Source organism: Pseudomonas sp. CBZ-4 (assembly GCF_000346755.1).
GTDB lineage: Bacteria > Pseudomonadota > Gammaproteobacteria > Pseudomonadales > Pseudomonadaceae > Aquipseudomonas.
Genome location: NZ_ANNV01000139.1, coordinates 1 through 56,937 on the forward strand (window position 1 = coordinate 1; position 56,937 = coordinate 56,937).

The 56,937-nt window shown below is 63.4% G+C and carries 51 protein-coding genes (1 of these 51 only partly in view); 26 read left to right on the plus strand and 25 right to left on the minus strand.

Annotated elements, in window-relative coordinates:
- Positions 1–144: 144 nt before the first annotated feature.
- Complete coding sequence (locus tag B348_RS0118615; protein WP_017737583.1) at positions 145–1,686, plus strand: alkaline phosphatase; 1,542 nt, start codon at positions 145–147, stop codon at positions 1,684–1,686.
- Between the two features lie 139 nt (positions 1,687–1,825).
- Here B348_RS0118615 and pdxY read toward each other — a convergent pair whose 3' ends face one another.
- Complete coding sequence (pdxY, locus tag B348_RS0118620; RefSeq protein ID WP_026136886.1) at positions 1,826–2,698, minus strand: pyridoxal kinase PdxY; 873 nt, start codon at positions 2,696–2,698, stop codon at positions 1,826–1,828.
- 117 nt (positions 2,699–2,815) lie between these two features.
- On the opposite strand from pdxY, the gene B348_RS0118625 reads away from it, so the two are divergent.
- Complete coding sequence (locus B348_RS0118625) at positions 2,816–3,211, plus strand: DUF3301 domain-containing protein (protein ID WP_017737585.1); 396 nt, start codon at positions 2,816–2,818, stop codon at positions 3,209–3,211.
- On the opposite strand, the gene B348_RS0118630 is transcribed toward B348_RS0118625, so the two are convergent.
- Genes B348_RS0118630 through dksA form a run of 4 tightly spaced genes read right to left on the minus strand, consistent with a single transcriptional unit; the run spans position 3,205 to position 6,494 of the window.
- The gene (locus tag B348_RS0118630; RefSeq protein ID WP_017737586.1) at positions 3,205–4,167 is read right to left on the minus strand and encodes a GTP-binding protein; all 963 of its coding nucleotides are present in this window, start codon (positions 4,165–4,167) and stop codon (positions 3,205–3,207) included. The two genes, B348_RS0118625 and B348_RS0118630, sit on opposite strands and share 7 nt — an antisense overlap.
- A 44-nt stretch (positions 4,168–4,211) precedes the next feature.
- Positions 4,212–4,856 (minus strand): DUF1826 domain-containing protein, encoded by a 645-nt coding sequence (locus B348_RS0118635; protein WP_017737587.1) that lies wholly within the window; start codon positions 4,854–4,856, stop codon positions 4,212–4,214.
- Positions 4,856–6,064 carry a zinc metallochaperone GTPase ZigA gene (zigA, locus tag B348_RS0118640; RefSeq protein WP_026136887.1) on the minus strand — a complete coding sequence of 403 codons (1,209 nt, stop codon included), beginning with the start codon at positions 6,062–6,064 and terminating at the stop codon, positions 4,856–4,858. Before zigA ends, B348_RS0118635 begins: the two co-directional genes overlap by 1 nt.
- A 25-nt stretch (positions 6,065–6,089) precedes the next feature.
- Positions 6,090–6,494 carry an RNA polymerase-binding protein DksA gene (gene dksA / locus B348_RS0118645; RefSeq protein WP_017737589.1) on the minus strand — a complete coding sequence of 135 codons (405 nt, stop codon included), beginning with the start codon at positions 6,492–6,494 and terminating at the stop codon, positions 6,090–6,092.
- Between the two features lie 126 nt (positions 6,495–6,620).
- Here dksA and B348_RS0118650 point away from each other — a divergent pair, with 126 nt between their 5' ends.
- Complete coding sequence (locus B348_RS0118650; RefSeq protein ID WP_017737590.1) at positions 6,621–6,989, plus strand: hypothetical protein; 369 nt, start codon at positions 6,621–6,623, stop codon at positions 6,987–6,989.
- Here the strand turns inward: B348_RS0118650 and B348_RS0118655 are convergent.
- Positions 6,986–8,188, minus strand: coding sequence for an N-acetylmuramoyl-L-alanine amidase (locus tag B348_RS0118655; RefSeq protein ID WP_017737591.1), 1,203 nt, complete (start codon positions 8,186–8,188; stop codon positions 6,986–6,988). The genes B348_RS0118650 and B348_RS0118655 overlap by 4 nt on opposite strands.
- A gap of 128 nt (positions 8,189–8,316) precedes the next feature.
- On the opposite strand from B348_RS0118655, the gene folE2 reads away from it, so the two are divergent.
- The 7 genes from folE2 to B348_RS0118690 are packed head-to-tail and all read left to right on the plus strand — an operon-like array spanning position 8,317 to position 13,936.
- Positions 8,317–9,207 (plus strand): GTP cyclohydrolase FolE2, encoded by an 891-nt coding sequence (gene folE2, locus B348_RS0118660; protein ID WP_017737592.1) that lies wholly within the window; start codon positions 8,317–8,319, stop codon positions 9,205–9,207.
- The gene (locus B348_RS0118665) at positions 9,204–9,872 is read left to right on the plus strand and encodes a metal ABC transporter ATP-binding protein (RefSeq protein ID WP_017737593.1); all 669 of its coding nucleotides are present in this window, start codon (positions 9,204–9,206) and stop codon (positions 9,870–9,872) included. The genes folE2 and B348_RS0118665 overlap by 4 nt, the downstream gene beginning before the upstream one ends.
- On the plus strand, positions 9,872–10,738 hold the full coding sequence (locus tag B348_RS0118670; RefSeq protein ID WP_017737594.1) for a metal ABC transporter permease: 867 nt from the start codon (positions 9,872–9,874) through the stop codon (positions 10,736–10,738). The genes B348_RS0118665 and B348_RS0118670 overlap by 1 nt, the downstream gene beginning before the upstream one ends.
- An 11-nt stretch (positions 10,739–10,749) precedes the next feature.
- Positions 10,750–11,628, plus strand: a complete 879-nt coding sequence (locus B348_RS0118675; RefSeq protein ID WP_017737595.1) for a metal ABC transporter substrate-binding protein — start codon at positions 10,750–10,752, stop codon at positions 11,626–11,628.
- Complete coding sequence (hisI, locus tag B348_RS0118680) at positions 11,625–12,038, plus strand: phosphoribosyl-AMP cyclohydrolase (protein ID WP_026136888.1); 414 nt, start codon at positions 11,625–11,627, stop codon at positions 12,036–12,038. Before B348_RS0118675 ends, hisI begins: the two co-directional genes overlap by 4 nt.
- Positions 12,035–12,595: a DapH/DapD/GlmU-related protein gene (locus tag B348_RS0118685; RefSeq protein ID WP_017737597.1), complete on the plus strand. Its 561-nt coding sequence runs from the start codon at positions 12,035–12,037 to the stop codon at positions 12,593–12,595. The genes hisI and B348_RS0118685 overlap by 4 nt, the downstream gene beginning before the upstream one ends.
- Positions 12,596–12,598: 3 nt before the next feature.
- A complete protein-coding gene (locus B348_RS0118690; protein ID WP_017737598.1) occupies positions 12,599–13,936 on the plus strand; it encodes a dihydroorotase in 1,338 nt (445 codons plus the stop codon).
- Here the strand turns inward: B348_RS0118690 and B348_RS0118695 are convergent.
- Positions 13,933–14,454, minus strand: a complete 522-nt coding sequence (locus tag B348_RS0118695) for a DUF3617 domain-containing protein (protein ID WP_017737599.1) — start codon at positions 14,452–14,454, stop codon at positions 13,933–13,935. The genes B348_RS0118690 and B348_RS0118695 overlap by 4 nt on opposite strands.
- A gap of 130 nt (positions 14,455–14,584) precedes the next feature.
- Here B348_RS0118695 and cls point away from each other — a divergent pair, with 130 nt between their 5' ends.
- The gene (cls, locus tag B348_RS0118700) at positions 14,585–16,024 is read left to right on the plus strand and encodes a cardiolipin synthase (protein WP_017737600.1); all 1,440 of its coding nucleotides are present in this window, start codon (positions 14,585–14,587) and stop codon (positions 16,022–16,024) included.
- 134 nt (positions 16,025–16,158) lie between these two features.
- Here cls and cfaB read toward each other — a convergent pair whose 3' ends face one another.
- The 8 genes from cfaB to hflK (B348_RS0118740) all read right to left on the minus strand — a co-directional run bounded on the left by cfaB (position 16,159) and on the right by hflK (B348_RS0118740) (position 25,291).
- Positions 16,159–17,343: a C17 cyclopropane fatty acid synthase CfaB gene (cfaB, locus tag B348_RS0118705; protein WP_026136889.1), complete on the minus strand. Its 1,185-nt coding sequence runs from the start codon at positions 17,341–17,343 to the stop codon at positions 16,159–16,161.
- A 64-nt stretch (positions 17,344–17,407) separates the two neighbouring features.
- The gene (locus tag B348_RS0118710) at positions 17,408–18,217 is read right to left on the minus strand and encodes a DNA-binding domain-containing protein (RefSeq protein ID WP_017737602.1); all 810 of its coding nucleotides are present in this window, start codon (positions 18,215–18,217) and stop codon (positions 17,408–17,410) included.
- Entirely contained in the window at positions 18,208–19,053 is an 846-nt protein-coding gene (locus tag B348_RS0118715; RefSeq protein ID WP_017737603.1) for a DUF692 domain-containing protein, read from the minus strand. The genes B348_RS0118710 and B348_RS0118715 overlap by 10 nt, the downstream gene beginning before the upstream one ends.
- 60 nt (positions 19,054–19,113) lie before the next feature.
- Positions 19,114–19,365: a membrane protein gene (locus B348_RS0118720; protein WP_017737604.1), complete on the minus strand. Its 252-nt coding sequence runs from the start codon at positions 19,363–19,365 to the stop codon at positions 19,114–19,116.
- Positions 19,366–19,470: 105 nt separating this feature from the next.
- On the minus strand, positions 19,471–21,357 hold the full coding sequence (locus B348_RS0118725) for a cation-translocating P-type ATPase (RefSeq protein WP_026136890.1): 1,887 nt from the start codon (positions 21,355–21,357) through the stop codon (positions 19,471–19,473).
- The gene (gene hflK, locus B348_RS0118730) at positions 21,354–22,388 is read right to left on the minus strand and encodes a protease modulator HflK (RefSeq protein ID WP_017737606.1); all 1,035 of its coding nucleotides are present in this window, start codon (positions 22,386–22,388) and stop codon (positions 21,354–21,356) included. The genes B348_RS0118725 and hflK (B348_RS0118730) overlap by 4 nt, the downstream gene beginning before the upstream one ends.
- The gene (gene hflC, locus B348_RS0118735) at positions 22,385–23,374 is read right to left on the minus strand and encodes a protease modulator HflC (protein ID WP_026136891.1); all 990 of its coding nucleotides are present in this window, start codon (positions 23,372–23,374) and stop codon (positions 22,385–22,387) included. The genes hflK (B348_RS0118730) and hflC overlap by 4 nt, the downstream gene beginning before the upstream one ends.
- Positions 23,375–23,386: 12 nt before the next feature.
- Positions 23,387–25,291 (minus strand): protease modulator HflK, encoded by a 1,905-nt coding sequence (gene hflK / locus B348_RS0118740; protein ID WP_017737608.1) that lies wholly within the window; start codon positions 25,289–25,291, stop codon positions 23,387–23,389.
- Positions 25,292–25,624: 333 nt separating this feature from the next.
- Between hflK (B348_RS0118740) and B348_RS0118745 the strand changes: the two genes are divergently transcribed.
- The 15 genes from B348_RS0118745 (at position 25,625) to pbpC (ending at position 49,035) form a co-directional block, all read left to right on the plus strand.
- Positions 25,625–26,242 (plus strand): CDP-alcohol phosphatidyltransferase family protein, encoded by a 618-nt coding sequence (locus B348_RS0118745; protein ID WP_017737609.1) that lies wholly within the window; start codon positions 25,625–25,627, stop codon positions 26,240–26,242.
- 10 nt (positions 26,243–26,252) lie between these two features.
- Positions 26,253–28,001 (plus strand): bifunctional alpha/beta hydrolase/class I SAM-dependent methyltransferase, encoded by a 1,749-nt coding sequence (locus tag B348_RS0118750; RefSeq protein WP_017737610.1) that lies wholly within the window; start codon positions 26,253–26,255, stop codon positions 27,999–28,001.
- Positions 28,002–28,003: 2 nt separating this feature from the next.
- Positions 28,004–29,302, plus strand: a complete 1,299-nt coding sequence (locus B348_RS0118755) for a phosphatase PAP2/dual specificity phosphatase family protein (RefSeq protein ID WP_017737611.1) — start codon at positions 28,004–28,006, stop codon at positions 29,300–29,302.
- The gene (locus B348_RS0118760; RefSeq protein ID WP_017737612.1) at positions 29,292–29,735 is read left to right on the plus strand and encodes a hypothetical protein; all 444 of its coding nucleotides are present in this window, start codon (positions 29,292–29,294) and stop codon (positions 29,733–29,735) included. The genes B348_RS0118755 and B348_RS0118760 overlap by 11 nt, the downstream gene beginning before the upstream one ends.
- A 9-nt stretch (positions 29,736–29,744) precedes the next feature.
- On the plus strand, positions 29,745–30,365 hold the full coding sequence (locus B348_RS0118765) for a 1-acyl-sn-glycerol-3-phosphate acyltransferase (RefSeq protein ID WP_017737613.1): 621 nt from the start codon (positions 29,745–29,747) through the stop codon (positions 30,363–30,365).
- A 1-nt stretch (position 30,366) separates the two neighbouring features.
- Positions 30,367–31,299 (plus strand): phosphatidate cytidylyltransferase, encoded by a 933-nt coding sequence (locus tag B348_RS0118770; RefSeq protein WP_017737614.1) that lies wholly within the window; start codon positions 30,367–30,369, stop codon positions 31,297–31,299.
- A gap of 164 nt (positions 31,300–31,463) precedes the next feature.
- Positions 31,464–31,928 (plus strand): mobile mystery protein A, encoded by a 465-nt coding sequence (locus B348_RS0118775; RefSeq protein WP_017737615.1) that lies wholly within the window; start codon positions 31,464–31,466, stop codon positions 31,926–31,928.
- The gene (locus tag B348_RS0118780) at positions 31,907–32,506 is read left to right on the plus strand and encodes a mobile mystery protein B (RefSeq protein WP_017737616.1); all 600 of its coding nucleotides are present in this window, start codon (positions 31,907–31,909) and stop codon (positions 32,504–32,506) included. The genes B348_RS0118775 and B348_RS0118780 overlap by 22 nt, the downstream gene beginning before the upstream one ends.
- Positions 32,507–32,674: 168 nt before the next feature.
- Entirely contained in the window at positions 32,675–33,229 is a 555-nt protein-coding gene (locus tag B348_RS0118785) for a phage tail protein (RefSeq protein WP_017737617.1), read from the plus strand.
- A 36-nt stretch (positions 33,230–33,265) separates the two neighbouring features.
- Positions 33,266–33,838, plus strand: a complete 573-nt coding sequence (locus tag B348_RS0118790; RefSeq protein WP_017737618.1) for a phage tail protein — start codon at positions 33,266–33,268, stop codon at positions 33,836–33,838.
- 26 nt (positions 33,839–33,864) lie between these two features.
- Positions 33,865–34,404: a phage tail protein gene (locus B348_RS0118795; protein WP_017737619.1), complete on the plus strand. Its 540-nt coding sequence runs from the start codon at positions 33,865–33,867 to the stop codon at positions 34,402–34,404.
- Positions 34,401–34,910, plus strand: coding sequence for a GNAT family N-acetyltransferase (locus tag B348_RS0118800; RefSeq protein ID WP_017737620.1), 510 nt, complete (start codon positions 34,401–34,403; stop codon positions 34,908–34,910). Before B348_RS0118795 ends, B348_RS0118800 begins: the two co-directional genes overlap by 4 nt.
- Positions 34,911–35,076: 166 nt before the next feature.
- Positions 35,077–40,827: a putative Ig domain-containing protein gene (locus B348_RS1000000130515; RefSeq protein ID WP_081609260.1), complete on the plus strand. Its 5,751-nt coding sequence runs from the start codon at positions 35,077–35,079 to the stop codon at positions 40,825–40,827.
- Positions 40,828–40,955: 128 nt separating this feature from the next.
- Positions 40,956–46,754, plus strand: coding sequence for an alpha-2-macroglobulin (locus tag B348_RS0118810; RefSeq protein WP_026136894.1), 5,799 nt, complete (start codon positions 40,956–40,958; stop codon positions 46,752–46,754).
- Entirely contained in the window at positions 46,735–49,035 is a 2,301-nt protein-coding gene (pbpC, locus tag B348_RS0118815) for a penicillin-binding protein 1C (protein ID WP_026136895.1), read from the plus strand. The genes B348_RS0118810 and pbpC overlap by 20 nt, the downstream gene beginning before the upstream one ends.
- Positions 49,036–49,043: 8 nt before the next feature.
- Here the strand turns inward: pbpC and B348_RS0118820 are convergent, their stop codons facing one another.
- The 10 genes in view from B348_RS0118820 to B348_RS0118865 are tightly spaced (at most 60 nt apart) and all read right to left on the minus strand, a layout consistent with a single transcriptional unit that may run on beyond the window.
- A complete protein-coding gene (locus tag B348_RS0118820) occupies positions 49,044–49,409 on the minus strand; it encodes a hypothetical protein (RefSeq protein WP_017737624.1) in 366 nt (121 codons plus the stop codon).
- Between the two features lie 53 nt (positions 49,410–49,462).
- Positions 49,463–50,578, minus strand: a complete 1,116-nt coding sequence (locus B348_RS0118825) for a glycosyltransferase (RefSeq protein WP_026136896.1) — start codon at positions 50,576–50,578, stop codon at positions 49,463–49,465.
- 22 nt (positions 50,579–50,600) lie between these two features.
- Complete coding sequence (locus B348_RS0118830) at positions 50,601–51,023, minus strand: hypothetical protein (RefSeq protein WP_017737626.1); 423 nt, start codon at positions 51,021–51,023, stop codon at positions 50,601–50,603.
- 60 nt (positions 51,024–51,083) lie between these two features.
- Complete coding sequence (locus B348_RS0118835; protein WP_017737627.1) at positions 51,084–52,088, minus strand: WavE lipopolysaccharide synthesis family protein; 1,005 nt, start codon at positions 52,086–52,088, stop codon at positions 51,084–51,086.
- Positions 52,085–53,563 (minus strand): GMC oxidoreductase, encoded by a 1,479-nt coding sequence (locus B348_RS0118840; RefSeq protein ID WP_017737628.1) that lies wholly within the window; start codon positions 53,561–53,563, stop codon positions 52,085–52,087. Before B348_RS0118840 ends, B348_RS0118835 begins: the two co-directional genes overlap by 4 nt.
- Positions 53,563–53,868 carry a hypothetical protein gene (locus B348_RS0118845; RefSeq protein ID WP_017737629.1) on the minus strand — a complete coding sequence of 102 codons (306 nt, stop codon included), beginning with the start codon at positions 53,866–53,868 and terminating at the stop codon, positions 53,563–53,565. The genes B348_RS0118840 and B348_RS0118845 overlap by 1 nt, the downstream gene beginning before the upstream one ends.
- Positions 53,869–53,872: 4 nt before the next feature.
- Entirely contained in the window at positions 53,873–54,490 is a 618-nt protein-coding gene (locus B348_RS0118850; RefSeq protein WP_017737630.1) for a hypothetical protein, read from the minus strand.
- Entirely contained in the window at positions 54,487–56,262 is a 1,776-nt protein-coding gene (locus B348_RS0118855) for a hypothetical protein (RefSeq protein ID WP_017737631.1), read from the minus strand. Before B348_RS0118855 ends, B348_RS0118850 begins: the two co-directional genes overlap by 4 nt.
- The gene (locus B348_RS0118860; protein WP_017737632.1) at positions 56,259–56,585 is read right to left on the minus strand and encodes a cupin domain-containing protein; all 327 of its coding nucleotides are present in this window, start codon (positions 56,583–56,585) and stop codon (positions 56,259–56,261) included. The genes B348_RS0118855 and B348_RS0118860 overlap by 4 nt, the downstream gene beginning before the upstream one ends.
- On the minus strand, positions 56,582–56,937 hold the final stretch of the coding sequence (locus B348_RS0118865) for a glycosyltransferase family 2 protein (protein ID WP_017737633.1). It continues 376 nt past the right edge of the window; the window shows 356 of its 732 coding nt (coding positions 377–732); its start codon lies beyond the right edge, outside the window; its stop codon occupies positions 56,582–56,584. The genes B348_RS0118860 and B348_RS0118865 overlap by 4 nt, the downstream gene beginning before the upstream one ends.

The window sequence follows — 56,937 nt, forward strand, 5'->3', positions numbered from 1 at the left end:
CGGTGGGTCAGCTTGCACATCTGCTACTGATACACCGCCATCGCAGGCAAGCCAGCTCCCACATTTAGATCTTCATTGGTCGCAAGATTAGTGTCATCTGCCCGTGTTTAAGTTGTCCTTTTGATCCTCAAGAGGGCACCTCGCATGAGCCACTTCGATCTCGGCCGTCGCCGTGTGATGCAAGCCGTTGGCGCCGGGCTGTTGCTGCCGGGCCTGGCGCCGGCGGTGATCGCTTCGGTCGAGGACCGCCCGCAACTCACCGATGGCGTGCAGTCCGGCGACTTGCTCGGCGACCGCGCGATGATCTGGAGCCGCAGCGACCGCCCCGCACGCATGGTGGTGGAGTGGGACACCCGCAGCACGTTCAGCAACCCGCGCAAGTTCATCTCGCCCCTGGCCGACAACCGCACGGATTTCACCGCCCGCGTCGAGCTCACCGGCCTGCCCGCCGACCAGGCGATTTTCTACCGTGTGCATTTCGAAGACGCCCAGACCGGCGTTGCCAGCGAACCCTGGTTCGGCCACCTGCGCAGCGTGCCGCAACAGCGCCGCGACATCCGTTTTGTGTGGAGCGGCGACACCGTCGGCCAGGGCTTCGGCATCAACCCGGACATCGGCGGCATGCGCATCTACGAAGCCATGCGCCTGCGCCTGCCGGACTTCTTTATCCACAGCGGCGACACCATCTACGCCGACGGCCCGGTGCCCGCGCAGCTGGTCACCGAAGGCGGGCGCGTGTGGCGTAATATCACCACCGAAGCCAAGAGCAAAGTCGCGGAAACCCTCGACGAATATCGCGGCAATTACCGCTACAACCTGCTGGATGAAAACGTGCGCCGCTTCAATGCCGAGGTGCCGCAGATCTGGCAGTGGGACGATCACGAAGTGGTCAACAACTGGTCGCCGAGCAAGCAGCTCGATGAGCGTTACCAGACCAAGGACATCCACACCCTGGTCGGCCGCGCGCGCCAGGCCTGGCTGGAATATTCACCGATGCGCCGCCAGGCCGCCGACGGTGGCGGACGGATCTATCGCAAGCTCAGCTACGGGCCGTTGCTCGATGTGTTTGTGCTGGATATGCGCAGTTATCGCGGGCCCAACGATGACAACCTGGGCGGCGAAAAAGCCTTCCTTGGCCGTGAGCAACTGGACTGGCTCAAACGTGAGCTCAAGGGCTCGCAGGCGCAGTGGAAAGTGATTGCCGCCGACATGCCCATCGGCCTTGGCGTGCCGGATGGCGAGGTGAGCCCCGGCGTGCCGCGTTGGGAGGCGATTGCCAACAATGACCCGGGCGCGCCCCAAGGCCGAGAGCTGGAGATTGCCGAGCTGCTGGGGTTTCTGCGTGCGCAGAAGGTGCGCAACCATGTCTGGCTGACTGCTGATGTGCACTACTGCGCGGCGCATCACTATCACCCGGATCGGGCGGCGTTCCAGGATTTCGAGCCGTTTTGGGAGTTTGTCGCGGGGCCGTTGAATGCGGGGAGTTTCGGGCCGAATCCGTTGGATAAGACGTTTGGGCCTGAGGTGGTGTTCGAGAAGGCGCCGCCGGCACAGAACACTTCGCCGTTTGCCGGGTTCCAGTTTTTTGGTGAGGTGCAGATTGATGGGCAGACGGCGGAGTTGACGGTGATCTTGCGGGATCTGGATGGGGTCTCGGTGTTCCAGCAAAAACTCCAACCTGTCTGACTTGGAATGCAATTAAAACTGTGGGAGCTGGCTTGCCTGCGATAGCGGTGTGTCAGCTTGCACATTGGGTACTGATATAACGCCATCGCAGGCAAGCCAGCTCCCACATAAGACCGTTTCCACATTGGGTTTTGTGTATTTATAGGCCGATCGGCGTCGCTTCGAAGCGCACACGCGGATGCGCAATCCGATCCTGAGCCCGCACCAGCTCCAGCTCGTAACTCGCACACGCCTGGGTTTCCAACAGCACTTCATGCACTGCCGCTGCGGTGAACTCGAAGGCCGCCACCAGGCTGTCGCCCAGTAACACCCGCGCCAGGAACAACCCCGACGTCAGGTCCCCAACCCCCACCGGCTGACGCGGAAACGCCAGCAACGGCCGGCGCAGGTGCCAGCTGCCGTCGTGGGTCACCAGCAGCATCTCAAACCCTTCCGGCAACTTGCCCGGATAATCCAAATGTTTAACCAGCACTGCCTTCGGCCCGCGCGCCAACAAGGCCTTGGCCATGGCCAGGCAATCGAACAGCGACTGCGGCTTGCGCCCGGCAAAGCTGTCCAGCTCCAGCTGGTTGGGGCACAGGAAGTCAGCCATGGCCGCCGCTTCGTCCAGCAGGAAATCGCTGACTTCCTGCGGCACGATGCAGCCCTTTTCCGGGTGACCCATGACCGGGTCGCAGAGGTACAGGGCCTTGGGGTTGATCGCCTTGATGCGCGCCACCCCGGTCAGGATCGCCCTGCCCTGATCGGCACTGCCCAGGTAGCCGGACAGCACCGCATCGCAGTTGCCCAACTCGCCAATCGCCGCAATGCCTTCCACCAGCGCCGGAATCTGCTGCGGCGCCAACACTTCGCCGGCCCACTGGCCATACTGGGTGTGGTTGGAGAACTGCACCGTGTTCAGCGGCCAGACGTTCACCCCGACGCGCTGCATGGGGAACACGGCGGCGCTGTTTCCGGCGTGGCCAAAGACCACATGAGACTGGATCGCAAGCAGATGAGGTGTGCGTTTCATGCAGGGAATGTCCGTAAAGCCATTGAGATTCTGGCCGCGCAGTATGCGACTAAACGCAGCCTGTACGACAGACCGGCGACACAGTTAAGCTGCTCTCACTTTGTTGGAGTTTTTCGCATGCTGACCCTGGGAAATATCTTCGTGTTGATGCTGCTGGCGACCGGCGCCGCCTGGGTGTGGCACAACCACGGCCTGCGCGAGCGCGCGCTGGAGCGGGTCAAGCAGCATTGCGCCAAGCTCGACATCGAACTGCTCGATGGCGCCGTGGCGCTCAAGCGCATCGGGTTTGTGAAGGATGCCAAGGGCCGCCGGCGCCTGGCACGCATCTACAATTTCGAGTTCACCGTGACCGGCGAAAGCCGTCATCCGGGGACCATCACCCAATTCGGCGCCCACAGCGCGCAGATCGAACTGGCGCCCTACCCGTTCGAGATCAAGACGCCGCTGCCCAGCGCCGACGTGATCGAGCTGAGCCAATGGCGCCAGGACCACGCCAGCAAGAACCGTCACTGACGACAGGCGGCCAGCGCGGCCTGTAGCGCCGCCACGTCCTGTGGCGCGCTGAAGATCAATTCGATACGTGAATCGCGACGCCATTCGCTGGGTTGCCAGGTGAGCGGGCTGTTATCCACCGCGTTGGCGCTGAGCCAGCCTTCGCCGCTGTGGATAACCAGTTTGGCGCGGCGCCATTCAAGGCCTGTGAGCCACTGATGCAGGCGCTCGGCGTTAAATCGCTGGCTCGGGTGCCAGCGCCAACCGATGCTCCAGCCGCCTTCCTGGGCCTGACTCAGGCAGATAGGCAGCGCGGGGTCGCTCCAGATCGCCGGCATTTGCGCCAACCCTTTGGGCCCGTCGAAGTTATCCACAGCCCCGTACCCTTGGGCATTCAAGCCTGGCAACTGTTTGAGGGGCATGTGCGCCTGGCGCGTCCAGTAGAGCGGGCAATCGGGTAACTGCCGTTCGATGGCCTGGCGTTGTGCGGCATCCAGCCCTTCATCCTTGTTCAACACCAACAACCCCGCACTGGCCAGCGCTTCTTGTTGCGCCTGCGGCAAGGGTTTACCGGCCGCCAGGGCCTGGGCATCCAGTACCAGTACGCACGGCTGAACTGCCAGCACGGCCTGCCACGGCGCCGCCTTGAGTTGCTTGAGCAACTGCGCGGGATGGCCCAGCCCCGACGGTTCGATAAACAGCCGATCCGGCTTGGCCTTACGCAGCAAACGGCCCAGGCCGACCTGGAACGGTGCGCCATTCACACAGCACAAGCAGCCGCCGGCGACTTCGCCCAAGGCAATGCCGTCGTCGTCCAGGGTCAGTAGCGCGGCGTCCAGGCCAATCTGCCCAAACTCATTGATCAGCACGGCCCAACGTTCGTTGGCCGGGCGTTGGGCGAGCAGGTGCTTGATCAGGCTGGTCTTGCCGGCGCCCAGGGGACCGGCAATCACGTGAGTGGGAATGTTCTGCAACATGGAAGGCATCATTCAGGCCGTGTAGAGGGTTTGATCCTACGCGGTTATGCGAGCCAATCCAGCGTCAGGATCAAGCGGCGCTCGTCCGCTTTTAATGCCGGTGAACGATGGATCAGGCCATGGCCTTCGTTACCGTGCCACTTGGAGCCCTTGAGCAGCGCGACTTCGCCGCAGTGGATCTGCTCGATGCGCTCGCTCGGTTCGGCATCGGCCTGACTCAGCTGGCGACGATCCATCACCCCTTCGCGCAACCACTGGCTGCCAATGCCGGCGTAGGTGGTGATCAACCGCACCGGCACGTGATCGACGTGAAAACGCGGGCACATGGCCTTGTCCAACAGGCGCAAGCGCACGCCAATGCGCTTGGCGCCCAGCAGGCAGGCGAATGCGCTGACCAGCCACGAGACATCGGCGATAAAGCCCTCATAGCCTTCAAGATCACGGCAACTGGACGCCAGGTCCTGCAAATTCGGCACAGCATCTTCGCTGTCGAGTTCGACCACCATGGAATCGGCCAACGGCTCGTTGAGCGATACGAGCAAGGCGCCGAACTCGGCGATGTGCAGGGGCAATTGGCGCTGCCACAGCGCCAGGTTCACGCCGTCTTCGAGGATATCGGACAGGGCCAACGGGGTTTCCCCGCGGGTCTGGCGAATCACGGGACGCAGGGGGATTACCGGGGCGAGCATCAGGCAGCTGCCTCCTCATACCAAGGGCCAAAAGGATCGGCCAGCAAGCGCCAACCTTCGACGCCCAGGGCCATTTCTTCATCGTTGAGCAGGCAGGCGTCCAGTTCGGCGCGCATGGCGGCGAAGTCGATGTTCTGCCCGATAAACACCAGTTCCTGGCGGCAGTCGCCGGTGCTCAGTTGCCAGTTGCCCATGATCGCCGCGACGTTTTCTTCGTCCTGCGGCCACTGGCTTTTGGGCACGAAGCGCCACCAGCGTCCGGCAAAACCATGGCGCATCAGGCCACCGGCCTGGGACCAGCTGCCGGCGTCCTGGTGCTTGCTGGCCAGCCAGAAAAAGCCCTTGGAGCGCAGCAGTTTGCCGTTGACCCAAGGGCGGTCGATGAAGTCGAAAAAACGCTGCGGATGGAACGGCCGGCGCGCGCGGTAAGCGGTGGAGGCGATGCCGTACTCTTCGGTTTCCGGCACATGTTCGCCGCGCAATTCCTGCAACCAGCCCGGAGCCTGGGCCGCACGTTCGAAGTCGAAGCGCCCGGTATTGAGGATCTTGTGCAGCGGCACTTCGCCCATGACCATCGGGATGATTTCGGCCTGGGCGTTGAGGCGTTCGAGGATCGCCATCAGCTCTTCGCGTTCGCGGCTGCTGATCAGGTCGATCTTGCTGATCAGGATCACGTCGGCGAATTCGATCTGTTCGATCAGCAGGTCGGTGATCGAACGCTCATCTTCTTCGCCGAGGGTTTCGCCGCGTGAGGCGAGGCTTTCGGCGGCCTGGTAGTCGAGCAGGAAGTTCATGCCATCGACCACGGTGACCATGGTGTCCAGGCGGGCGATATCAGCCAGGCTTTGCTCGTTTTCATCGCGAAAGGTGAAGGTTTCCGCCACCGGCAATGGCTCGGAAATGCCGGTGGACTCGATCAGCAGGTAATCGAAACGACCTTCCTTGGCGAGTTTTCCCACTTCCAGCAGCAAGTCTTCACGCAAGGTGCAGCAGATGCAGCCGTTGCTCATCTCCACCAGCTTTTCTTCGGCGCGGTTGAGGGTGACGTCGCGCTGGACTTCGCTGCCGTCGATGTTGATTTCGCTCATATCGTTGACGATCACCGCCACCCGCAGGTTTTCGCGGTTGCGCAGGACGTAGTTGAGCAGCGTGCTTTTACCGGCGCCGAGAAAGCCGGACAACACAGTAACGGGGAGACGATTGGGCATCAGGTATTCCTCATCAGGTGGCCGGTCAAATCGTCCGTTTATGGCGTTCGCGCAGCTCTTCACGTTCTTTGGCTTCGATACACAGGGTGGCGGTAGGACGCAGCAACAAGCGCTGTAGGCCGATGGGCTCGCCGGTTTCACGGCACCAGCCGTATTCGCCACGGGCGAGCAGTTCGAAGGCGTCGTCGATCTTGTCCAGCAGCTTCTTTTCGCGCTCCAGCAGGCGCAGCTGCCATTGCCGTTGTTCTTCGGCGCTGCCCACGTCGGCGGGGTCGCTGTTGGGCTCCTGCTCGCGCAACAACTGGAACTCGGCGTCGATGCGCGCTTGCAGCTCATTGCGCTGGGCCAACAGCAGTTCGCGGAAGAAGCCTTGCTGGGCTTCGTTCATGTAGTCGGCGGGCGGTTGGGCCAGCAGGTCTTGTCTAGTCATGGGGAGCGGGTCACGGGTCAGGCTGTGCTTTTATGTTATAGTATAACAATACAAATAAGCCAATCCCCCTTGCTCGCCACGACGAAGGGCGCAATGCTTGAGCACTTTCCAGCCTTGAGAAACCTTATGAAATACCTGGCGTGCGCCCTGTTATTGGCCGTGGCAGGCCCGGCCTGCGCCCAAGTGCCGAGCCTGCTGGCGAAGTGCACGCGCAGCGCCAACCTGCTGGCCTGCGTGGACCCGCAAGGCAATGCCTACAGCGTGGCGACGGTCGGCAGCACCACGTATTTGCGCGGTTTCGAGGTGCTCGGCAAACGCCGCTGGGCACAAACCAACAGCCGTTATGGGCAACTGACGTTCTTTACCGGGCTGGCCTCGGACGGTGAGGCGTGGGTGGGCTACACACGGCGTGTGGGCTGGACCACGATCAACCGGTTTTCCAGTTCCGGTGGTTCCAGCGCCAAGTTCACCTGCAGCCGGATCACCGGCTGTTAGACCTGGCCGTTCTGCTGCTCCTGAACCCAGGCCATGTAGCTATTCATCGGTGGGTTCTTCTGGAAATACTTCTTCAACCCGTCGAACAAACCATCCGCGACCGCCTGTTGATGACGCGCCGTGACCAGACGCTCAGCGTCGCGGGTATTGGAGATAAACCCGGTCTCCACCAGGATCGACGGCACGTCCGGTGACTTGAGCACCGCGAATCCAGCCTGCTCCACGCGCTTCTGATGCAGGGTGGTGATGCCTTCCAGGCTGCCCAGGATCGAGCTGCCCAGTTGCAGGCTGGAGGCGATGGTGGCGTTCATCGACATATCCAGAATCACCCCGGCCAACATCGGGTCCTTGTCCTTGAGATTGAGCAGCGTGGTGGCGCCCAGCAAATCCGCACCGTTCTCACGCTGCGCCATGAAACGCGCCGTGGCCGACGTCGCGCCCCCTTCCGACAACGCATACACCGACGCTCCCGACGCGGTCAGCCGTGGCGCGGCATCCGCATGCACCGAGATGAACATATCGGCCTTGTGCTGACGGGCGATATCCACGCGTTTGCGCAGCGGTACGAAGAAGTCATCGTTGCGCACCAACTTCACGTCAAAGCCCTTCTCACGCTTCAAACGCTTGGCCAGCAACTGGGCGATGGACAACACCACGTCTTTTTCGCGCTGGCCTTTGGAGCCGATGGCACCCGGGTCTTTACCGCCGTGGCCGGGGTCGACCACCACGATGATGTCGCGCTTGGGGTGCGCCTTGTCCGTGATGGGCGCGGGCTCAGCGGCGATTTGCCGAGGCGCGTGGGTGCCGCTGGTCAAGTCCAGCACCAGGCGATGACCTTGGCCATCCTGCGGCGGCAATAGAAAGCTGTTGAGCTGCATCGGCGCCGCCAGGTCCAGCACGATGCGCGTGTCCGCCTTGCCGAAATGCCCCGAGCGGATCGACGTGATGCCGCTGTTCTTCAAGGCCAACTGCGAAAAATCACCACTGAGCCCGGCGCCGCTCAGGTCGATGATCAAGCGTTCCGGCGAAGTCAGGGAAAAGGTCTTGTACTGCACCGGCCCGCTGAGGTCGAACACCAAGCGCAGCTTGTCCGCCGAGCGCCACAGGCGCGCATTGCTGATCTGCGTGGCGTGGGCGGCAAACGGCAAGGTGAACAACGGGCTGACCAGGAGCAGGTTGAGGAGCTGACGTCTGTGCATGACAAATACCGCAGATAAAGGAGCGTCCGTACTCGACAGGGCTGAAAAAAGGCTGGAGCAGAATATTCATCGTCGATGCTATTGTTATACTATAACATGTCTAATTATTACCAACGATGGACCTGCTTATGAATGCGCTGACTCTGCCGGATATCGCCGCGCAGGCTTCACGCCAAGCCTTGCCACTTGACTGGGTGGGCATGTGCGGCATCGCCCTGCCGATCCTGATCGACGGCCAACGCCTCAGCGCCCGCGCCGATGCCGGCGTCAGCCTGGACGACGGCGAGGCCCGTGGCATTCATATGTCACGCCTGTACCTGGCGCTGGAGATGCTTGAGCAGCAGCCGCTTACACCTGCACTTCTGCGTAATGTACTGCAGCGTTTCCTCGACACACATGAAGGTTTATCTAAGAACGCCTACCTGCGCATCCACACCGATTTGCTGCTCAAACGCCCGGCGTTGATCAGCCCTTTGGCTGGCTGGAAGGCCTACCCGGTGAGCCTCGAAGCGCGCCTGGAAAACCAGATGTTCCACGTGGAACTAAAAATTGACGTTACCTACTCATCAACCTGCCCTTGCTCCGCCGCCCTCGCCAGGCAGTTGATTCAGCAGCAATTTCTCGACGACTTCAGCAATACGCCGCTCAAGCACGAAGACGTCCTCAACTGGCTCGGCAGCGCCAACGGCATCATCGCCACGCCCCACAGCCAGCGCAGCACTGCGCAGTTAAATATCCAATTGCAAGGCTCAGATCTGGCGCTGACTGAGTTGATCGACCACGCCGAAGCCGCCCTCGGCACCGCCGTTCAAACCGCCGTAAAACGTGCGGACGAACAAGCCTTCGCCCTGGCCAACGGGCAGAACCTGATGTTCTGCGAAGACGCCGCCCGCCGCCTGAACCTCGCCTTGAAACGCTCGGATGCCGTCAAAGCCTTCCACCTGAAAGTGATCCACGCCGAAAGCCTGCACGCGCACGATGCCGTGGCTGAAAGTCGCTGGACGAGACACCCTGCATGATCACCTGCACCGCATTACGCTGGGGCGCGCCAGGCCAACCGCTGACGCCCGCCCTCGATCTCACCCTGCAACAAGGCAGCCTCACCGGCATCATCGGCGCCAACGGCACCGGCAAAAGCAGCCTGCTCAAAGTCATCGCCGGCCTGCAAAAGCCGCTGGCGGGCAAAGTGCGCGTGGACGTCTCACGGCGTGGCGGCCTGTCGTTCCTGCCCCAGCAACAGCACCTCGACCGCCAGTTCCCCATCAGCCTGCAAGAACTGGTCGCCGCTGGCTTCTGGGGCACGAAACTCTCGCCGCAACAACGCAGCCAGCGCCTGGAAGCGGTCCTGGAAGACTGGTGCCTCAGCGGTTTGCAACATCGCCCGTTGATGGCCTTGTCTGGCGGCGAACTGCAACGCGCCCTGCTCGCCCGCATGAGCCTGGCCGAAGCACCGGTGTTGCTGCTCGACGAACCTCACGCCGCCCTCGACGAAGACGGCCAGGCGCTGTGCTGGAAACACATCCACGCCTGGCATGACGCCGGCCGCACACTGATCGTGGTCTGTCACGACCTCGCCTCGGTGCGCCAGCACACCCAACAAGTCGTGCAGATCAAAAGCACTGGCTGCGTGTTCGGCAACAGCAAAGAGCTGATCCGCCCACAAGCCCAAATGCAGGTGGCCTGATGCACTTCGCCGCCCACCTGTGGATGCCGTTCGTTGATTTTGTCTTCATGCGCCGCGCACTGATCGGCGGGCTCGTTCTGGCATGCAGCACCGCGCCCCTCGGCGTGTTCCTGATCCTGCGCCGCATGAGCCTGATCGGTGACGCCGTGGCCCACGGCATCCTGCCCGGCGCCGCCCTCGGCTTCTGGTTTGCCGGCCTCAGCCTGCCCGCGCTGACCATCGGCGGCCTCGGCGCCGGCCTGAGCATGGCCGGCCTGTCCGCGTGGATCACCCGCCGCACCGGCCTGCGCGAAGACGCCAGCCTCGCCGCTATCTACCCGATCTCCCTCGCCGCTGGCGTGCTGATCCTCGGCCTCGCCGGCAAGCGCCTGGACCTGCTGCACCTGCTGTTTGGCTCAGCCCTGGCGGTGGACGAAACCACCCTCACCGGCATGCTCTGGGTCACTGGGTTCAGCCTGATCGCCATGGCGCTGATCTACAAACCGCTGCTGCTGGACACCCTCGACCCGCTGTTCCTGCAAACGGTCAGCCGCCTCGGCCCGCTGGCGCATGGGTTGTTCCTGACGCTGGTGGTGCTGAACCTGGTGATCGGCTTCCAGGCCATCGGCGCCCTGATGGTGGTAGGCCTGATGATGTTGCCGGCCATCGCTTCACGTTTCTGGAGCCGGCGCCTGCCGGTGTTGATCGCGGTATCGGCGGTGCTGGGATGCCTGTCGGTATGGCTGGGCTTGTTGCTGTCGTTCTACTACTCGTTGCCCAGCGGCCCGGCCATCGTGCTGGTGGCGGGCGCCGGGTATTTGCTGTCCGTGGTCTTCGGTCCGGTGCACGGCTTGCTGCGCCGCCCGCCTTTGCTGTCATCCCAATGAGGTGTTTCCCAATGCGTGCTCTACTCGTGCTGTTCAGCCTTCTGCTGCCGCTGTCGATGGCCCAGGCGGCCGACAAACTCCAGGTGGTCACCAGCTTCAGTATTCTCGATGACATCACCCACCAGATCGGTGGCGAGCACATCCAGATCAGCAACATGGTCGGCCCGGACGCCGATGCCCACACCTACGAGCCCACCCCGGACGACGCCAAGGCCCTGCTCAAGGCCCGGGTCATTATCAAGAATGGCCTGGGCTTCGAGCCGTGGCTGGACCGCCTGGTGACCAGCACCGAAACCAAAGCCACCGTAGTGACCGCCAGCAAAGGCGTGATTTCCCACACCATGGACGAGGACGGCGAAACCATCCCCGACCCGCACGCCTGGCACAACCTGGCCAACGCCGAAATCTATGTGAACAACATCACCAAGGCCCTGATCGCCGCCGACCCGGCCAACAAAGCCGATTACCAGCGCAACAGCCAAACCTACCTGAAGGACATCTACCGCCTGCTGGCCGAAGCCAAGGCCAAGTTCGGCGCACTGCCGCCGGGCAACCGCCGCATCGTCACCTCCCATGACGCCTTCGGTTACCTGGGCCAGGCCTACGGGATCGAGTTCCTCGCGCCTCAGGGTTTATCCACCGAACGTGAACCGTCTGCCGCCGAAGTCGCCGCGCTGATCACGCAGATCCGCAAAGACAAGGTCAAGGCCGTGTTCATGGAAAACATCAAGGATTCGCGCCTGCTCAAGCAGATCGCTGATGAAAGCGGCGCGCAGATCGGCGGCACGCTGTACTCCGACGCCCTCGCCGCCGAAGGCCCGGCGAGCACCTTTACCGGGCTGTTCGAATACAACCTCAACACCCTGTGCGCGGCCCTGGCCAAGCCATGAGCCTGAGCATGCTCGACCTGGAAGGGGCTGCCCTGGGCAGCCGCTTCCCCCTCGAAGCCGTGCTCGATGCCCTGCCGTGGAACAGTGCTGGCCTGATCGCCGCCATCGCCCAACAGCATGGCAGCGGCGAGGTGCTGATGCTGGCCTGGATGAACCGCCAGGCCCTTAACGAAACCCTCGCCACCGGCCACGTCTGCTACTGGTCGCGCTCGCGCCAGCGGCTGTGGCGCAAGGGCGAAAGCTCCGGCCACTGGCAGCAACTGGTGGAAGCGCGCCTGGATTGCGACGGCGACGCCGTGCTGCTGATCGTCGATCAACAAGGCCCCGCCTGCCACACCGGTCGGCCCACCTGCTTCTACAACGCCATCGATGGCGACCACGTCCACATCATTACGGAAGCCTCAGCATGATCCGCAAGAACCCTTCCGGCGATCTGCCAGTGATTGCCGAATCGGCCTACGTCGATAAAACCGCAATCATCTGCGGCAAGGTGATCATCGGCGAGAACGTCTTCGTCGGCCCCTACGCCGTGATCCGCGCCGACGAAGTCGACGCCAGCGGCGCCATGGACCCGATCACCATCGGCGCCAACTCCAATATCCAGGACGGCGTGGTCATCCACTCCAAATCCGGCGCCGCGGTGACCATCGGCGAGTTCACCTCCATCGCCCACCGCTCCATCGTCCATGGCCCCTGCACCGTCGGCGACCGTGTGTTTATCGGCTTCAACAGCGTGCTGTTCAACTGCGCCGTGGGTGACGGCTGCGTGGTGCGCCACAACTCGGTGGTGGACGGCCGCGACTTGCCGGATGCGTTCTACGTGCCCTCCACCACCCGCATCGGGCCCAACACCGACCTGTCGCAATTCCCACCAGTGAGCGTCAGCGCCTCGGAGTTTTCCGAAGACGTGGCGCGCACCAACGTCGATCTGGTGCGCGGCTACAAAGCCCTGCAAAACGAGTTCTGAACCATGAGCCGCCTGCTGATCCGCAATGCCCGCCTGGTGAATGAAGGCCAGGAATTCGACGCCGACGTACTGGTCGCCAATGGCCGCATCGAGAAGATCGCCAGCAGCATCGAAGGTTGCAACGCGCCCGTGGCCATCGACGCCCAGGGCCAGTGGCTGCTGCCGGGCATGATCGATGACCAGGTGCATTTTCGAGAACCCGGCGCGCCAGACAAAGGCAGCTTCTACAGCGAATCCCGTGCGGCGGTGGCCGGCGGCATCACCAGTTTCATGGACATGCCCAACACCAATCCGGCCACCCTCGACCTGGACGCCCTCGCCGATAAAAAGCGCCGAGCCGCGTTGCACTCGGTGGCCAACTACGGCTTTCACTTTGGCGTGAGCAACGACAACCTCGACACCGTCGCTGCCCTTGATCCGCGCGAAGTGGCCGGGGTCAAAGTGTTCATGGGCGCGTCCACCGGCAATATGCTGGTGGACGACCCGCGCATCCTCGAGCGCCTGTTTGCCGAAGTGCCGACGATCCTGCTGGCCCATTGCGAGCACACGCCGAGCATCCAGGCCAACGAACTGCGCCTGCGCGAGCGCTTCGGCGAACATATCCCCGCCGTCGCCCACCCGCTGATCCGCGATGCCGAGGCGTGTTATCGCTCGTCCTCCTTTGCGGTGGAATTGGCAAAGCGCCACGGCACCCGCCTGCACGTACTGCACCTGACCAGCGCCCGCGAACTGGCATTGTTCGAGGACAAACCGCTGTCAGAAAAACGCATTACCGCCGAGGTCTGCCTGCACCACCTGCTGTTCGACGACCGCGACTATCACCGCCTCGGCCACCAGATCAAATGCAACCCGGCGATCAAGACCCGCGCCGACCGCGACGCCCTGCGCCTGGCCTTGTTGAGTGATCGTCTGGATGTGATCGGCAGTGATCATGCGCCGCATACCTGGGCGCAAAAACAGTTGGAGTATCGCCAAGCGCCGGCGGGTTTGCCGCTGGTGCAGCACGCGCTGCCGGCGTTATTGGAGTTGGTGGCCGACGGGCATTTGCCCCTGGCCACCCTGGTGGCGAAGACCAGCCACCGCGTGGCGGACCTGTTTGCCATTCCTGATCGCGGCTATGTGCGTGAAGGCTATTGGGCCGACCTGGTGCTGATCCAGCCCGAACCGCAAGGCAAACCCGTGAGCAGCCAACCGATCCTCGGCCGCTGCGGCTGGACGCCCTTCGCCGAGCGCAGTTTCCGCCACAGCGTCAGCACCACGTTGGTGTCCGGCCACCTGGCGTGGCACCACGGCCAGGTGGTCAACAGCTGCCAGGGTTTGCCCCTTCACTTTCTGCGTTAGGCGCGGGGTTTGACCGTGCCGCAATCGGTGCCCAGCCATTGGGCGTGGGTGTCCAGGCTGCCCTTCTGCTGAATGCCGGTGGCATTGAAGGTGCCGTTGACGGTAGTGGTGAATTCCTTCTGGCTCTGGAAAGTCGCCACGCCCGTGCCTTGGGCTTTCGGGCAGCTGAAACGGAATTTCCACTGGTTGCCGGTCTTGTCGGTCACTTCCTGTTTGCAGCCCGATTGCGGGTCGGTCAGGGGGATAGAGTCAGAAGCGACCTGCGCCGGGGTGAGGCACACCTGCACGCCTTTACCAGCCATGGTGATGCCCTGTTTTTCCAGCATGGCGCGCTGTTCGGGGGTCATCTGTTGCTTGAGCTGGCCGAGGATCAGCGACAAATCCGGCAGGTCCTGGTTATCCACTTTCATGTTGCTGGTGGTCAATTCCCACAAGCCCGGCGCCAGCATCTGCGCCTGTGCTGCGACGGGCAGCGCCAAACCAGTGACCATGGCCAAACAGAGCAGACGTGCATTCATCGGGTAACTCCTGGGTAATTGTGGGCGTTAGACGCCGCAAAGCCGCCAGTGTTGCACGGCAAATAAAATAGCGACATTCGGCACCAGACATGGTCTGTTAGGCATTGGATTGTCTGGAGTCTCGTCGTCCATGGATTTCTTTGGCCCGCACCTGCTCGCCTACTTCATCGCCACGCTGCACTTTCTCGGCACGCTCGCCGCGATCCACGCGGTGCTGACCGTCAGGACCGCCCAAGGCTCGATCGCCTGGGCCCTGTCGCTGATGTTCATGCCCTACCTCACGCTCATCCCCTACCTGATCTTTGGCCGCAGCACCTTTGACGCCTACATCCAGGCGCGGCGCCAGGCCAACCAGGAAATGCACACCGCCATCACCGAGCTGAACTGGCGCCCGTGGGTCGAAGAAGCCCTCGCCGCGCGCAACTCCAGCGCCTACGCCTCGCTGCGCGCCATGCCCAAGCTGGGGCGCATGCCGTGCCTGGCCAACAACGAAGTGCGCTTGTTGATCAATGGCGATGCCACCTTCAGCGCGATTTTCGCGGCGATTCGCAACGCCAAGACTGCGGTGCTGTTCCAGTTTTTCATCATCCATGACGACGAGCTTGGCAGGCAGTTGCACACCCTACTGCAGGAAAAAGCCGCCCAAGGTGTCAGCATCTACGTGCTGTACGACCGCATCGGCAGCCATGCCCTACCCCACCGCTACGTGCAATCCCTGCGTGACGCCGGGGTGCAGGTCAAGGCATTCGCGACGCGCAGTGGCTGGCTCAACCGTTTCCAGGTCAACTTCCGCAACCACCGCAAGATCGTCGTGGTGGACGGCGTTACCGGGTTTGTCGGCGGGCACAACGTCGGCGATGAATACCTCGGCAAAAAACCGCCGCTGGCGCCGTGGCGCGACACCCATGTGCAGGTCACCGGCCCGGTGGTGGCGTGCCTGCAAGAGTCGTTTGCCGAGGACTGGTTCTGGGCGGCGCGGGAGCTGCCGCCGCTGATCCTGCCGGACGCCTACCCCGACGACGGCGTGCTCTGCCAGCTGCTCGCCAGCGGCCCGGCCGACCCGTATGAAACCTGCTCGCTGTTCTTCGTCGAAGCCATCCACGCGGCGACTGAACGCGTATGGATCACCAGCCCGTATTTCATCCCCGACGAAGCCGTGTTCGCCGCCCTGCGCCTGGCGGTATTGCGCGGCGTTGACGTGCGCCTGCTGCTGCCGTCGCGCCCCGACCACCGTATCGTCTACGCAGCCTCCAGCCTGTATGCGATCGAAGCCGTGCGCGCCGGCGTGCGTGTGTTCCGCTACACGCCCGGCTTTTTGCATCAGAAGGTGGTGTTGGTGGACAGCGAAATCAGCGCCATCGGCAGTGCAAATATGGACAACCGTTCGTTCCGGCTGAATTTTGAAGTGATGTTGCTGACGGTAGATGAAGCCTTCGCCCACGAGGTGGAACAGATGCTGCTGGATGACTTTGCCCTGGCCCATGAAGTCAGCCAGGAAGAAAGCCGCGAGACACGGCGCCTGCAACAGCTGGGCATGCGGGTGGCGCGCTTGATCTCACCGATCCTCTAATAAACACCACGGTTAAAAACTGTGGGAGCTGGCTTGCCTGCGATAGCGGTGCATCAGCCAGCTCATCTGGTTCTGATACACCGCTATCGCAGGCAAGCCAGCTCCCACATTTTTAGATCTTTGGTGCTGCTGATTCAGCGGTAGATATCCTCCCGGGTCCACGGCAGCTCATGGCTACCATCCCCATGGGGCTTCACCGCCAGGATCTGATGCAAATTGATCCACCCCCGCGCAAACGCATACGCACACCCCGCCAGGTACAACCGCCAGATCCGCAACGCCTGCTCCGGCACCATCTTCGCCGCCGCTTCCAGGTTGTCCTCCAGGCGCTCGCTCCAATGGTCCAGCGTGCGTGCGTAATGCAGGCGCAGGCTTTCGACATCGACCACTTCCAGCCCGACTTCGCTGAGCTCGGCAGTCATCATCGCCAAATGCGGCAACTCGCCGTTGGGAAACACGTAGCGCTCGATAAAGTCACCGGCACCCCGGCCAACGGGGCGGCCGTCGGTGTGCTTGGCGGTGATACCGTGGTTCATCACCAGGCCGCCTTCACGCACCGCGCCAAACAGGGTCTGGCAATACTGCGCCAGGTTGGCGTGGCCGACGTGTTCGAACATGCCCACACTCACCACTTTGTCGAAACGGCCGTCTTGCGGCAGGTCGCGGGAGTCGAGCAATTGCAGGTCCACCTGGTCGTCCAAACCTTCGGCTTTCACCCGCTCGCGAGCCAGGGCCAACTGTTCTTTGCTCAGGGTGATGCCAAACACCTTGACCCCAAACTCCCGCGCGGCAAACCGGGCGAGCCCACCCCAGCCACAGCCGACGTCGAGCAAATACTCGCCCGGCTGCAAGCGCAACTTGCGGCACAGGTGGCGGAATTTGTCTTGTTGGGCCTGGTCGATGGATTCGCTGCCGGTTTCGAAGTAACCGCAGGAGTACGCCATGTCCTGGTCCAGCCACAGCTGGTAGAACTCGTTGGACAGGTCGTAGTGGTAGGAAATGGCCGCCGCGTCTGTGGCCTTATCGTGGATCGAGCGCACCGGACGCGTTTCTTCGTCGTCCTCCACCAGGGCATGACTCAACTCGTCGCATACCCGGATCACTTCGCTGATGGAGCCTTCCAGCTCCAGTTTGCCCTCGATAAAGGCCTCGCCCAGTGAATTGAGCGTCGGATGGGTCAGCTGAGGCACGACCGTGGGGTCCTTCACCACGATGGTCACACTGGGCTCGGGGCCCAAGTTGAATTCATGGCCATCCCAGAGTCGAAGACGCAGCGGCAGCTGAAGATTCTGTAAGGCCGGTGGAAGTTGCGCGAGCATGAGTAGTCCCCCCTTGTTTCAGACGTCTGAAAAGAGGGTAGACCATCCCGAGACAAGTAGGAGGCTATCGATCTGATAGCTCATCGCTATGGCCGCGGCGCTCAAGCAACCCCTCTTCGATCCACTGTTTCAACCATGTAACGGCCTGCAGCGGTGCGCCCTCTGCATACGTGATTGCCAAGTGCGCGCACAGTTCTGAAAAGCTCCAGCCAGTGGCCACCATGCCTGCCAGGGCGCAGGCTTCCTTGGGTTCCAGGCTGCGGTAACGGCACACGTTCCGGTGGCGCCACACCAGGCAGATCCGTGCCGACGCCAACGCCTCGCTGCCAGGAAAATCCGCGTCGTCCTTACCCGCTCGCCAGATCGCCAGCGTATTGAAGTGACACAGCATCTGCTGCACCGAGGGCGCCAGGGTGACCTGCAAACCCGGCCAGTCCTCAGGCGCCAACAACGCCATGTCCTCCAGGCCCAGCGGCTCGCCCTGGGGCGAATCGAACGCCAGGGTGAACGCCCACTCCAACCGCGCCAATTCCGCCAGCGGCGCACTTTGTTCCTCCAGCAAATGCTCGACGATAAAGTCTGCGAAGCGTTCGCCCAGCCAACGCAGGCTGTAATGGACCGACGGATACCGGCGCACGTAAGCCTCCGTCAGCAAGGCAAACTCAGCATCCCCAAGCCAATACCAGATAGCACCGAAGTCATTGCGCAACACGTCCTGCAACCGCGCCCGGTAGGCGTTGTGATAGATCGCCAGGCCGGTATCCACATCCAGCGTCGGCCCGCCCAGCAACGTCGCGGCAAAGCCACTGTTGGCCAGCGGTGTTTCGTCTAACAGATGCTGCTCAAAAGCCAACTGCCAGTCGGTCAGGCGCATAACGGCCTCCTGGCCAGGGCGCTGGCCCCCAGTTCACGGGCCTTGGCCAGTTCGGTGAGCAGTTCTTCGAACGGCGGGAAATGGTCGTCGCGCTCCAACAACGTCGACACCGGCCCGAAATGTTGCAGGGTCTGTTGATACAGCGCCCACACCGGGTCGCACACCGGGTGGTCATGGGTATCGACTACATAGTCGCCGTAGTCCATATGCCCGGCCAGGTGCAGCTGGCGGATGCTGTGCGGCGGCAGGTTGCGGATAAATGTCCAGGCATCGAAGCCATGGTTACGCGAGCTGACATACACATTGTTCACGTCCAGCAACAGCTGGCAGCCCGACAAGTGCGCCAGGGCGTTGAGGAATTCCCACTCGGTGAACTCATCGGCCTTGGCGCGCACATAACTGGAGACATTTTCCAGCACCAGCGGGCGCTGCAGCACGTCCTGCACTTGGCGCACACGGGCGGCCACGTGGTAGAGACTTTCTTCGGTGTAAGGCAGGGGCAACAGGTCATGCAACTGGTGCGCGCTGCCACGGCTCCAGCACAGGTGATCGGACACCCACGCCGGCCGGATGCGCTCGGCAAGTTGCTTGATCTGTTTCAGGTAGTCGAGATCGAGGGCATGGGGCCCGCCGATGGACAGGGACACGCCGTGCATCACCAGGGGATAACGCTCGGCGATGGCGTCCAGGTAGTACAAGGCTTTGCCGCCCTGCACCAGGTAATTTTCGGAGATCACTTCGAACCAATCCACGGCCGGCGACTGTTCAAGGATCTGCTGGTAGTACTCGCTGCGTAGACCCAGGCCGTAACCGAGGCTTGCAAGGGCAGTGGACATAAGACACTCCTGGGCAAAGTGTCCGCAGCGGCGGTAGGCAACCGCTGCGGGTGCACTCGATTACTCGCCGACTTTGCCACCCGCCGCATCGCACGCGGCCTTGGTCATGGCCTTGAAGCCGTGGCCCTTGCAGACAGCCTGGCCCTTGCAGGCGTTTTCAGCGGTCTTGCAGTCGTTCATGCCTTTGCAGGAGGTCACGCCGTAGCAGTGAACAGGCGCGTCGGCGGCTTGTACCTGGGTGGCGACACCGGCAAACATGGTGGCGGCAGCGATAGCCAGGGCAGCACCGGAAACGGCGTTTTTGATGTTCATGGTTGTATTCCTCATATCAGTAGGGTGTCGGTCTGAACGGATTGTTCAGTCTCGACACACCACTAGAGAGAGGTCCCCGCCTGGCGTTACAGCACCCGCGAAAATTTATTCTTCGAGCTTCGACAAAGGCTCCTGAAAGCGCAGCAAACGCCCGGCATTGCCCAGTACCAGCAAGGTGCTGAGGTTATGCAACACCGCCGCAATCATCGCCCCGGCGGCGCCCAGCCAGCCAAAGGCAGCAAATACGACGATGGCCAGCGTCCAGCCCAGGCCAATGATCACATTGACCTGCAACGTCTGCCGGCACTGGCGACTCAAGCGCACACAGGTGCCCAGGCGCCGCAGGTCGCTGCCGATCAGCACCACGTCCGCCGAGGCCAACGCAATGTCCGCGCCGCCCGCGCCCATGGCCACGCCGACCACGCCAGCCTTGAGCGCCAGGGAATCGTTGATGCCGTCGCCCACCACCATCGGGCGGAAACCGCTGCCGATCTCCCCCAGCACACGGTTGAGCTTGTCTTCCGGCAACGCCTGCGCCTCGACGTCACTGATGCCCACGTCCAGCGCCAGGCTGTCGGCGACGCTTTGGCGGTCGCCGGTGAGCAGCAATTGACGGCCCAGGCCGAGGTCGCGCAGCTCTTGTAGCGCCTGGCGGGCCTCGGGTTTGACGCTGTCGGCCAGCAGCAGCCAGGCGAGGAATTGCCCGTCCAGCGCCAGCCCGGCAATCGGGCCGTCGTGGTTCGGCACAGGCGTGGTGACGATCCCCAGTTGCTCAAACAACTCCGGCCGCCCCAGCGCCGCTTCGCCCTGTGCGGTCTGCGCCACCACACCAAGGCCCTGGCGCTCACGGATATCCGTCAGCACCAGCAGCTGTTCCTGCGTGGCCAACCCGGCCAATGCCCGGCTGACCGGGTGGCTGCTGGCGGAGCCGAGGCTGGCCGCCAGGTTGAGCAACACCTGCCGATCCGGCGCCGAGGTTTCGATGGACTGCAGGCGCAGGGTGCCAAACGTCAGGGTGCCGGTCTTGTCCACGACCAGCGAGGTCAAGTCCGCCAGCTCCTCCAGAAACGCCGAGCTGCGGATCAGAATCCCATGGCGCGCCGCCACGGCAATCCCGGCAATCGCCGTGGCCGGCGCCGACAGCACCAACGCACACGGGCACGCCGCCACCAGCACCGCGAGCATCGCCTGCGCATCGTTGGTGACAAACCAGGTGACCGCCGCCAGCAGCAACACCAACACCATGTAACTGCCGGCGTAACGCTCCAGCAGCCGCGTGATCGGCGGCTTGGAGCGCTCGGCGTTCTGCATCAGCGCGATGACTTTGCCCAGGGTCGATTCATTGCCGGTGCGCGTCACTTCCAGGCGCAGCAGGCCGTCGAGGTTGATCGCCCCGCCGAACACCTGCACACCCACACTCGCCTCCAACGGCACCGACTCGCCGGTGATCGGCGCGGTGTCCAGGCTCGCCTGACCCGACAGCACCACGCCATCGGCGGGCACGCGGTCGCCGGCACGCACTTCGACGATATCGCCGGTGTGCAGCGTGCCGTTGTCCACCTCGACAATGCTGCCGTCGGCCTGCACCAGGCGCGCGTGGCTGCGGGTCAGTTTGCCCAGTGCGTGGATCGCCTCCTGGGAGCCGATCACGCTGCGTTCTTCAAGCACATGGCCGAAGATCATGATGATTGGCAGCAGCGCAGCGGTCAGCAGATCACCGGTGGCCCAGGCGCCGAGCATGGCCAGGGCGATCAGTTGATCGGTGATGCCATGCAGGCTGGGAAAACGCAGGCTGTACCACGCCGAACGCATCACCGGCACGGCCACCAATAGCGACGCCACACCCAGCAACAACTGACTCACGCCGGTCTGGTCCGGCGCCAGCCAGCGCCACACCAGGCCCAACACCAGCAAGCCGAGGGCCAGCATGGCCAGGGTCAATTGCCGCGCAGCACTGCGCTGCTCGGCGGAGGTCAGCATGGGTGCGCTCATTGTTCGGCTCCCTGGATAATCAAGCGGGAGTCGTCTTTCGGATCGACCGTGGTCACGGAACCGGCCTGGCCGAGAATCTTCGGCAGGCGTTCGCGGTACAGGCGCAACAGCAAGCCCGGGTCTTTCACCTGGGCCAGGCTGGCGACCGTGGCGGTTTGCGCCTGGGCATTGGCCAAGCGTTCGCTGGCCTGAGCGTGGGCGACTTGCACCACGCGGTCGGCCTGCTGGGTGGCGGCCTGGGTGAGTTTTTCGGCGTCGGTGCGCGCGTTGGCCACGGCTTTGTCAGCCTGCTGGCTGGCGGTCAGCACCGCGTTGAAGGCATTCACCGCCGGGCTCGGCAGGCTGGATTGCACATCCACGCGGGTGACTTCGATGCCCAGGCCCAAGCCCGTCGAGGCCAATTCGGCGAGGCGTTTGTTGATGCCTTGCACCAGGTCACCACGCAAGCGTTCACGGCGCTCGGCGGCGCCGTTGTCGGTGCCGATCAGCTCGGGGCGCGCCACCAGGATCGTGTCCAGGTCGCGGGCCGCCGTGAGGGCCACGGCGCTGCGCGTCACCAGGCGATCCAACGCCGGCAACACATGCGCGCCTTGCAACACAAACGCGTAAGGCTCGGTGACCTTGTAGAACACCCGCACATCCAGCTGCACCACGCCGGCATCGCCGGTCAGCAGGTAACCGGAGCCGGCCAGGGCATCGCTCAACGGCGTGGCAAAACTGGCCACGCGGTCGGCCTGGGTCGCCGCCTCGGAGCGCAGCAGGTTCTCCACCCGCCGTTCGATCACGCGGTCGGCGGCCGGCAGCAACACCACTTGCTCGAACGGTTGCGGCCAGGCCAACAGAAGGCCGGCGTTCTGGATACGGTCGAGGGCGCCGAAGTGCAGGACCACGGCGCGGTTCTGCGGGTCGATCTGGCGCACATTGGAAAACGCCCAGGCCAACGCGGCCAACACGGTCACCGCGTACAGCGCCATGAAGGTCAGGCGCCCGGCCTGGATCCACGGGCTGTCCGGGCTGTCACGCTCGATCATGGTTGGACGTCCTTGGGCCCATCCACCAACGCGCGGAACGGCGCAGCATCGGTGCGCAGGATGATCTTGGTGCCCGGCGTCACCACCGTGCCCAAGGTATCCAGCGAACGCAGCAGGTTATACAGCTGCGGGTTGCCGGCGTAGGCGCGGCCGTAGATCTGCGCGGCTTCGACCCGCGATTGCGCTTCGATATCGGCGGCTTTCACCGTGGCATCGGCCTGCACGATGCGCGCGTCGCGCTCGGCGGCGGAGCGGATCTGCGCGGCTTCACGCTTGCCCACGGCGGTGCGTTCGGTGGCGATGGTCTCGCGCTCGGCGCGCATGCGATCAACCGTGGCGGTGAGCGTCACCGACGGCAAGGTCAGCCGTTCGATGCCAACCTGGGCCACGCGCACGCCATAGGTGGTGAGCAATTGTTGATCGATCTGCTGGCGCAGCTGCGCCTCGAAATCGGCGATGTGCACCTGGCTGGCATCGGTGTTGATCAGGCTCGACAGGTCAAAGCTGGCCGCCGTGGTTTCCAGCGCCGAGCCGACAAAGGTACGGATCTGCCGCGCCGCTTCGTCCGGCTGGTTCTGCACCGCGCGCATAAAGCGCTGCACATTGTCGGCATCGCCCTGCACCTGCCACGCCACGTAGGCCTGCACGATGATGCGCAGGCCATCGCGGGTGCCCACGTCCTGCAAGCCACTGGAGGTGGTGCGCAGGCGCAAGTCCACCGGGATCGCCGCTTCGAACGGCGCCGGCAGGCGCCAGCCCAGGCCCGGTTCCAGCAGCACCCGCGCCGGGTTGCCGAAGCGGGTAATCACCGTGGCTTCGCCGGAACGCACTTGCACCAGGCTCGCGGCCGCGACCGCAAACAGCACCAGCAACAACGCCCAGGCCATGCGCCGCCAAGGGAATGGGCCGGCCGCTTGTTCGTCACCGTGATGATGATGGTGGTGATGGCCATGATGATGACCGTGATCGTGAGAATGAGCGCTCAACAGACCGACTCCTTATTGAACGGCTTTGCGCGGCAGCGACGGATCGGCCGGCAAGGTAAAAGAACGCAGATCAATCGTCGGCGCGCTGTCGGCGCCCAGGCGATGATCCAGAATCAGCAATTTGGCGTGGGCCAGGCCCTGGCTGATTTGGCCGAGGTACTGCTCCAGCACGAAGGCTTTGCCAGCGGTGGCGTAGGCCTTTTGTTCGGCGGCGAAACGCAGGTCGGCCGCTTGGGCGCCGGCATTCACTTCGCGTGCCGTGGCCGTGGCCTGGTCGCGGGCGGTGCTGGCTTGCAGCAACGCCAGGTTGGTCTGCTCGCTGGCCGCGCCACGCTCGCGGGAGATCAGCGCCTGAGCACCAATTTGCGCAGCTTGCACGCCGTGGTAGGCATTGGCAGCGCCGGCCGGTGGGTGGATCGCTTCAACGACGGTGGCGAGGATTTCCACGCCGCTGTCGAGGCTGTGCAAGTCGGCTTGCACGGCGCGGCCGATCTCGTCGGCGAGGCTCGTGCGTTGCTCGCCGAGCAATTCGTCGAGGGTGCGCGAGGCAAAGTCGTGGACCAGGATGCGACTGGCGGTGCTGCGGATCAGGGTCGGCACATCCGCGCTGTTATAGGTGGCGGCGAGCGCGGCGTGGTCGGTGAGGCCGATGCGGTAGACGAAACGCACGTCCATGTTGACGATCTGGAAGCTCTGCTTGTCGCCGCTGCTGTTGGCAATGACCTGGGACTTGTCATTCACGTGGCTGGCGTCCCACAAGCGGTTGGCGATCAACGGCGCGGGGCCTTCGGCGGCGGCCAACTCCGGTGCGGCGGCTTCGCTGACGCTGGTGGCCAGTTCATGCACCACGCCGTTTTCCACGTTGATCACACGGCCCAGCGGCCAGGGCAAACCGGCATGCAGGCCGGGGCCGAACACCTCGACGGGTTTGCCGAAGCGTTCATAAATCCCACGCCCTTGCAGGGGCACTTCGTGCACACCGGTCAGCGCCCAGCCGACCGCCAACACCACCAGCAGCACCGGCAGGAACGCCCGGCGCATGTAGGTAAACGCCCAGATTTGACGCAGGTCGATACCGAAGCGGTTGTGCAATTCGTGCTGCAAGGCGAGCAAGGGTTGGGGCGGCCAGCGCAACAGCCCGGCGATAAAGCTTTGCGCCATCAGGCGCGGTTCGAGGCGTGGCTGGCGCGGGCTGAACAGTGACAGCACGGCTCTTAATAGAAACTCCACGGCGACCAGCGCTGGCAGCAGGCCGATCATCACCGCCAGGCGCAACGGCCAGACCGATTCGGCACCCGCAAACAACAGGCAAATCGCGCTGATCAACAGGCAGATAATCGCCACCCGGCTCAATTGCGCCAGTTGCGAAGCTTCCGGCCATTGGGCGGCGGTTTCCTGGGCGAGGCGGCGTTCGAACACCAGCAAGCCGAAGGCCAGCGCCAAGGCCAGCGCTGCACCGATGCTGGCGGATTGACCAACAGGCGCAGCGGGCAATGCCAGGTTCCAGAACTCGACAATGCTGATCAGCGCCAGCAGCGACCAACCGCCAAGCCACAACACCGGGGTGCCGATCTGCTTGCCGAAGCGCCCGGCCAGGCGTGCGTAACGGCCGGTTTCCTCTACGGGGGCTTCCTGCGGCGGTTCTTCCAGCGCCTGGGCGCGCCAATCGGCGACCCACCACGCCGATTGCAAACCAGCCACCAGCAACAGCAAGGCCGAGGCGCAGTTGATCAACACCACCGGCCAGATCGACAGCGGTGCGAACAGCGCGACAAACAGCGCCAGCACCCAGCCGCACACGGCCACAGCGGTCAGGCTGATACCGGCCTGGCGCAATCGACGGGCATGGAACAGCCCTTGCTGAAAACGCGGCAGGCCCTCTACCGAAGCGCCGTCAGCTTCTAGATCCACTTGCATCCCAACACGCCCATTTGCACACAATTAGTTACGATATAACACGGGGCGTGAAATTTTTGTCCGCTGAATGCAGCTTTCAAACCCGACCACCGATCCCTGTGGGAGCTGGCTTGTGTGGGAGCTGGCTTGCCTGCGATTGAATCACCGCGGTTTTGCTGGAAGACCGAGTTGTCAGCATCGCAGGCAAGCCAGCTCCCACAGGGTTACATCGCTGCATTCAAGAGCGTGACTAACCCCCCATAAACACGAGCCATCACTGGTGCCGCCCAGGATTAAGCGGCACACTCCGAACCAGTTTTTCGCGGGTCCACGGACAAGGAAGCGTCACCTCCCATGATTTCGATCTATCAGCTCAAGCCGCGTTTTCAAAACCTGCTGCGCCCCCTCGTGCAGCGTCTCTATGACAACGGCACCACCGCCAACCAGATCACCGTGCTGGCCGGCGTGATTTCCCTGCTGGTGGGCCTGTTGATCGCCAGCTTCGCCCACCACCTGTGGCTGTTTGCGCTGATCCCGCTGTGGATGATCCTGCGCATGGCCCTCAACGCCATCGACGGCATGCTCGCCCGGGAATTCGGCCAGCAGTCGCGCCTGGGCGCCTACCTCAATGAACTGTGCGACGTGATCGCCGACAGCGCGCTGATCCTGCCGTTTGCGCTGATCCCCGGCGTGAGCCTGGCGCCGGTGCTGCTGGTGGCGTTGCTGGCGGTGTTCAGTGAATACGCCGGCGTGCTCGGGCCGATGGTCGGCGCGTCACGCCGCTACGACGGACCGATGGGCAAGAGTGATCGCGCCTTTGTGCTCGGCGTGCTGGCTACCGGTGTGGCGCTGGGCTGGCTGGGCGCAGGCTGGGTGGATGGGGTGATGTGGCTGGTGGCCGCCCTGCTTGCCTACACGCTGGTCAACCGCGTGCGCCAAGGTCTCAAAGAACCGACTTCCCCTTCTGCATAAGGATTTTGCGATGCGTGAACAACAAGCACACACCTTCAGTACCCACGATGGCGTCGAGCTGTTCTACCGCCACTGGCCGGCCACCGCGAACGACGGGCCGCGCAAGGCCATCGTGTTGTTCCATCGCGGCCACGAGCATTCGGGGCGGATCGCGCATCTGGTGGATGAACTGGACCTGCCGCAGTTCGACTTCTTCGCCTGGGACGCCCGCGGCCACGGCCAATCCCCCGGCGAGCGCGGCGACAGCCCCAGTTTTGCCACCAGCGCCCGCGATGTGCAGACCTTTTGCGACCACATCGGCGCCACCTACGGCATCGAAGAAGAAAACTTCGCGGTCATCGCGCAAAGCGTCGGCGCGGTGATCGCGGCCACGTGGGTGCACGACTACGCGCCGAAGATCCGCGCGCTGGTGCTCGCCTCCCCGGCGTTCAAGGTCAAGCTCTACGTGCCCTTCGCCCGCCCGGGCCTGGCACTGATGCGCAAGTTTCGCGGCAACTTTTTCGTCAACAGCTACGTCAAGGCCAAGTTCCTCAGCCATGACCCGGAACGCGTGGCCTCCTACGACAGCGACCCGCTGATCACCAAGGCGATCTCGGTGAATGTGCTGCTCGGCCTGTACGAAGCCGCCGACCGGGTTGTAGCCGATGCCCAGGCGATCCAAGTGCCGACCCAATTGCTGGTCTCCGGCTCTGACTTCGTGGTGCATCGCAAACCCCAGCAGCAATTTTTCGACCGCCTCGGCAGCCTGAAAAAAGAGCTGCATATCCTCCCCGGCTTTTTCCACGACACCCTCGGCGAACGCGACCGTGCCACAGCCGTGAGCAGCGCCAAGCGCTTTATCCTGCAAAACTTCGCCCACCCGCTGGACCGCGCCTCGCTGCTGGACGCCGACAAGATCGGCGCCACCTGCGCCGAGTCCGAAGCCCTCGCCGCGCCGCTGCCGCGCAACTCCCTGCGCGACCTGTACTGGCGCCTGACCCGCGCCAGCATGGGCCTGGGCAAGAACCTGTCGGACGGCGTGAAGCTGGGCTTCGACACCGGCTTCGACTCCGGCAGCACCCTGGACTACGTGTACCGCAACACCCCCACCGGCAAGGGCGGGCTGGGGCGGATGATCGACACCAACTACCTCAACTCCATCGGCTGGCGCGGCATTCGCCAGCGCAAGCTGAACGTCGAGGAACTGCTGCGCCTGGCCATGGCCAAGCTGCGTGGGGATGATCGCGAAGTGCGCATCGTCGATATCGCCGCCGGCCACGGGCGCTACATCCTGGAAGCGTTGCAGGGCGTATCGCCACTGCCGGAATCGATCCTGCTGCGCGACTACAGCGACATCAACGTGCGCGACGGTGGTGCGCTGATCCGCGAAAAAGGCCTGGGGGATATCGCCCAATTCGTCAAAGGCGATGCATTTGACCGTGCCGACCTGGCGGCGCTGGAGCCCAAGCCGACGCTGGCCGTGGTGTCCGGGCTGTATGAGTTGTTTGCCGATAACGCCATGGTCGGCGGTTCGCTGGCCGGCCTTGCCGAAGCCGTGGAGCCCGGTGGTTACCTGGTCTACACCGGGCAGCCATGGCACCCACAGCTGGAACTGATCGCCCGCGCCCTGACCAGCCATCGCCAAGGCCAGGCCTGGGTGATGCGTCGGCGCAGCCAGGCGGAAATGGATCAACTGGTCGAGGCGGCGGGCTTTCGCAAGATCACCCAGCGTGTGGATGAGTGGGGCATCTTTACCGTGTCCCTGGCACAGAAGATCTGAGCATGCGCAAACCCGGTTTGTTGAAACCCGCCGTCCTCTGGCTGCTGCTGTTGGCGCCGCTGTTTTTCAGCACCTACGGCTTCGCCACCTGGGTCACCAGCCAGCGCAGTGACGTCGGCACGCTGGTGTTCGACTGGGAAACCCACATGCCCTTCTGGGCATGGACCATCGTGCCCTACTGGTCCATCGACTTGCTCTACGGGTTCTCCCTGCTGCTGCCCAACACCCGGCATGAATTGAAGCAGCACGCGTTGCGGCTGCTCTCGGCGCAGCTTATTGCCGTGAGCTGCTTCCTGATCTGGCCGCTGCGCTTCACCTTCGAGCGGCCAGAGCTGGACGGCGTGTTCGGCTGGCTGTTTGCCGTGCTGGCCGGCTTCGACAAACCCTTCAACCAGGCGCCATCGCTGCATATCGCCCTGCTGGTGATCCTGTGGGTCATGTACCAGCGCCATACCCAGGGTGTGTGGCGCTGGCTGGTGCATGGCTGGTTTGCGTTGATCGGTGTTTCGGTGCTGACCACTTATCAACATCACTTTATCGACTTACCCACAGGCGCACTCGCGGGGTGGATCTGTGTGTGGTTGTGGCCGGTGGAACATCCCAGCCCGCTGCTGAATGCGCGGCTGACGCGGGACCGCAAACGCTGGCGGCTGGGCGTGCGTTATGGCTTGGGGGCGTTGGTCTTGGCGGTCCTGGCGTTTGTCATGGGCGGCGGCTGGCTGTGGCTGCTTTGGCCGGCGGTTGCCCTGGCCTTGATCAAGGCGAACTATTTTGTGCTGGGCGCGGCGGGTTTCCAGAAGCGCGCCGATGGCCGACTGACGCCGGCCGCGCGCTGGCTGTATGCGCCGTATCTGGCGGCGGCGTGGATCAACTCGCGCCTGTGGACACACAAACATCCACAACCCGACCTGATTGTGGATAACGTCTGGCTCGGGCGTATTCCTACAGCGCGCGAGCAAGAGCCCTTCAAGGCCATCGTCGATCTCTGCGCCGAATTGCCGATTGATCCACAGGGCCGCGCTTATCAATGCATCCCCGTGCTGGACCTGATCGCACCGACGCCTGCGGAATGCCTGCACGCCGCACACGCCATCGAGCGCCTGCGCGCCAGCGGCCCGCTGCTGGTGTGCTGCGCGCTCGGCTATTCGCGCAGCGCCACCGCCGTGGCCGCGTGGCTGCTGCACAGCGGTCGCGCCGCGACGGTGGAAGAGGCGCTGACTATTATTCGTACAGCGCGGGCCGATGTGGTCCTGCACCCCGCTCACCGTGAAGCTTTGGAGGGTTTGCCCCATGCCCGCTGATATGGAACTCCAGGTCGTCGCCAGCCTGCTGCGCCGTGGCCGTTCGCTGGATCAGTTATCCACAGGCCTGACCCTGCTCGGCGTCCTGTTCGGCCTGGCCCAACTGCTGATGGCCAGTATTACGCCGATCTGCCTGCTGCTCAGCCTGTGGATGATTATCCTCGGCCTGCTGCAAAAATACTGGGCGCTGCGTGTGGCCTTCGACGCCGACCTGTTCGCCCTGCTCGCCCGCGACACCGAACGCACCGCCGACCTCGACCAGGCCCTGCAAACCCTTGGCCTGCAGTCGCCCAAGCGCGCCGGCCGGCCGTGGACCGAGCGCCGTCGCGGCGCCCTCAAACTGCTGCGCAAACAAGCCTGGCTGCTGGGCGCGCAAGCGCTGCTGACCCTCAGCGTGATCCTCGCCAGCCCTTGGCTGCCTTTCGCCGGATAAGGAATTCCCATGTTCGAACCCGTGGTCGCCACGCTGATTACCTCCATGGCCCGCACCGTCACCGGCGCCCGCAGCCTGTGGCTCGGCTGCGCGCCGGTGCCGGTGCAGCGCATCTACTTTGCCAACCACAGCAGCCACGGCGACTTCGTGTTGCTGTGGGCCTCGTTGCCGCAAAACCTGCGCAAGTTCACGCGCCCGGTGGCCGGCAGCGACTATTGGAGCAAGAGCGCCCTGCGCCGCTACATCATCAACCGCGTGTTCAATGGCGTGCTGATCGACCGCGAGCGCAAGGACCCTGTGGATAACCCCTTGCAGCCGATGCTGGCCGCGCTGGAAGGCGGCGATTCGCTGATCCTGTTTCCCGAAGGCACACGCAACCTGGAAGATGGCCTGCTGCCGTTCAAAAGCGGCCTCTACCACTTGGCAAAAAGTTACCCACAGGCCGAACTGGTGCCGGTGTGGATAGCCAACCTCAACCGGGTCATGCCCAAGGGCCGCGTGTTGCCGCTGCCGTTGTTGTGCACCACCAGCTTCGGCGCGCCGTTGCACCTGGAAGAAGGCGAAGACAAGAGCGCCTTCCTCGCCCGTACCCGCGACGCCCTGCTTGCCCTTGCCCCGGAGCATTCCTGATATGCACAGCCAGACCATAATGCTGTTCGGCGGCATCGGCGCGATCCTGGTGCTCGCCTCGCTGATCGGCCTGATCCTCAAACTGCGCACCCGTGGCACGCCCAACGCGGTGATCGACAACCTCAACGCGCGCATCAACGCCTGGTGGGTGATGGTGGTAGTGATCGGCATCGCCTTCTGGCTCGGCACGGGCGCGGTGATCCTGCTGTTCTACGCGGTGTCGTTCTACGCCCTGCGTGAATTCCTCACCCTCACCCCGACCCGCCGCAGCGACTACCCGGCGCTGGTGGCCGCGTTCTACCTGGCGCTGCCGTTGCAGTACCTGCTGATCTTCGCCGACTGGTACGGGCTGTTCTCGATCTTCATCCCGGTGTACGTATTCCTGCTGCTGCCGATCCTCGCGTCCTTGGGCGGCGACAGCACGCACTTCCTGGAACGTGCCTCGAAAGTGCAGTGGGGCCTGATGATCGCAGTGTTCTGCGTATCCTTCGTGCCCGCCCTGCTGACCCTCGACATCCCCGGCTACGAAGGCCGCAACCTGCTGCTGATTGCCTACCTGGTGATCGTGGTGCAGCTGTCGGACGTGCTCCAGTACGTCTGTGGGAAGTTGTTCGGCAAACACAAGATCGCACCCAACCTGTCGCCGTCCAAAACCGTGGAAGGCTTTGTCGGTGGGATCTTGCTGTCATCCCTGATCGGCGCGGCGCTGTGGTGGACCACGCCGTTCAACCCGTGGCAGTCGTTCCTGATCGCGCTGTTGATCAACCTGCTGGGGTTTGCCGGCGGCATCGTGATGTCGGCGATCAAGCGTGACCGGGGCGTAAAGGATTGGGGGCATATGATCGAAGGGCATGGCGGCATGCTGGATCGGTTGGATTCGGTGTGTTTTGCGGCGCCGATTTTCTTTCATCTGGTGCGCTTCTGGTGGACCTGAGTCCCATTTAAAATTAACAAACTGAATAAATCCGAAAGCCTGTAGGCTAACAAAAAGAAGTATCTTGTTAGCCTATAGGCTTATTTTTTGAATTATTTGTATACCTATAGGCTTATATTTATTGCAATACTGAAAGCCTATAGGCTTTCAAAAGGTAATTCGCCGTGGGCACTTCCAACCTCTATAAGCTGCGCCTCTCTCAAGTGGAACGCGCCATCGAACCTTTCAATACCGTCAAAGGCGCCTCAGTTCCGCCCGGCGGCTGGTTGCGATCGATCAGGGAGGCGCTTGGCCGCTCATTGCGTGCACAGGCCGAAATCGCCGGCGTAGCGCCGGTGACCGTGAATAAATCCGAGCGCTCCGAAGTCGAGGACCGAATTTCACTCGCGCAACTCAGAAAACTCGCCGCAGCGCTGGACTGCGAACTCGTCTACGGTCTCGTACCCAGGAAACCCTTGCGCGAAATGATCGAAGAGCGCGCCGATCTGCTGGCAAAGAGAGAAATTCTGGGCGTGGCGCACTCCATGAGCCTTGAGGATCAACGTCCCTCGGACGCCTTCATTGAGCGCCAAATTGAAGAACGCCGCAAAGAACTGCTCGATGGCTCATGGGCGCGCTTATGGCAGTAGGACTGGACCTCAAGCCAGGTCAGACGCCCCTGGACCCGGACGAAATCGCCGGTCTGAAACCCAGACACATCGCGACCCAAGGCGAGTTGGACGAATGGGAAGCGCAAAACATCCTCAAGGCAACCCTGTGGATTGGCCGCCAGAAGAAACTGGATGTGCTCAATGAGCACTTCTGCCGGGAGCTGCACACGAAGATGTTCAGCGATACCTGGAAGTGGGCCGGGACTTTCCGTAAGTCCGATAAGAACATCGGCTGCGATTGGACGAAGATCGCCGTCAATTTGCGTCAGCTACTCGACAACATGACCTACTGGCTGGAACACGATGTGTTCCCGCCAGAAGAAGTCGCCGTGCGCTTTCATCACCAATTGGTGTGGTTGCACGCCTTCCCAAATGGCAATGGCCGGCACGCCCGCCTGATGACCGACTGTCTGCTAAGGCAATCTGGCCTCGTGCAGTTTTCCTGGGGACGCGCCAGCCTGGTGACGGTGAGTGAAATACGCCAGCGCTATATCCAAGCGCTCCGCGCCGCAGATGCCAATGACTACGGGCCCTTATTGGCTTTTGTGCGCAGTTGATTTCCCCAACGCCAGCGCGCGACAACGCCTTGACGCATAAGTTCTACAGCGTCAAAAAATAATATTTGCGTATTAAATTCACATCTGTTTATTGTGGATATACACGCCGTTTACTGCATGTAGGAAGCGCAGGTTGTCGGCGCCAATTATTTTTCAAGGATGAAAACCATGGACCCCTTTCTTGGCGAAATCCGCCTGTTCCCCTGGGGCTGGGCGCCTGCTGGTTGGCTGCCCTGCGAAGGCCAGGTGCTGCCCTTGAACGCCTATGTTGCGTTGGCCTCTCTGCTGGGTAATCGCTACGGCGGCAATGGCAGTACCACCTTTGGTATACCGGACCTGCGTGGCCGCGCGGCGCTGGGTCAGAACTGGGTGCCTTCTGTCGCACCGGACCCGGTCATCGGTGTCCACGCCCTGGGTTCTGCCGGCGGTACAGAGACGGTAACGCTCGGGCTCAATGCCCTCGCCCCCCATACCCACGGTACCCACGTTTCCGCCAGCGCGGCGAACATCGCCACCCCCGCAGGCGGCATCCCGGCCGTCAGTTCGAACTCCAAGGGCGACGTGTCAAAGCCGGTTTACGTGACGGCCTCGACTACCGCTCAGGTGACGCTGAACAGTGCGACGGTGGTGGCTACACCCGGCGCGCCGGTGGCGAATATGCAGCCCTCGATTGTCGGCTGTTTCTGCATCGCCACGACTGGCATCTACCCGCCACGCCAGTAGCCGTCCCCCTACAGACTCGCAAGTAAGGAAACTGACATGTCTGAAGCTTACCTCGGAGAAATCCGCATGTTTGCCGGCAACTACGCGCCGGAAAACTGGGCGATTTGCGATGGCACGCTGCTGCCCGTCAATGCCTATCAGGGCTTGTATTCGATACTGGGAACCGTCTACGGCGGCAACGGTGTGACAACCTTCGCCCTGCCGGACTACCGCGGGCGCCTGCCCATCGGCCAAGGCAACGGCCCCGGCCTGACGCCGCGGGTGCTGGCCGCGACCACGGGGGCCGAAACAGTCGCCCTGGTGGCGGCCAACACACCGGCCCACAGCCACGGTTTTGTGGTCAACAACACTCCTGCCACCTCGGCGACGCCCGTGGCCACGCCACCGGCGCCGGCCAACAGCCTGACGTTCGGCCAATTCGAGCCTGTCACCATCGTCAAGGGCCTGTACAGCGCAGGGTCCGGCTCATTCGCGGCAGTCACGTTGGATCCGGGCTTTCTCGACCCCGTGCCAGGCCCTGCCGTGGGCACCCCCCACAGCAACCTGATGGGGTCCTTGACCATCAACTACATCATCTGCCTGACGGGTATCTACCCGATGCGGCCGTAACCTTCTCTGCTCAGGAGCGACCGATCATGGATGCTTTCACCGGCGAAATCCGCCTGTTCCCGTTCAACTACGCACCTCAGGATTGGGCCTATTGCGACGGCTCGGCGTTGTCGATCCAGCAGTTCCCGGCGCTGTTCTCGATACTCGGCTACACCTACGGCGGTACGTCCGGGCAGACGTTCAAACTGCCCAACTTCAATGGGCGTGCGGCAATGGGCGCCAGCCCCCAGCGATCCATTGGCATCCCCGTGGGGGCCGATCAGGTCACGCTGACACCCGCCAACCTGACCGGCCATACCCACGCGGTACAGGTGAAGGATGGCACTGAAGCCTCGGCGGCCCTGGATGTGCCCAACAGCACCGCTTATCTGGCCCAGCCCCGCAACGTACGCGTCTACAACAACACCGCGCCGCTAGCCGGCGGCCCGACCCTGCCCACCGGAACACTGACGCCCGCCGGGCAGCTCTCCCCCGGCACCAGTCCACAACGCAGCACCCTGCAGCCGTTCCTGACCTTGAGCTACTGCATCTGCCTCAATGGCGAGTACCCCGTGAAGCCATCATGATGCAGACCGCCGACCTCCTGGGCAGCCCCACGGAGCTGCGCACGCAGACGAGTGACGACCGGGTCTTCCTCCAGGACCTGTTCGTCGCCCGGCGCTGGGCCGAAGTCAGCCAGGTTCCGGGCTGGGACGACATCCAGCGTCGCGCATTCCTGCACGCCCAGGCGCAGTTGCAGCACCAGCACTATGAAAAACACTACGCGACGGCGGACTTCCTGATCATCGAGCAAGCCGGCACCCCGATCGGGCGGCTGTGCGTGCAGCACACGCCCGAGGCGCTGCGTGTGGTGGACATCGCCCTGCTCCCGGACTGGCGCGGCCGGGGCATCGGCACGCAGTTGTTGCAAGCCTTGCTGGCCAAGGCCGATGCCGCCGACCAGCCCTGCGACCTGAGCGTCGAGCAAGGCAATCCGGCCCGTCGCCTGTACCACCGGCTTGGCTTTCAAGCCTGCGGTGAAACCGGCATTCACACCCAGATGCGCCGGCCCGCGCGTCCGTCCCAGGAGTAGCCCGGCAGCACCGACACTGACGCTTGAATGTTTACTGACTGTGATGGCAAACGATTTCTCACAGCACGCCGCACACCTGCGCGCCCCTGCCTGTGTCCATCGGCCATTTTCCGACACTTAAGCTGGACACGCACCCCAGACGGGGCGTACGGCAGGAAGCCTCAGAATGATAAAAATGCTCACCCACCGTGGTGCCCGGCTGGCACGCAGACTGACCGCAGTCTTCCTGTTGCTGATGACCCTGGCCGCCCAGGCGTTGGCGGCCCCGACGATCGTAAGCCCGACGCCCGGGAGCACCCTGCCGTCTGTGGCGGTGGGCCAGAACATGAGTATCACGATTACCTCGACCGGTGGCGCGCTTCCGTTGAACGACTGGGTCGAGTGCGACGCCAGCGACCCGGATTACGCGGGTGAAACCGGCTGCCTGCCCGATGGGCTGGTGCTCGACCAATCGTTCGGCAGCGCCAGCACGCTATTGCATGGTGCGCCGACCACAGCGGGCACTTACACCTTCCCCGTGTCCATCAATGACAACACCAATCAGGCGGGTGTCGCCTTTTACACCCTGGTGGTCACCGGCGGTGGAACACCTACCCTGACTTCGCTAACCCCGAACAGCGGCAGCACCGCTGGCGGAACCTCGGTGACCTTGACCGGCACCAACCTGACCGGCGCCACTGGCGTCAGCTTTGGCGGCGCATTGGCCTCGGGTTTTACCGTCAACAGCGCCACCTCGATAACGGCCACCACGCCGGCCCACGCTGCGGGCGCAGTGAATGTGGTTGTGACCACGCCCGGCGGTACGGCGACCCTGACCAATGGCTACACCTACGCCACGCCCACCGTCAGCGTCGGCCCGACCACACTGCCCAGCGGCGCGCAGAACACCGCGTATAGCACCCAGACAATCACCGCAAGCGGCGCTGCCGCACCTTATACTTTCGCCATCACCAGCGGCGCCCTGCCCGCTGGCTTGAGCCTGAGCAGCGGCGGCACCCTCAGTGGCACCCCTACTGCCAGCGGCAATTACAACATCACCGTGACCGCCACCGACGCCAACGGCGTGACAGGATCACGTGCCTACAGCTTCACCATCAGCGCCGCGCCGACCATCAGCGTCAACCCGACGACCCTGCCCAACCCGACAGCCAACGTCGCCTACACGACCAGCCTCAGTGCGACCGGCGGCACTGCGCCCTACAGCTACACCTTTACTTCCGGCACTCTGCCCGCAGGCTTGAGCCTGAGCAGCGGCGGCACCCTCAGTGGCACCCCGACCCAGGCTGGCACCTACAACTTCACCGTGACCGCCACCGACGTCAACAGCGCATCCGGTTCACGCACCTACAGCGTGACCGTCAGCGCCGGCGCACCTAACGCCGGGGCGGTCAGTGTCACGGTTGCCGCCAATAGCAGCGCCAACCCGATCACCCTCAACCTCAGTGGCGGCGCGGCCACCAGCGTCGCCGTATCCAGCGCGGCCAGCCATGGCACCGCCACGGCCAGCGGTACCAGCATCACCTACACCCCGACGGCGGGCTACTCCGGTGCAGACAGCTTTACCTACACCGCCACCAATGGCAGCGGCACGTCCAGCCCGGCCACCGTATCGCTCACGGTGAATGCACCGACCCTCAGCATTACCCCGTCTGTCCTGACTGCCCCAGCGGCAAACGTCGCCTACAGTGTCGCCCTCGGTGCCAGCGGCGGTACTGCGCCCTACAGCTACGCCATCACGTCCGGCGCATTGCCCACAGGCCTGTCCGTGAATACGTCGACGGGTCTCCTCAGTGGTACGCCGAGCGTACCCGGGGCCTACAACTTCACCGTCACCGTCACCGACACCTACGGGGCAACCGCAGGGCGCGCCTACAGCGGAACAGTCAGCGCCGGCCCACCCATCGCCGCGCCGCTGAATATCACGGTCGCGGCCAACAGCAGTGCCAACGCCGTCGCCCTCATCATCAACGGCGGCACCGCCACCAGTGTCGCGGTGACCAGCGCCGCCAGCCATGGTACCGCTACTGCTAGCGGCACCAGCATCACCTATAGCCCGACGCCGGGTTACCACGGCACAGACAGCTTCACCTACACCGCCACCAACGGCAGCGGCACGTCCAGCCCGGCCACGGTGACCGTTACCGTGGCGGCACCCACCATCAGCATCAGCCCGCTCTCTTTGCCCAACGCTACGATAGACACCGCCTATAGCCAGACCATCAGCTCCAGTGGCAGCCTCGCGCCTTATAGCTATGCCATCTCCAGCGGCAGCCTGCCCGCAGGCTTGAGCCTGAGTCCTGCCGGCGCCCTCAGCGGCACCCCCACCGTCAGCGGCAATTTCAACTTCACGGTGACGGCTTCCGATGCGGGCACTCCCGTCTCCACAGGGGCACGGGCCTACAGCTTCACGGTCAACGCGGTCCCCCCGGTTGCCGGAGCGGTCAGTGCCACGGTTGCGGCCAACAGCAGCGCCAACCCGATCACCCTCAACCTCAGCGGCGGCGCGGCCACCAGTGTCGCCGTCGCCAGCGCGCCCAGCCATGGCACCGCCACGGCCAGCGGCACGGCGATCACCTACACCCCGACGGCGGGGTATTCTGGCGCGGACAGCTTTACCTACACCGCCACCAACAGCAGCGGCACGTCCAGCCCGGCGACCGTGACCGTCACGATCGGCGCACCGACCATCGGCATCAGCCCGACGGTCTTGAGTGCAACCACCGCAAGCGTGCCCTTCACCACCAGCCTCAGTGCGAGCGGCGGCAACGCGCCCTACACCTACAGCATCACCAGCGGCAGCGTGCCGAGCGGCCTGGCCCTGAACCCAGCGACCGGCAGCCTCAGCGGAATCCCAAGCGCAGCCGGCCCGTACACCTTCACCGTGACCGCCACCGATGCCAACAGCGCGACCGGATCACGCAGCTACTCCGGGACAGTCCAAGTGGCGCAGCCTGTCGCCGGGGCGCTCAGTGCAACGGTCGCCGCCAACAGCAGCGCCAACCCGATCACCCTCAACCTCAGCGGCGGCGCGGCCACCAGCGTCGCGGTCGCCAGCGCGCCGAGCCATGGCACCGCCACGGCCAGCGGCACAGGCATCACCTATACCCCTGCGGCGGGGTATTCCGGTGTGGACAGCTTCACCTACACCGCCACCAACAGCAGCGGCACGTCCAGCCCGGCGCCCGTGGCCATTACGATCAGCGCACCGTCCATCGGCATCAGCCCGACGGTCCTGAGCCCTACCACCGCAAGCGTCGCCTTCAGCTCCACCCTGAGTGCGAGCAACGGCACCGCGCCCTATGTCTACAGCATCACCGCCGGCAGCGTGCCGACTGGCATGACCCTGAACAGCGCGACCGGCACCCTCAGCGGCACGCCCACGGCTGCCGGCCCGTACACCTTCACCGTGACCGTCACCGACGCCAACGGCGCCAGCGGTTCGCGCGCCTACTCCGGGGCCGTCAACATCGCCGCGCCCATCGCCGGGGCGCTCAGCGCCAGCGTCGCCGCCAACAGCAGCGCCAACCCGATTACCCTCAACCTCAGCGGCGGCGCGGCCACCAGCGTCGCGGTCGCCAGCGCGCCCAGCCATGGCACCGCCACGGCCAGCGGTACGGCCATCACCTATACCCCTGCGGCGGGGTATTCCGGTGCGGACAGCTTCACCTACACCGCCACCAACAGCAGCGGCACGTCCAGCCCGGCGCCCGTGGCCATCACGGTCAGCGCACCCACCCTTGGCATCACGCCGGCGGGGTTGGGGACTGCCACGGCAAACGTCGCCTTCACCACCACCGTCAGTGCCAGCGGCGGCACCGCGCCCTACAGCTACAGCATCAGTAGCGGCGCAGCGCCGCCGGGCGTCACGCTGAACCCGTCCACCGGCACCCTCAGCGGCACGCCCAAGGCTGCCGGCCCTTACAGCTTCACCGTGACCGTCACCGACGCCAACGGCGCCAGCGGCTCGCGCGCCTACTCGGGGGCCGTCAACGTCGCCGCGCCCATCGCCGCGGCGAGCAGTGCCACCGTCGCCGCCAACAGCGCTGCCAACGCGATCAGCCTCAACCTCAGCGGCGGCGCGGCCACCAGCGTCAACGTCGCCGGCGCGCCGAGCCATGGCACCGCCACGGCCAGCGGCACCGGCATCCGCTATACGCCGACGGCCGGGTATTCCGGCGCGGACAGCTTTACCTACACCGCCACCAACAGCAGTGGCACGTCCAGCCCGGCCACCATCACGCTGACCGTCACCGCGCCGACCTTGCAGCTAACCCAGGCGTCGCTGGGCGCCGGCATGGCGGGCACTCCCTACAGCGCCACCCTCAGCGCTGCGGGCGGCACCGCGCCGTACACCTACAGCGTCAGCAGCGGCAGCCTGCCGCCCGGCATGAACCTGAACGCCAGCAGCGGTGTGCTCAGCGGTACGCCCACCAACACCCAGGCGGTGAACGTGACCATCACGGTGACCGACGCCAACGGCGCCACCGGTTTCCAGGCCTACACATTCAACGTCGCCGCCATGCCGATCAACGTCGCGCCGTCCAGCCAAGTCCTCGCCGCCGGGCAATCGGCGACCGTCGACCTGACCCAAGGCGCCAGCGGCGGCCCGTTCACCCAGGCCACCGTGGGCACCGTCACCCCAGCCTCGGCCGGCCGCGCGACCCGAGTCGGCGCCTTCTCCATGCGCTTCGTGCCGTCGGCAGCCTTTGCCGGCACGGCGATTGTCAGCTTCAGCCTGGAAAACGGCAGCGGCTCCATCGCGACGAGTTCGGTGAGCTTTATCATCGCGGCCCGCCCGGACCCGACCAAGGACGCCGACGTAATCGGCCTGCTCAACGCCCAGACCCGTGCTGCCGAACGTTTTGCCAGCACGCAGATGGACAACTTCAACCGTCGCCTGGAGCAACTGCACCAAGTGTCCTGCAACCGCAATTCGTTCAATGCCAGCGTGAAGAAGGACGGCAAGGACGTGCCCTTGCAGGAAGTCGCCAGCGCCGTGACCCAGCACCTGGGCGGCTCGGCCAACACCACCGATGAAGAGAAAAGAAAGACCGCCGCCGAGGTCGAAGAAGGCTGCAAGCAAGATGACATTGCCTACTGGACCGACGGCTTTATCAACAACGGTTCCACCCACGCCCGTGGCGCGCGCGACAACAGCTTCACCACCATGGGCCTGAGCGCCGGGGTGGATTACCGCCTGTCGCCGACCGCCATCGCCGGTATCGGCTTCGGTTACGGCAACGACCGCAGCGACATCGGCAACAACAAGACCCGCAGCGACGGCGACGCCCTCGGCATCGCCACGTACCTGAGCCTGAACCTGGCACCGAAAGTGTTCGTCGATGGCGTGCTGGGCTACAACCGCATCAGCTTTGATTCGCGGCGCTACATCACCGGCAGCAATGACGACTACGCACGCGGCTCGCGGGATGCCGACCAGTTGTTCGCCTCGCTGACCACCAGCTACGAATACCGCCAAGGCCCGCTGTCGCTCACGCCTTACGGCCGCTTGAACGCCAGTACGACACGCCTGGACGCCTTCCGTGAACGGGGCGGCGGCATCTATGGGTTGTCCTACGAGGAACAGCGCCAACAGAACGTCACCTCATTCCTCGGCCTGCGTACGGGTTATGACGTGGCGACCCGCCTCGGGGTGATGACACCCAAGGTCGGCCTGGCCTGGGGCCACAACTTCAGTGGCAGCAGCGATTACAAGATGCGCTACACCGACCAGGGCGAGGACGGCCTGCTCTATCGGCTCAAGCCCGACCCGCTGGACAGCGACTTTGCCAACCTTGACCTGGGCGTGGACTTCAACGTCGGGCGCGCCTGGCAGATGGGCTTCTCGTACAAAACCGCGCTGGGCAGCGACGAGCGCAACGATTCGTTCCGTATCGGCATCAACGGCAAGTTCTGATGCAACCGGCGGCGCCCGCCCTGGCGCCGTCCTTTTCCCGACCTGCGCCTTGGTGTGCGGCGTATCGGCGTCATCTTTTGTATCAAAGACGCTGTAAGATACGCCGCACTTAGCCAGGGATGCTCACCATGTTCGACTCGTTCAAAACGATCTGCCGCCGTTTATTCGGTGCATTAGCGACGGTGGTGGGTGCCCTGTTCGGCCAATGGCGGCCGCCGTTCTGGCTGCGTGCCATCGGCGATGGCCTGTTGGCGCTCGGCCACAAGGCGCGCGCTTATCCGCGCCAGGCCGGGGCTGGCGTGTTGGGCCTGGTGCTGCTGGCTGCCGCCGGGTTCTATGGCTGGCAGTGGTACTCCCACCTGCCCAAGCCGCATACCGTGAGTTATTCGCTGCACAAACCCAACCTCACCGACTACACCCAGCAGACGCCGGTTGTGGATAACCTGCAGGTGCGTTTCGCCGAGTCCGTGGCTCCGCTGGCGGCGATTGGCAAGCCGGTGAGCGCAGGCATCACCCTTAAACCGAGCGTGGCGGGCACGTGGCGCTGGTCCGATGACCGCACATTGCTGTTCGTGCCGGAGAAAGACTGGCCCATCGACGCCGGTTACACCCTGGACCTGGCGAAGAAAAACCTGCTGGCCGACGGCGTATTGCTTGACCAATACAGTGCGCAGTTCTCCACCCAACCGTTCCGCGCCACCCTGGCGCAAAACGAGCTGTACCAGGACCCGTCCAATCCGACGCTGAAGCAGCTGGTAGCTACCTTCCACTTTTCCCACCCGGTGGATGAAGACAGCCTACGCAAACGCGTATCCGTAACCCTCGGCAAAGGCCTGGCCTACCGCGACGCCCAGTTGCCCAATCGCCCGGAAATCACCTTCGACGAGAAAAAACTCAACGCCTACGTGCGCTCCGCCGCCCTGGCCACGCCGCTGGAAAGCACGCCGGTCAGCGCCAAGCTCGACGAAGGCCTCAAGGCCCGCGACGGCGGCAACGCCAGCACGGCACCACTGGTGGCCGAAGTCACCGTGCCCGGGCGTTATCGCCTGACGTTTACTGGCGCCGACGTAAGTTTTGTCGACAACCAACGCGGCGAACCGGAGCCGGTGCTGATGTTCAGCAGCTCCAGCGCCGTAGCCGACGACACCATCGCCGGTAAGGTGCAGGCCTGGCTGCTGCCGGAAAAGGCCGAGGACGACACTCGCCCCTACAACAGCAACGACATCGACGACGCCCTGCTCGCCCGCAGCAGCAAGGTCAACCTGACCCACGTGCCCAGCGTCGAACCGCTGAACACCCTGCACGCCTTCAAGTTCAAGGCGCCAGCTGGCCGCGCTATCTATGTGCGCGTGCCGGCCAACCTGGAAGCCATCGGCGGCTATTTGGCGAAGAATCCTACTACGTCGCTGATCAGCATGCCGGCGTATCCGCGCACGTTGCAGTTCTTGTCTGACGGCGCATTGCTCAGCCTCAATGGCGAAAAACGCCTGGGCTTCATGGCCCGTGGCGTGCCCGGCGCCCATGTGGAAATCGCCCGCCTGCTGCCCAACCAGTTGCAACACCTGGTGGACCAGAGCAGCGGCAGCTTTGCCCGGCCGAATTTCGGCAACGAGTACTTCGATCGCATGGTGGAGCGTCAGTCGCTGGACATTCCACTGTCGTCCAATGACCCGGCGAAAACCGTGTACGACAACGTCGACCTCGGCCACTACCTCACCGCCAACGGCGGGCGGCGCGGCATCTTTGTGCTCAAGCTCAGCCCTCAGGACGAGCCGGTCGAGCGCACCTTCGAGTACGACCGCAGCAGCACCAGCGACCTGCGGTTTATCGTGGTGACGGACCTGGGCATCATCGCCAAGCGCTCCAGCGACGGCAGCCATGATGTGTATGTGCAATCCATCGGCAACGGTTCGCCGGTGTCGGATGCGCAAGTCGATATCATCGGCCGCAATGGCTTGCCGGTCAGCAGCGGACGCACCGACGCCGAAGGTCACGCGCATTTCGCCAAGCTGGATGAACTGCGCCGTGAGAAAACGCCGCTGATGTATGTGGTCACTCGCGGCAACGATCAATCCTTCCTGCCGATTGCCCGTCAGTCCCAGCAGCTGGATTTGTCGCGTTTCGATGTAGGCGGTTTGGAAGAAGACGGCGCGATTGATCGTCTCAGCGCCTACCTGTTTACCGATCGCGGCCTGTACCGCCCGGGCGAAACCGCGCACCTGGGCATGATCGTGCGCAGCGGCAACTGGCAAGGCGCCCTGCAAGGCCTGCCGGTGGAACTGCAAATCACCGACCCACGTGGCCTGGAAGTGATCCGCCAGCCGCTGAAGCTGTCCGCCAGCGGTTTTGAGACCTTTGACTTCCCCAGCAGCGAAGTCGCCCCCGCCGGGGAGTACACCGCAACCTTGCAGTTGATCGGCCAGAAGCAGACCCGCACCGACCTGGGCAGCGTGAGCTTCAAGGTCCGCGACTTCGAACCGGACCGCATGAAGGTCAGCCTGAGCCTGCACGACACCCCCGTGCAGGGCTGGATTCCACCGGACCAGGTGGTGGCCAAAGTCACCGCGATGCACCTGTTCGGCGCCCCGGCCGCTGGCCGCCGGGTCACTGCAAAAATGTCCCTGAGCCCAACGCTCGCGGCCTTCGAGCGTTACCCCGACTACCGCTTCCGTCTCAACGATGGCCTGGAAGACGCCACTACCGAAGACCTGGCCGAAACCAGCGTGGACGACAACGGCCAGGCCGTGCTCGACCTCAACCTGCAACGTTTCGCCAACAGCACCTATCGCTTGCAGGTCATGACCCAGGTGTTCGAAGCCGAGGGCGGGCGCAATGTGGCGGCGCAAAGTGCGTTGCTGGTGTCGTCTGCACCCTACCTGGTCGGTGTGAAAAGTCAGGATTCGCTGTCGTACGTCGCCAAGGATGCGCCGCGCCAGGTGCAATGGCTGGCCGTCGCGCCAGACCTTTCGACGGTAGCCGTGGACGGCCTGACCAGCGAAGTGGTCGAGCACCGCTACGTGTCGGTGCTGGTGAAACAGTCCAACGGAACCTACAAGTACGAGTCGCGCATCAAGAACATCAGCCAGCCGGCTTCGCCGCTGGTGATGACCAAAGAAGGCGCCAGGCAGGCCCTGAACACGTCCGCGCCGGGGGATTTCACCCTGCAGCTGAAGGACGCCAACGGCAACCTGCTCAACCAGATCGACTACAGCGTGGCCGGGCGTGGCAACACCTCGCGCTCACTGGAGCGCAACGCCGAGCTGCAACTGCGCCTGGATAAACGCAGCTACGCCAGCGGTGACGAGATTGCCATCAGCATCCGGGCGCCCTACACCGGCGCCGGCTTGATCACCATCGAGCGCGACAAGGTCTACACCCAGCAGTGGTTCAAGGCCGACAGCACCAACAGCGTGCAACATATCCGCGTGCCTGCGGGGCTTGAAGGCAATGCCTACGTCAACGTGCAGTTTGTGCGGGACATGGGCTCGGCCGAGGTGTACATGAGCCCGCTGTCCTACGGCGTGGTGCCGTTCAGTATCAACCTGGATGCGCGGCGCATGGCGCTGAAGGTCGAAGGTCCGGCGAAGATCGAGCCGGGGCAAATGCTCGACATCAAGGTCAACGCCGACCGCCCGGGCCGTGCGGTGGTGTACGCGGTGGACGAAGGCATCCTGCAAGTGGCGCGCTACCAGACGCCGGACCCGCTGGGCTTCTTCTTCCAGAAGCGGGCGCTGGAGGTCGGCACCAGTCAGATCCTTGACCTGATCCTGCCGGAATTCAGCCGCCTGCTCAGTGGGGCAGCGCCCGGTGGCGATACCGAAGGCGCCCTGGCCAATCACCTGAACCCGTTCAAGCGTAAACATCAGCCACCCGTGGCGTGGTGGTCCGGTTTGGTGGACTTGCCGGCCGGTGAAAGCGTGCTGCATTACCAGGTGCCGGACAGCTTCAACGGCAAGCTGCACCTGTTTGCAGTGGCGGTGGACAGCGACAGCGTGGGCGTTAGCGAAGCCACCACCGACGTGCGCGGGCCGATTGTGATCACGCCAAACGTGCCGGCCTTTGTCGCGCCGGGAGATGTGTTCAACGTCAGCGCCGGGGTGTTCAGCAACCTCGATGCGGCGGCCGATGTGAGGTTTGAAGTGCAGACCAGCGACGACCTCAAGGTGCAGGGCGACAAGGGCAGCACCCTGGCCCTGCAACCGCGCAAGGAAGGCACCGCCGAGTTCAAGATCAAGGTGGGCGACACCCTCGGTTCGGCGGACCTGCGCTTTGTCGCGGTGTTGCCGGATGGCAAGCGCATCCAGGTGGCCGAGACCACGTCGATTCGCCCGCTGAGCGAGCACCGTGTGGCCTTGAGCCTGGGCCGCTTCGACAGCGCCAGCAAAGAGTTGAAACCGACCCGCGAGCTGTTCAGCCAACTGCGCGACGTGCAACTGGGCGTTGCGGCCTCGCCGCTGGTGTGGGCCAACGGCCTCAAGCATTACCTGGACGACTACGGCTACGCCTGCACCGAGCAATTGGTGTCCAAGGCCATGCCCGCGTTGATCTGGGGTGGCAACGCGCCAGAAGCCGAGCAAGCCTTCAACAGTGCGGTGCGCATGCTGCGTCAGCGCCAGAACCCGGCCGGCGGCTTTGGTCTGTGGGCGGCCAACCCGGACGTGGCGCCGTACGCCAGCCTGTACGCCACCGACTTCCTGATCGAGGCCAAGGAGCGCGGGCTGCCGGTGCCGGAAGACCTGCTGGTGCGTTCGAACGCGTATCTGACAGACCTGGCCAACGGTCCTAGCGAAGGCCTGTCGGAATTGCGCAATCGCGCCTACGCCAGTTACCTGCTGAGCCGTCAGGGGATTCTGGTGAGCGGCGCCTTGAGCGATATCCGCGAGCGCTACGAAAGCTACTTCAAGGACAGCTGGCAGAATGACCTGGGCGCCGCTTACCTTGCCGCCAGCTACAAGTTGCTCAAGCAGGATCGCCAAGCCGATGCCTTGTTCCGCAAGGTTCCATGGCGTTCCCTTGTGGATAAGTGGAGCAGCGACGGCCTGTATTACGACCCGCTGGTGCACGATGCCGAACACCTGCACCTGCTGGCGCGCCACTTCCCCGAGTTGCTCGATGATGTGCCCGTGGCGCTGCTGGATAAGCTCGGCAAGCGTCTCAACGAGCAGCGCTACAACTCGCTGTCGGCGGCGCTGTTGCTGCGCGCGCTGGACAACTATGGCCAGCGTGCGCAAAGCGACATGACCCTCAAGGCCACCGCCTGGTTGGGCGACAAACAACAGCAATTGCTGGAGATGGCCGGCCAGCCGCCGCGTGCTGCGGTGCCGGGAACCACGCAAAAACTGGTCATGGAAAAATCCGACGGCCCAGCCGCCTTTTACATGCTCAGCGAGGCCGGTTTCGACAAGGGCGCCAAGCTCAAGCCAATCACCAATGGCCTGGAAATCATCCACGAGTACCTCGACCTCAAGGGCGAGCCGGTGAGCAAAGTCGCGGTGGGCGATGAGTTCCTGGTGCGCTTGCGCCTGCGGGCCACCGACCGTGACCAGGTGCAGCAAGTGGCCGTGGTCGATCTGCTGCCGGGTGGCGTCGAGCCTGTGTATAACTTGCCGCCGGAGCCGGAAGCCGCCAGTTCAGAGGACGGTGAAGAGTCCGAATACGTCGAAGAAGACAGCCAGGAGGAACCGACCTGGCAAGCGCCTATCGGTGAAACCGAGCTGAGCAACTGGCAGCCGGAGTACGTGGACGTACGGGATGATCGAGTGGTGTTGTACGGCACCGCACTGCGTGATGTCGGCACGTTCGTGTACCGCGTGCGCGCCACCAACGCCGGCACGTTCAACACGCCACCGGCCTACGCCGAAGGCATGTACGAAACCACCCTGCAAGGGCGCGGCAAAGTAGGCGAGCTTGAAATTACCAAGCCTTAAGCGCCTGACACTGCCGCTGTGCGCAGCGGCGGTGGTCCTGGTGGGGCTGCGGCTGTGGCCCCATGCCCCGCTGGAACACGCGGTGACCTCATCGCGAGTGGTGCTGGCCGATGACGGCGCGCTGCTGCGCATGACGTTGGCGGATGACGGGCAATACCGGCTTTGGCTACCGCTGGAGCGGATTTCCCCTTCGTTGGTCGAAGCCTTGCTGCTCAAGGAAGACCGCAATTTCTACTGGCACCCGGGGATCAATCCCCCGGCATTGCTGCGCGCGGCCATGGCCACCTACAGCGGCGGCCAGCGCCAGGGCGGCTCGACCTTGAGCATGCAACTGGCGCGGCGCCTGTGGGACCTGAACACCCGCCAAGTGCCGGGCAAGGTGCAGCAGATGGCCTTGGCGCTGTGGCTGGAAGCGCGCTACAGCAAGCACGACATCCTTGAGGCCTACCTGAACCTGGCGCCCATGGGCGGCAATATCGAAGGCGCCGAGGCCGCCAGCCGTATCTACTTTGGCAAGTCGGCGGCGCAGTTGTCGTTATCCGAAGCCCTGGCGCTGGCGGTGATTCCACAGCAGCCGGGGCGGCGTGCGCGCTTCGGGCCGTCGTTGCAAAACGCGCGGCTGCGCTTGATGGCCGACTGGCGCGAGACTTATCCACAAGACCCGCGTAACGACAGTTTGCTGGAGTTGCCCCTGGAGGCGCGCAGCCGCCAGCAGATCCCGTTCCTGGCGCCGCATTTGAGCGAACAGTTGCTGGCGTCCCAGCCCGGCAACGAGCTGAACAGCACCCTCAACCTGCCCTTGCAGCAATTACTCGAACGCCTGATCACCGGCTTTATCGCCGAACGGCGCAGCACCGGGGTGGAGAACGCCACGGCAATCCTGATCGACAGCCGCGACCAGCGCGTCAAGGCGCTGGTGGGTTCGGCCGATTACTTATCCACAGGCATTCACGGCCAGGTCAATGGCGTGCTGTCGCGACGCTCGCCGGGTTCGACACTCAAGCCTTTCCTGTATGGGCTGGCGTTGGACCAGGGGGTGATCCACCCCATGAGCATCCTCAAGGATCTGCCCAGTAACTTCGGCTACTTCCAGCCGGAAAACTTCGACGGCAGTTTTGTCGGCCCGCTGACGGCGCGGGATGCCTTGATCCGTAGTCGCAATATTCCGGCGGTGTGGCTGGCCAGCCAGGTGAAGTCGCCGTCCTTGTATGGATTGCTGCAACGCGCCGGTATCAAGGGCCTGCGCGATGAAAGCCATTACGGCCTGGCCCTGGCTCTCGGCGGTGGCGAGATGACGCCGGAAGAGCTGGCGCGGCTGTATGTGATGCTGGCCGGTGATGGGCACCTGCGATCACTGCGCTATTTGCAGGAGCAGCCGCCATCCACCGGTGCACAACTGCTCACACCGCAAGCCGCCTTTATGGTGCGCGACATGCTGCGCCGCAACCCGCGCCCGGACGGCTTGCCCGGTCGCCATTGGCGTACGGCGTGGAAGACCGGCACCTCGTGGGGTTTCCACGATGCCTGGAGCGCCGGGCTAGTGGGCCCTTACGTGCTGGTGGTGTGGGTGGGCAACTTCGATGGCCGGCCGAACCCGGCGTTTATCGGCGCCAAGACCGCCGCGCCGCTGTTCTTCCGCATCGCCGACGCCCTGCCCCTGGCCTTGCCCAACGTGATGATCAAACCTGACAAGGCGCCGCCCGGGCTGGTGCGCATCGAGGTCTGTGCGGCGTCCGGCGAATTGCCCAACCGCTGGTGCCCGCAAACCCGCAAGACCTGGTACATCCCCGGCGTCTCACCGATTCGCGTGTCCAACCTGCACCGCCCGGTGCTGATCGACACGCGCACCGGCAAAGCCGCCTGCCCGCCGTTCGAGGCGCAGTACACCCGTGAAGAAGTCTTCGAGTTCTGGCCCAGCGACGTGCAGCGCCTGTACCGCGCCGCCGGCCTGCCCCGGCGCACGCCGCCCAGCGTGATGAAAAACTGCCAGCCCAACCGGATCGGCGACCAGAGCGAAGCGCCACAGATCCGCTCGCCGTTGACCCAGGTGAGCTACCAATTGCGTCTGTCCCAGCCTCAGGAAAGCATCCCGCTAAGTGCCAACGCGGCCAGCGATGCGGCGACGCTGTACTGGTTTGCCGACCAAACGCTGATCGGCCAGGGGCCGCCGCAAGCCACGCTGAACTGGCGGCCGGGCAAGTCGGGGGAGTATCGGTTGCGGGTCAGTGATGACCAGGGGCGCAGCACGAGTCGCGGGCTGCGGGTGGAGTTTGTGCCGTGATCGGCCGGCTACGCGACAACTTCCACGTAGCTGGACTCTCCGCCTCCGGTCGCACCTGACAACCAACCCCAGACAAAAGCCAGGGTGGTACGCCCGGCGTGATCAACGCCTACGGTGCCCCGAGACCAACCCGCCAGCAACTGCCCCTCCATGGTCAGGCATTGAAAGAGCAGCTCGATGGTGTCCGGGCCGGTTACACGCCCGACCTGCAGGCCGGTGCGAATCCGCCCACCCTGGTAGGTGCTCGAGATAGCGTCGTCTTCGACCAGGTAGTGAAATACCGTGCCGCTGCCGGAGAGTCCCTGGCTGTTGTTCGCTACCGCAAATCGGCGATCGTGCAAACGCTCGCGGATCGGGGAAAAGGCAGTCTGCATGGATATCGCTTCCTTTCGTCGTGGGGATCCGTTTCGGCGTCAGTCGTGAACCATCACTGGCGCTGTGCAACCGCCTGCGTATAGAGCTCGGCGTAGGCCTGGCCCAACCCTTCCGCGGTGAAAACGTCCAGATAGCGTGCGCGCGCAGCCTCACCGTAGCGCTGTGCCAGCGCGGGATCGTCCCACAGCGTCTGCATCGCCGAACGCAGGGCGCCGGCATCCATTGGCGGCACGACAATACCGGTCGAACCGTGCTGGTTGATGAAGCTGGTGCCTGTACCGATTTCGCAGCAGATCAGCGGCTTGCCGAACATCGCGCCTTCCAGCAGGCCAATGCCGAATGCCTCGGAGCGCAGGTGCGACGGAAAGACCACCGAATAGCAGGCCTGCATCAGGTTGACCTTTTGCTGCTCGTCGACACTGCCAAGGAAGTGCACGTTGGTCAGGTTGGCGCGGGCCGCGATGCGCATCAGTTCCTGCTCCAGCGGGCCGGCACCGACGATCAGCAACGGCCAAGGCGATGCTTTCATGGCGTCCAGCAGGAAGTGCAGGCCCTTGTAGTAGCGCTGCACGCCGACAAACAGGAAAAAGCGCTCGCCGTAACGTCGCCGCAAGTCCAATACCGCCTGCGCGTCTGGCTCTGGATACAGTGACTGGGCCAGGCCGATGGGAATCGACTGTGCCTTGTCCTGATAACGCTGCAGTACGGACGAGCTTTGCAGGTAGTTCGGACTGGTCGCTGCAATCGCATCGACCCGCCCGAGGAAAGCATGCATCAGCGGGCGGTACACCTGAAACAACACCTTCTGGCGCACGATATCGGAGTGGTAGGTCACCACACTGGGTTTACCCAGCCCCTTGGCCAAGTGGACCAGGTCCATGAACGGCCACGGGTAGTGGTAATGGATCACGTCCGCCTGCTCCGCCAGACGGGCAAAATCCGCAAACGCCGACCAGGAGAACCCGGTCCTGGCGAGATTGAGGTTTTGCCTCGACTGGAACATGCGATAGCTGGAAGTTTCCTGGGGCGGCAGCGGATCGTCTGCCAGGGAGAGCACAGTATTCTGATAGCCCTGGGCCGATGTCGCGTGCGTCAGGTGCCGGATGAACATCTCCACGCCCCCGAACTGGTCCGGGCCGAAGGTCTTGTAGAAGTGCAAAACTCTCACGAAAAATGTGCTCCCCGCGACATCAGCCTTGCGCCGACAGTTTGATCCACAGACCGTCGACTTTCTGGATCGGGCACTGCGCGTTGAAATCTTGTGTTTCGGTACGCACGGCCGTCATGGCGTTGGCGTTGCCCTGGACGTTCGTGAACGAGATCAGGCCGCAATCCTTGATGCGTACGACCAGCGGGCTGACGTCCGGGAACACGTTTGTCGCGACGCTGAAGCCTGGGTAACCGCTGATCACTTTGGTCACCTTGCCAATGTTGCGGGCGGCTTCCAGGCGGGTTTCGCCGTCTGGCATCTGAATGAAGCGCAGGTATTGGCCGTCCTGTTGCGGGATCTCGACCGGCACTGGTTTGGCAGCCGCCTGAGGCGCTGGGGCGGTGGGTTTGTCGCAGCCGACGAGGGTCAACAGTACAGCGCCAACGAAGAACATCTTGTTCATGCGGCGATACTCCTAGGGATGATTGGAAAGTAGGGGGTGGGTGGTAATCAGGGTGTGCATTCAGGTACGTCCCGCCTCGCAGAAGCGCCGGTACGCGGTGCGTGCAGCAATGGCCATACGCGGTGAAAACGAGAACAGCAGCAACGACGACACCGACACCAGCCAGCGCCGGCGAAACCAGCAGAGTAGGTATTTGTTGAGCAGCAGGTGCAGGTAGCGCCCCGCCTTGTGCCGCTTCGTACGACGGGCGCGCAGGCTGTGCAGGTCAGCGCCAGTCAGGATCGTTTCCGGCGCATAAGGCTCTGTGAGGAACCGCTGCGGCGGCGTCACGCCAAGGCTCTGCCAGTCGTGGACCTCGAAATTGTCCAGCAGCAGGTCTTCCCACGCACAGAACAGGTCGAAGCGGGTGTGCGAAATATGATCAAGGTCCAACGCCTGGCCGCAGGTCTGCAGGAAGCGCAGCAGGATGGCCTGCTCGGGCAACAAGCGAAACGAGGTGTAGCCCTGGAACGTGCCGATCGGATTGATCCGTGGGCCGCCTGCCAAGTAGACAAATTCTGCGGGCAGCGGGCCGATATTCCACAGCCGTCGAAGGTCGTCGGTGCGGCCGAACTGCAACGTATCGCTCAGGTGAAACAGGTAGCAGAGCTTGATCGGATTGCGCAGGAACAGATTCGAAACGCCAATCCTCGCTCCCAGCAGGCTGGCAGGTTGCTCATCGCCCATCAGCGCCAGCAGCGCGTTGCTGCACAGCACATGATCGGTGCGCAGTTTGAGCGAGTACTCGCGCGTGGCCAGGGCCAGGCCATTGGCGACGGTGCTGATGAGCTTGTTGACGTTGTTGATGTTGCCGCTGGCGTCTGCAAAATGCACGGCCGATGCATCGGCCACGCATTGCACGCCGTCGAATGACACTGCGGTGCAGTCGTCCGTGGTCGACAGAATGATCTGCGCCCCCGGCAGGTGCTGGCGCACCGACTCGATTGCCCGCGCTGCGATATCCACCGGCCCGTCCTTCAAGCGGCCCTGGAGAATGACCGTCAGCCTGCTGGCGTCGATGCTCATGCGTGCTTGTTCAACTGGTGGGCCAACATCAGGGCCAAGGCCACGACCGTCACTGTCGGGTTGCGCGATCCGCATCGCGGAAACAGCGAAGATCCGGCGACGTAGACATTGTCGGTGCCGATAACACGGAAGTCCTTGTCCACCACCGCGTTCTCACCCGCGCTCATGTTCAGCATGCCGACCAGGTGATGGGTACCGAAGGCATTTTGGTAATGCGGTTGTTCGGCTTCGCGGACAGGCACCACGCCCAGTGCTTCCATCTTCGCGTAGATCGCGGCGATCACAGCGTCATAACGATGCTTGTTGCCGTGGTAGCCATCGGTATCCATGCGCACGGAACCGCCTTCATAAAACAGCGAGACGTCCCATTGCGGCGGGATTTCCAGGAGGATGTACAGGCTCAGGATGCTGGCCAGGTCTTCGACCGACTCCTGTACCGCCCAGCTGTTCAGCTTTTTCAGGTCCAGGGAGCCGGTCAGGGCAGCATCGCTGGCCGAGGTCATCAGGCCCAGCGTGGTGTACTCGATCCCATCAAGCTCGCCGGACAGCTCCGGAATGACCACTTGCGCGGCGGTGTTGACCTGGAAAAACGGGATTTTCGCCTGCGGCAAGCGACAGGCCAGCTCGGCCACGGCGTGGTCCTGGCAGTAACGCCCGATGAACGCCTGTGGCGTTTCGTCCGGCAGGTTGCTCTTCCACAGCAGTTTCAACGATTCAACGCCGTGCGCCGCAATGACTACGCGATTGAAACGAATGCTCAGAGGCCCCTTGGGGGTATGGCAAATCGCTTCGACGGCTTTGTCGCCTTCGAAACGCAAGTGATCGACCAGCACCTCATTCAGCACTTTGGCGTGGTTGCGGATGTGCAACGAGCGGGTCTTGGCGTCCATCGGGCATAGCTCGCAGTCCCCTGCTCCCATGCAGAGGCCTTGCCCATCGAGGTTTTCCACCGACAGGTTATGGGCCTGCGCGCCAATGTAGGCTTGTGGGAAATACGGCGACAAGGCGCGGTTCCAGCGACGCGAGCCTTTGATTTCCGACAGCGGGTTGCGCTCCTCCGGATCACGAGGATCAGCACTGATGCGCAGCAACTGCTCGGCAGTGCGGTAGTAGGGTTGCAGCGTCTGGTAGTCGAAGGGCCAGCGGAATGCGTCGGCCGTCTGGTCGAATACCGCCTCTGAAAGTCGGAAGCTCAAGCCACCCCAGTGGTTGGAACAGCCGCCATCCACGAGGATGTAGTCGGAGGCGCAATCGTCTGGCAGCTCCTCGGGCACATTGAAGGCGTGCACGGACTCATAAGAGCGGCGGATCAGTGCATCGTGGCGGTCTGCTTTTTCCATCTCGTTGAAGCGTGCACGTCGCTCGAAGATGTTGAACTTCTCGCCACGGTCAACAATAAGGCAGGGGCCCTTCAAGGCATGGGCAACCGTACGTCCGGCAAAACCGTTGCCGATAATCAGCGTTTCAACAAACATTAGCCTGTAACTCTGTAAAAACCGGGCGTCCCCAACGTACGGGTCTTGGGCGCTACCACGAACAACGAACGGTTATGGTTGACCAAGTGGTAAAGGAGGGCCTCACGGTCTTCATCCTTGAGATTGCGCGAGTAAAGCTTTATCAGCAGGTCGGGGGGCAGGTGGCGAAACTTCACGTGTGAGTTGCCTTCCTGCAGCGCGCGAAAATCCAGGGGCGGCCCCATCGACTGCCGCCCCAGCCAGCCGCCCAGCGCAATGCCACCGGCGAACACACCAAGCCCTGCAACGAACTGTCTACGCTTCATCGGCTCACGTTCTCACGCGGACGATCCGCTGATAGAAAAAGCGCACCAGCTGACGCAACCTCGACACCGGCCATGCGATCAAGGGCGAGCTGAGCAGGGCTTTTTCCAGCAGGGTGGAGAGCAGGAACATCTGGAAGCGGTTTGCGTCCGCCGCCGAGCCCGCATTGCTTGCCGTGCTGTTGAACACGTTGTTGGCACTGCGCGCCATGTAGCCGAGTTTCAGGCGCGGCATCAGCAACACGATGTTCTTGTCACGCAGGCCTTTGAACAGAAAGGTGAACGAGGCCAGCTTGCGGACAAAATCCATCGTGACCTGATCCTGGTGCAAGCCAAAGTCGATCAGCAGCCAGGACTCGGACGCCGTGCTCAATTTTGAGCCGATCACATTGGCGTCGGCAATGAACTCGCCGTTGTTGACACTGCCCTTGTCATGCAGGAAATCATCCAGCTGGAAGGTTGTGAACGTTGGCACAGGCTGCGCTTGCGGCACCGACCATGTGCACTCATCGATCACCACGACCTGGGTGAGCAATGAGGGTTGCAGTTCAACCTGCGACAGAAAGGCCGCCAGTTCGGCCTGCTTGCCCTGTGCCGCATCCTGGGAAATCAGAAAGATGTTCATTTCCTGCGCTCCACATAGCTATCGAAAGGCGTGGAGTTGTGGATCGCCCGCACACAATCGCGAAAACTCGAGAAATAGAAGACTTCGCCGTTTCGACGGTACAGCTTGAGCGCCGACAGCAAGGTGCCAGGCAACGCCAGGACGCGAGGATGGAAGTACTCGTCCAGGCCTTTGTAGAACCAGCTTTGCAGTGGACGCTGGCGCAGCATGTTGCGGAACTCGGAGCTGCCAAAGACCAGGTTGCGCTTCGCTTCGCGAGGGTTGCTCATGAACTCCAGGGCAATCGACTCGATGATGGTGTTCGGCAGTTGATCCAGAAGCACCCACTTCTCAAAGTCGCGGATGAAGGCCATCACGGATTCCAGGTCATTGCCGAAACCACAGCCTTGCACCACCTCGTCTACCAGCCTCAGCCACGCGCGCGAGCTGATGGTCTTCACGCCGGTAGGAATATGCGGGAGCGTATCGCCAACCGCGTACTTGTTGGCAAAGCGTTGCAGGCGGATAAGCGCCTCGTCCGCCGACATGCGGATCAGCGGCTTCTTGCGCAGCAACGAAAACTGCGAAGGCCCTGTATGGCCGAAACGACCGCTGTGCAACTGGACTGGCGATCCGGTGCCGAGCAGTGCCCGGGACGTCACCGATTGGGCCACGCCATAGGGGTTGACCCGCGAAGGCACACCACCCTTGGACGCACGAATGCCGTGCTCGATGTCCTCGAACTCGGCCCACAGCAGGGACTCGTCGAGGGGGAACGCCTGCCACACTTCCTTGCGGCAGATGTACATGCTGCCGGTGGGGTAGCTGGCGTCTTTGGCGTAACGCATGGGGCTGGCAAAGCAGAACCCGGTTCGTTCGACTTCAGCAAACAGCGCAGACGCGATACTGACTACGGTGTTGTCGCTGCGGTGCATGCCCTTCATGCCCTCGGCAATCACCCCCATCGCCATGCCGTAGTCCGAATAGCGGCGCGGCCCGAAGTTGCGCACGTTGTCGAAGAACAGGCTTTGCAGGGTCATCAACGGGTAGCGCGGGCCGAAACGGCGGACCATTTCACCGAAATGCGCGGGCAGGAACACCCGGTCATGCAGGATGACCAGGTTGTTGTAGCGCGCTTCATCGGCGATGCGATTCTTCTTCTTGCAGATCTGCACGGGCGGCGCGGTGATGTCTTCACCGACGATGCGCACCTGGTCGAAGTAGCGGAAATTCTTGCCTGGCGTGCCGCACAGCAGGATTTCCTTGTTGGGGATATCCAGCTCGAGGATGCGCTGCACCACGGCATTGAGCACCGTGGCGTCTTCGGGACCCACCGGGATGCCGAACGTCCAGCTGTCCAGGTCATCGTCGGTTTGCGCCGGCAGCACGGCGGCCTTGCGGTACACCACGCGGTTGGCACTGCGTTCTTCGCACACCAGGGCCGTGTTGAAGTAGGCACGGTCCAGGTAGCTTTCTACGGCGGAGTCTTCAATGACGGTGAGTGTTTCGCCCACGGCCAGAAAATGCGCAGCGTCCCACAGCAGCAACGGGCTCAGCTGCGAGTCGCTTTGCACACCGTAAAAACAGTACGAGCCAGGACCATAGATATCCAGCGGTCGTTTGGCTGCATGCAGCCCTTTGACCGTGGTATCAGGGACACCTTGCTTGAAGCGACGGAAGGAAAACAGCGTCTGGCTGCCTTGCGTCACGCTCAGGTCTGCCGGGATCGGGCGCAATTGCTTGGGCCCGAGGTAGCCCAGTTTTGGATCGTGTTGCAGCTCTATCGTTTTCATTCTTCTACGACATATTTGTCATTCAACGCGCCGGGCACCTTGACCACAACGGTCACTGCATCGCTGAGTGCCTTGAAGGCCGTGATGTCGCCTGGTTCGAGCACGACGATGTCGCCGGCGCCCCAGGTCTTGCCACACATCTCGACTTCGCCGGACAGGATCAGCGTCACTTCCGTGGCGATCTTGTGATAGTGAGCCGCCTCGGCATCACCCGCCGCGTACGGCTTGACGGCCACTTCACAGGCTTGTGTGCTGAACGCAGTCGGCGTGAAACCACCGACAAACCAGCCCTTGACCATGTCTTTCAGATTGGCGGTGTTCATCGTGGGCCTACATTCTCGAACGCGTGCAACTGGTGATGGCTCTTGAGCGGGTGGTACTGGCTCGGGTCCACACGGTGGGTGCCGATCTTCTTGTGCAGCAGCACCAGTTCGTTGAGCGCCGGCGCAATGTAGAACGCATCGTTGACCTTGAAGTCCTTGCGGATCATTTCCTTCACGGCCTCGACAAACACACTGCCCTTGGCAAACCAGTACAGACCGGCCACGGCGTGGTTGCTGATCGGGTTCTTCTCGGCAGCCTCGACCACATACCCCTGCGGGTTCTTGCGTACGAACGAGTAGCGCGGGTGCAGCGACTTGAATACCACGACGCCGGCATCGCATTCGTCGCGAC

What these genes read in the sequence shown, in the direction of transcription:
- B348_RS0118615 (WP_017737583.1), top strand. Translation starts at nt 145, where the DNA reads ATGAGCCACTTCGATCTCGGCCGTCGCCGTGTGATGCAAGCCGTTGGC.
- pdxY (WP_026136886.1), bottom strand. Translation starts at nt 2,698, where the DNA reads ATGAAACGCACACCTCATCTGCTTGCGATCCAGTCTCATGTGGTCTTT.
- B348_RS0118625 (WP_017737585.1), top strand. Translation starts at nt 2,816, where the DNA reads ATGCTGACCCTGGGAAATATCTTCGTGTTGATGCTGCTGGCGACCGGC.
- B348_RS0118630 (WP_017737586.1), bottom strand. Translation starts at nt 4,167, where the DNA reads ATGTTGCAGAACATTCCCACTCACGTGATTGCCGGTCCCCTGGGCGCC.
- B348_RS0118635 (WP_017737587.1), bottom strand. Translation starts at nt 4,856, where the DNA reads ATGCTCGCCCCGGTAATCCCCCTGCGTCCCGTGATTCGCCAGACCCGC.
- zigA (WP_026136887.1), bottom strand. Translation starts at nt 6,064, where the DNA reads ATGCCCAATCGTCTCCCCGTTACTGTGTTGTCCGGCTTTCTCGGCGCC.
- dksA (WP_017737589.1), bottom strand. Translation starts at nt 6,494, where the DNA reads ATGACTAGACAAGACCTGCTGGCCCAACCGCCCGCCGACTACATGAAC.
- B348_RS0118650 (WP_017737590.1), top strand. Translation starts at nt 6,621, where the DNA reads ATGAAATACCTGGCGTGCGCCCTGTTATTGGCCGTGGCAGGCCCGGCC.
- B348_RS0118655 (WP_017737591.1), bottom strand. Translation starts at nt 8,188, where the DNA reads ATGCACAGACGTCAGCTCCTCAACCTGCTCCTGGTCAGCCCGTTGTTC.
- folE2 (WP_017737592.1), top strand. Translation starts at nt 8,317, where the DNA reads ATGAATGCGCTGACTCTGCCGGATATCGCCGCGCAGGCTTCACGCCAA.
- B348_RS0118665 (WP_017737593.1), top strand. Translation starts at nt 9,204, where the DNA reads ATGATCACCTGCACCGCATTACGCTGGGGCGCGCCAGGCCAACCGCTG.
- B348_RS0118670 (WP_017737594.1), top strand. Translation starts at nt 9,872, where the DNA reads ATGCACTTCGCCGCCCACCTGTGGATGCCGTTCGTTGATTTTGTCTTC.
- B348_RS0118675 (WP_017737595.1), top strand. Translation starts at nt 10,750, where the DNA reads ATGCGTGCTCTACTCGTGCTGTTCAGCCTTCTGCTGCCGCTGTCGATG.
- hisI (WP_026136888.1), top strand. Translation starts at nt 11,625, where the DNA reads ATGAGCCTGAGCATGCTCGACCTGGAAGGGGCTGCCCTGGGCAGCCGC.
- B348_RS0118685 (WP_017737597.1), top strand. Translation starts at nt 12,035, where the DNA reads ATGATCCGCAAGAACCCTTCCGGCGATCTGCCAGTGATTGCCGAATCG.
- B348_RS0118690 (WP_017737598.1), top strand. Translation starts at nt 12,599, where the DNA reads ATGAGCCGCCTGCTGATCCGCAATGCCCGCCTGGTGAATGAAGGCCAG.
- B348_RS0118695 (WP_017737599.1), bottom strand. Translation starts at nt 14,454, where the DNA reads ATGAATGCACGTCTGCTCTGTTTGGCCATGGTCACTGGTTTGGCGCTG.
- cls (WP_017737600.1), top strand. Translation starts at nt 14,585, where the DNA reads ATGGATTTCTTTGGCCCGCACCTGCTCGCCTACTTCATCGCCACGCTG.
- cfaB (WP_026136889.1), bottom strand. Translation starts at nt 17,343, where the DNA reads ATGCTCGCGCAACTTCCACCGGCCTTACAGAATCTTCAGCTGCCGCTG.
- B348_RS0118710 (WP_017737602.1), bottom strand. Translation starts at nt 18,217, where the DNA reads ATGCGCCTGACCGACTGGCAGTTGGCTTTTGAGCAGCATCTGTTAGAC.
- B348_RS0118715 (WP_017737603.1), bottom strand. Translation starts at nt 19,053, where the DNA reads ATGTCCACTGCCCTTGCAAGCCTCGGTTACGGCCTGGGTCTACGCAGC.
- B348_RS0118720 (WP_017737604.1), bottom strand. Translation starts at nt 19,365, where the DNA reads ATGAACATCAAAAACGCCGTTTCCGGTGCTGCCCTGGCTATCGCTGCC.
- B348_RS0118725 (WP_026136890.1), bottom strand. Translation starts at nt 21,357, where the DNA reads ATGAGCGCACCCATGCTGACCTCCGCCGAGCAGCGCAGTGCTGCGCGG.
- hflK (WP_017737606.1), bottom strand. Translation starts at nt 22,388, where the DNA reads ATGATCGAGCGTGACAGCCCGGACAGCCCGTGGATCCAGGCCGGGCGC.
- hflK (WP_017737608.1), bottom strand. Translation starts at nt 25,291, where the DNA reads ATGCAAGTGGATCTAGAAGCTGACGGCGCTTCGGTAGAGGGCCTGCCG.
- B348_RS0118745 (WP_017737609.1), top strand. Translation starts at nt 25,625, where the DNA reads ATGATTTCGATCTATCAGCTCAAGCCGCGTTTTCAAAACCTGCTGCGC.
- B348_RS0118750 (WP_017737610.1), top strand. Translation starts at nt 26,253, where the DNA reads ATGCGTGAACAACAAGCACACACCTTCAGTACCCACGATGGCGTCGAG.
- B348_RS0118755 (WP_017737611.1), top strand. Translation starts at nt 28,004, where the DNA reads ATGCGCAAACCCGGTTTGTTGAAACCCGCCGTCCTCTGGCTGCTGCTG.
- B348_RS0118760 (WP_017737612.1), top strand. Translation starts at nt 29,292, where the DNA reads ATGCCCGCTGATATGGAACTCCAGGTCGTCGCCAGCCTGCTGCGCCGT.
- B348_RS0118765 (WP_017737613.1), top strand. Translation starts at nt 29,745, where the DNA reads ATGTTCGAACCCGTGGTCGCCACGCTGATTACCTCCATGGCCCGCACC.
- B348_RS0118770 (WP_017737614.1), top strand. Translation starts at nt 30,367, where the DNA reads ATGCACAGCCAGACCATAATGCTGTTCGGCGGCATCGGCGCGATCCTG.
- B348_RS0118780 (WP_017737616.1), top strand. Translation starts at nt 31,907, where the DNA reads ATGGGCGCGCTTATGGCAGTAGGACTGGACCTCAAGCCAGGTCAGACG.
- B348_RS0118785 (WP_017737617.1), top strand. Translation starts at nt 32,675, where the DNA reads ATGGACCCCTTTCTTGGCGAAATCCGCCTGTTCCCCTGGGGCTGGGCG.
- B348_RS0118790 (WP_017737618.1), top strand. Translation starts at nt 33,266, where the DNA reads ATGTCTGAAGCTTACCTCGGAGAAATCCGCATGTTTGCCGGCAACTAC.
- B348_RS0118795 (WP_017737619.1), top strand. Translation starts at nt 33,865, where the DNA reads ATGGATGCTTTCACCGGCGAAATCCGCCTGTTCCCGTTCAACTACGCA.
- B348_RS0118800 (WP_017737620.1), top strand. Translation starts at nt 34,401, where the DNA reads ATGATGCAGACCGCCGACCTCCTGGGCAGCCCCACGGAGCTGCGCACG.
- B348_RS1000000130515 (WP_081609260.1), top strand. Translation starts at nt 35,077, where the DNA reads ATGATAAAAATGCTCACCCACCGTGGTGCCCGGCTGGCACGCAGACTG.
- B348_RS0118810 (WP_026136894.1), top strand. Translation starts at nt 40,956, where the DNA reads ATGTTCGACTCGTTCAAAACGATCTGCCGCCGTTTATTCGGTGCATTA.
- B348_RS0118820 (WP_017737624.1), bottom strand. Translation starts at nt 49,409, where the DNA reads ATGCAGACTGCCTTTTCCCCGATCCGCGAGCGTTTGCACGATCGCCGA.
- B348_RS0118830 (WP_017737626.1), bottom strand. Translation starts at nt 51,023, where the DNA reads ATGAACAAGATGTTCTTCGTTGGCGCTGTACTGTTGACCCTCGTCGGC.
- B348_RS0118835 (WP_017737627.1), bottom strand. Translation starts at nt 52,088, where the DNA reads ATGAGCATCGACGCCAGCAGGCTGACGGTCATTCTCCAGGGCCGCTTG.
- B348_RS0118840 (WP_017737628.1), bottom strand. Translation starts at nt 53,563, where the DNA reads ATGTTTGTTGAAACGCTGATTATCGGCAACGGTTTTGCCGGACGTACG.
- B348_RS0118845 (WP_017737629.1), bottom strand. Translation starts at nt 53,868, where the DNA reads ATGAAGCGTAGACAGTTCGTTGCAGGGCTTGGTGTGTTCGCCGGTGGC.
- B348_RS0118850 (WP_017737630.1), bottom strand. Translation starts at nt 54,490, where the DNA reads ATGAACATCTTTCTGATTTCCCAGGATGCGGCACAGGGCAAGCAGGCC.
- B348_RS0118855 (WP_017737631.1), bottom strand. Translation starts at nt 56,262, where the DNA reads ATGAAAACGATAGAGCTGCAACACGATCCAAAACTGGGCTACCTCGGG.
- B348_RS0118860 (WP_017737632.1), bottom strand. Translation starts at nt 56,585, where the DNA reads ATGAACACCGCCAATCTGAAAGACATGGTCAAGGGCTGGTTTGTCGGT.